Annotated in this window: 56 protein-coding genes and 1 tRNA gene (2 of these 57 running past the window's edge); 20 read left to right on the top strand and 37 right to left on the bottom strand. The window is 72.7% G+C overall.

Going from position 1 to position 56,152, the window contains the following annotated elements; genetic code table 11:
• The 11 genes from R2740_RS09445 to argS all read right to left on the bottom strand — a co-directional run.
• On the bottom strand, nt 1–773 hold the 5' portion of the coding sequence (locus R2740_RS09445; RefSeq protein ID WP_371302433.1) for a glycosyltransferase family 4 protein. It extends 364 nt beyond the left edge of the window; 773 of the gene's 1,137 nt are visible here — the first part of the coding sequence; the start codon lies at nt 771–773; the stop codon falls past the left edge of the window.
• A complete protein-coding gene (locus R2740_RS09440) occupies nt 774–1,547 on the bottom strand; it encodes an L-threonylcarbamoyladenylate synthase (protein ID WP_371302432.1) in 774 nt (257 codons plus the stop codon). It abuts the gene before it with no gap.
• Between the two features lie 49 nt (nt 1,548–1,596).
• Nucleotides 1,597–2,454 (bottom strand): peptide chain release factor N(5)-glutamine methyltransferase, encoded by an 858-nt coding sequence (gene prmC, locus R2740_RS09435; protein ID WP_371302431.1) that lies wholly within the window; start codon nt 2,452–2,454, stop codon nt 1,597–1,599.
• Entirely contained in the window at nt 2,451–3,524 is a 1,074-nt protein-coding gene (prfA, locus tag R2740_RS09430; protein WP_371302430.1) for a peptide chain release factor 1, read from the bottom strand. The genes prmC and prfA overlap by 4 nt, the downstream gene beginning before the upstream one ends.
• A 159-nt stretch (nt 3,525–3,683) precedes the next feature.
• Nucleotides 3,684–3,935: a 50S ribosomal protein L31 gene (rpmE, locus tag R2740_RS09425; protein ID WP_371302429.1), complete on the bottom strand. Its 252-nt coding sequence runs from the start codon at nt 3,933–3,935 to the stop codon at nt 3,684–3,686.
• A 153-nt stretch (nt 3,936–4,088) separates the two neighbouring features.
• Entirely contained in the window at nt 4,089–5,843 is a 1,755-nt protein-coding gene (gene rho / locus R2740_RS09420; protein ID WP_371302428.1) for a transcription termination factor Rho, read from the bottom strand.
• A gap of 320 nt (nt 5,844–6,163) precedes the next feature.
• Complete coding sequence (gene thrB / locus R2740_RS09415) at nt 6,164–7,063, bottom strand: homoserine kinase (protein WP_371302427.1); 900 nt, start codon at nt 7,061–7,063, stop codon at nt 6,164–6,166.
• A gap of 9 nt (nt 7,064–7,072) precedes the next feature.
• Nucleotides 7,073–8,152: a threonine synthase gene (gene thrC / locus R2740_RS09410; RefSeq protein ID WP_371302426.1), complete on the bottom strand. Its 1,080-nt coding sequence runs from the start codon at nt 8,150–8,152 to the stop codon at nt 7,073–7,075.
• On the bottom strand, nt 8,149–9,465 hold the full coding sequence (locus R2740_RS09405) for a homoserine dehydrogenase (RefSeq protein WP_371302425.1): 1,317 nt from the start codon (nt 9,463–9,465) through the stop codon (nt 8,149–8,151). Before R2740_RS09405 ends, thrC begins: the two co-directional genes overlap by 4 nt.
• Nucleotides 9,458–10,867, bottom strand: coding sequence for a diaminopimelate decarboxylase (gene lysA / locus R2740_RS09400; RefSeq protein WP_371302424.1), 1,410 nt, complete (start codon nt 10,865–10,867; stop codon nt 9,458–9,460). Before lysA ends, R2740_RS09405 begins: the two co-directional genes overlap by 8 nt.
• A gap of 15 nt (nt 10,868–10,882) precedes the next feature.
• Nucleotides 10,883–12,580, bottom strand: coding sequence for an arginine--tRNA ligase (gene argS, locus R2740_RS09395; protein WP_371302423.1), 1,698 nt, complete (start codon nt 12,578–12,580; stop codon nt 10,883–10,885).
• Between the two features lie 88 nt (nt 12,581–12,668).
• On the opposite strand from argS, the gene R2740_RS09390 reads away from it, so the two are divergent.
• A tRNA-Arg gene (locus R2740_RS09390) sits at nt 12,669–12,741 on the top strand.
• Nucleotides 12,742–12,763: 22 nt separating this feature from the next.
• Here R2740_RS09390 and R2740_RS09385 read toward each other — a convergent pair.
• Entirely contained in the window at nt 12,764–13,630 is an 867-nt protein-coding gene (locus R2740_RS09385) for a TauD/TfdA dioxygenase family protein (protein WP_371302422.1), read from the bottom strand.
• 99 nt (nt 13,631–13,729) lie between these two features.
• On the opposite strand from R2740_RS09385, the gene R2740_RS09380 reads away from it, so the two are divergent.
• A complete protein-coding gene (locus tag R2740_RS09380; protein WP_371302421.1) occupies nt 13,730–14,641 on the top strand; it encodes a LysR family transcriptional regulator in 912 nt (303 codons plus the stop codon).
• Between the two features lie 21 nt (nt 14,642–14,662).
• Here the strand turns inward: R2740_RS09380 and R2740_RS09375 are convergent, their stop codons facing one another.
• The 6 genes from R2740_RS09375 to R2740_RS09350 all read right to left on the bottom strand — a co-directional run bounded on the left by R2740_RS09375 (nt 14,663) and on the right by R2740_RS09350 (nt 18,517).
• On the bottom strand, nt 14,663–14,989 hold the full coding sequence (locus R2740_RS09375) for an SHOCT domain-containing protein (protein ID WP_371302420.1): 327 nt from the start codon (nt 14,987–14,989) through the stop codon (nt 14,663–14,665).
• Between the two features lie 21 nt (nt 14,990–15,010).
• On the bottom strand, nt 15,011–15,433 hold the full coding sequence (locus tag R2740_RS09370; RefSeq protein WP_371302419.1) for a DUF6325 family protein: 423 nt from the start codon (nt 15,431–15,433) through the stop codon (nt 15,011–15,013).
• Nucleotides 15,434–15,457: 24 nt separating this feature from the next.
• A complete protein-coding gene (locus R2740_RS09365) occupies nt 15,458–15,835 on the bottom strand; it encodes an SHOCT domain-containing protein (RefSeq protein ID WP_371302418.1) in 378 nt (125 codons plus the stop codon).
• Nucleotides 15,836–15,928: 93 nt separating this feature from the next.
• Entirely contained in the window at nt 15,929–16,894 is a 966-nt protein-coding gene (locus R2740_RS09360; RefSeq protein ID WP_371302417.1) for an alkaline phosphatase family protein, read from the bottom strand.
• 70 nt (nt 16,895–16,964) lie between these two features.
• Nucleotides 16,965–17,855: an LCP family protein gene (locus R2740_RS09355; protein WP_371302416.1), complete on the bottom strand. Its 891-nt coding sequence runs from the start codon at nt 17,853–17,855 to the stop codon at nt 16,965–16,967.
• 53 nt (nt 17,856–17,908) lie between these two features.
• Complete coding sequence (locus R2740_RS09350; protein WP_371302415.1) at nt 17,909–18,517, bottom strand: hypothetical protein; 609 nt, start codon at nt 18,515–18,517, stop codon at nt 17,909–17,911.
• 287 nt (nt 18,518–18,804) lie between these two features.
• On the opposite strand from R2740_RS09350, the gene R2740_RS09345 reads away from it, so the two are divergent.
• Together R2740_RS09345 and R2740_RS09340 are read left to right on the top strand one after the other, a co-directional pair.
• Nucleotides 18,805–22,545 carry a multifunctional oxoglutarate decarboxylase/oxoglutarate dehydrogenase thiamine pyrophosphate-binding subunit/dihydrolipoyllysine-residue succinyltransferase subunit gene (locus R2740_RS09345; protein ID WP_371302639.1) on the top strand — a complete coding sequence of 1,247 codons (3,741 nt, stop codon included), beginning with the start codon at nt 18,805–18,807 and terminating at the stop codon, nt 22,543–22,545.
• 7 nt (nt 22,546–22,552) lie between these two features.
• Nucleotides 22,553–22,729, top strand: coding sequence for a DUF6104 family protein (locus R2740_RS09340; RefSeq protein ID WP_371302414.1), 177 nt, complete (start codon nt 22,553–22,555; stop codon nt 22,727–22,729).
• Between the two features lie 18 nt (nt 22,730–22,747).
• On the opposite strand, the gene R2740_RS09335 is transcribed toward R2740_RS09340, so the two are convergent.
• The 4 genes from R2740_RS09335 to R2740_RS09320 form a co-directional block, all read right to left on the bottom strand.
• The gene (locus tag R2740_RS09335; RefSeq protein WP_371302413.1) at nt 22,748–23,437 is read right to left on the bottom strand and encodes an SDR family oxidoreductase; all 690 of its coding nucleotides are present in this window, start codon (nt 23,435–23,437) and stop codon (nt 22,748–22,750) included.
• Entirely contained in the window at nt 23,434–24,402 is a 969-nt protein-coding gene (locus R2740_RS09330) for a zinc-binding dehydrogenase (RefSeq protein WP_371302412.1), read from the bottom strand. Before R2740_RS09330 ends, R2740_RS09335 begins: the two co-directional genes overlap by 4 nt.
• Before the next feature lie 36 nt (nt 24,403–24,438).
• On the bottom strand, nt 24,439–25,653 hold the full coding sequence (locus R2740_RS09325) for an NADP-dependent malic enzyme (RefSeq protein ID WP_371302411.1): 1,215 nt from the start codon (nt 25,651–25,653) through the stop codon (nt 24,439–24,441).
• A 120-nt stretch (nt 25,654–25,773) separates the two neighbouring features.
• On the bottom strand, nt 25,774–26,160 hold the full coding sequence (locus R2740_RS09320) for a S24/S26 family peptidase (protein WP_371302410.1): 387 nt from the start codon (nt 26,158–26,160) through the stop codon (nt 25,774–25,776).
• A 59-nt stretch (nt 26,161–26,219) separates the two neighbouring features.
• On the opposite strand from R2740_RS09320, the gene sodN reads away from it, so the two are divergent.
• The 3 genes from sodN to R2740_RS09305 all read left to right on the top strand — a co-directional run bounded on the left by sodN (nt 26,220) and on the right by R2740_RS09305 (nt 28,003).
• Nucleotides 26,220–26,621 carry a superoxide dismutase, Ni gene (sodN, locus tag R2740_RS09315; protein WP_371302638.1) on the top strand — a complete coding sequence of 134 codons (402 nt, stop codon included), beginning with the start codon at nt 26,220–26,222 and terminating at the stop codon, nt 26,619–26,621.
• Between the two features lie 189 nt (nt 26,622–26,810).
• Nucleotides 26,811–27,212 carry an anti-sigma factor gene (locus R2740_RS09310; RefSeq protein WP_371302409.1) on the top strand — a complete coding sequence of 134 codons (402 nt, stop codon included), beginning with the start codon at nt 26,811–26,813 and terminating at the stop codon, nt 27,210–27,212.
• Nucleotides 27,209–28,003, top strand: coding sequence for an RNA polymerase sigma factor SigF (locus R2740_RS09305; protein ID WP_371302408.1), 795 nt, complete (start codon nt 27,209–27,211; stop codon nt 28,001–28,003). Before R2740_RS09310 ends, R2740_RS09305 begins: the two co-directional genes overlap by 4 nt.
• Here the strand turns inward: R2740_RS09305 and R2740_RS09300 are convergent.
• Complete coding sequence (locus R2740_RS09300; protein ID WP_371302407.1) at nt 28,000–28,401, bottom strand: hypothetical protein; 402 nt, start codon at nt 28,399–28,401, stop codon at nt 28,000–28,002. The two genes, R2740_RS09305 and R2740_RS09300, sit on opposite strands and share 4 nt — an antisense overlap.
• A gap of 180 nt (nt 28,402–28,581) precedes the next feature.
• Between R2740_RS09300 and R2740_RS09295 the strand changes: the two genes are divergently transcribed.
• On the top strand, nt 28,582–28,836 hold the full coding sequence (locus tag R2740_RS09295) for a WhiB family transcriptional regulator (protein WP_371302406.1): 255 nt from the start codon (nt 28,582–28,584) through the stop codon (nt 28,834–28,836).
• 46 nt (nt 28,837–28,882) lie between these two features.
• On the opposite strand, the gene R2740_RS09290 is transcribed toward R2740_RS09295, so the two are convergent.
• A complete protein-coding gene (locus R2740_RS09290; protein ID WP_371302405.1) occupies nt 28,883–30,340 on the bottom strand; it encodes a sensor histidine kinase in 1,458 nt (485 codons plus the stop codon).
• Nucleotides 30,341–30,425: 85 nt separating this feature from the next.
• Here R2740_RS09290 and R2740_RS09285 point away from each other — a divergent pair, with 85 nt between their 5' ends.
• Genes R2740_RS09285 through R2740_RS09275 form a run of 3 tightly spaced genes read left to right on the top strand, consistent with a single transcriptional unit; the run spans nt 30,426 to nt 33,448 of the window.
• Nucleotides 30,426–31,349, top strand: a complete 924-nt coding sequence (locus R2740_RS09285; protein ID WP_371302404.1) for a DUF2785 domain-containing protein — start codon at nt 30,426–30,428, stop codon at nt 31,347–31,349.
• 9 nt (nt 31,350–31,358) lie between these two features.
• Nucleotides 31,359–33,056 (top strand): acetolactate synthase, encoded by a 1,698-nt coding sequence (locus R2740_RS09280; RefSeq protein WP_371302403.1) that lies wholly within the window; start codon nt 31,359–31,361, stop codon nt 33,054–33,056.
• A 2-nt stretch (nt 33,057–33,058) separates the two neighbouring features.
• Nucleotides 33,059–33,448 (top strand): thioesterase family protein, encoded by a 390-nt coding sequence (locus R2740_RS09275; protein ID WP_371302402.1) that lies wholly within the window; start codon nt 33,059–33,061, stop codon nt 33,446–33,448.
• A 189-nt stretch (nt 33,449–33,637) separates the two neighbouring features.
• Here the strand turns inward: R2740_RS09275 and R2740_RS09270 are convergent, their stop codons facing one another.
• From R2740_RS09270 to R2740_RS09245, 6 genes are all read right to left on the bottom strand, one after another.
• Nucleotides 33,638–33,712, bottom strand: coding sequence for a 50S ribosomal protein bL37 (locus tag R2740_RS09270; protein WP_371302637.1), 75 nt, complete (start codon nt 33,710–33,712; stop codon nt 33,638–33,640).
• Nucleotides 33,713–33,928: 216 nt separating this feature from the next.
• Nucleotides 33,929–34,192, bottom strand: coding sequence for a mycothiol system anti-sigma-R factor (gene rsrA / locus R2740_RS09265; protein ID WP_371302401.1), 264 nt, complete (start codon nt 34,190–34,192; stop codon nt 33,929–33,931).
• The gene (locus tag R2740_RS09260; protein ID WP_371302400.1) at nt 34,192–34,839 is read right to left on the bottom strand and encodes a sigma-70 family RNA polymerase sigma factor; all 648 of its coding nucleotides are present in this window, start codon (nt 34,837–34,839) and stop codon (nt 34,192–34,194) included. The genes rsrA and R2740_RS09260 overlap by 1 nt, the downstream gene beginning before the upstream one ends.
• A 120-nt stretch (nt 34,840–34,959) precedes the next feature.
• Complete coding sequence (locus tag R2740_RS09255) at nt 34,960–35,619, bottom strand: alpha/beta family hydrolase (RefSeq protein WP_371302399.1); 660 nt, start codon at nt 35,617–35,619, stop codon at nt 34,960–34,962.
• Between the two features lie 49 nt (nt 35,620–35,668).
• Nucleotides 35,669–36,421: an SOS response-associated peptidase gene (locus tag R2740_RS09250; protein ID WP_371302398.1), complete on the bottom strand. Its 753-nt coding sequence runs from the start codon at nt 36,419–36,421 to the stop codon at nt 35,669–35,671.
• A gap of 35 nt (nt 36,422–36,456) precedes the next feature.
• On the bottom strand, nt 36,457–37,125 hold the full coding sequence (locus R2740_RS09245; RefSeq protein WP_371302397.1) for a hypothetical protein: 669 nt from the start codon (nt 37,123–37,125) through the stop codon (nt 36,457–36,459).
• Between the two features lie 316 nt (nt 37,126–37,441).
• Between R2740_RS09245 and R2740_RS09240 the strand changes: the two genes are divergently transcribed.
• Genes R2740_RS09240 through rsgA form a run of 3 tightly spaced genes read left to right on the top strand, consistent with a single transcriptional unit; the run spans nt 37,442 to nt 41,520 of the window.
• On the top strand, nt 37,442–39,160 hold the full coding sequence (locus R2740_RS09240) for a sigma-70 family RNA polymerase sigma factor (RefSeq protein ID WP_371302396.1): 1,719 nt from the start codon (nt 37,442–37,444) through the stop codon (nt 39,158–39,160).
• Nucleotides 39,161–39,194: 34 nt separating this feature from the next.
• The gene (aroA, locus tag R2740_RS09235; protein ID WP_371302395.1) at nt 39,195–40,475 is read left to right on the top strand and encodes a 3-phosphoshikimate 1-carboxyvinyltransferase; all 1,281 of its coding nucleotides are present in this window, start codon (nt 39,195–39,197) and stop codon (nt 40,473–40,475) included.
• A gap of 55 nt (nt 40,476–40,530) precedes the next feature.
• Complete coding sequence (gene rsgA / locus R2740_RS09230) at nt 40,531–41,520, top strand: ribosome small subunit-dependent GTPase A (protein ID WP_371302394.1); 990 nt, start codon at nt 40,531–40,533, stop codon at nt 41,518–41,520.
• Between the two features lie 19 nt (nt 41,521–41,539).
• On the opposite strand, the gene R2740_RS09225 is transcribed toward rsgA, so the two are convergent.
• Nucleotides 41,540–42,013, bottom strand: a complete 474-nt coding sequence (locus R2740_RS09225; protein WP_371302393.1) for a DUF2231 domain-containing protein — start codon at nt 42,011–42,013, stop codon at nt 41,540–41,542.
• A gap of 95 nt (nt 42,014–42,108) precedes the next feature.
• Here R2740_RS09225 and hisN point away from each other — a divergent pair, with 95 nt between their 5' ends.
• From hisN to R2740_RS09210, 3 genes are all read left to right on the top strand, one after another.
• Nucleotides 42,109–42,999 carry a histidinol-phosphatase gene (gene hisN / locus R2740_RS09220; protein ID WP_371302392.1) on the top strand — a complete coding sequence of 297 codons (891 nt, stop codon included), beginning with the start codon at nt 42,109–42,111 and terminating at the stop codon, nt 42,997–42,999.
• A 109-nt stretch (nt 43,000–43,108) separates the two neighbouring features.
• Entirely contained in the window at nt 43,109–43,540 is a 432-nt protein-coding gene (locus tag R2740_RS09215; protein WP_371302391.1) for a CBS domain-containing protein, read from the top strand.
• Between the two features lie 42 nt (nt 43,541–43,582).
• Entirely contained in the window at nt 43,583–43,951 is a 369-nt protein-coding gene (locus R2740_RS09210) for an FKBP-type peptidyl-prolyl cis-trans isomerase (protein ID WP_371302390.1), read from the top strand.
• Between the two features lie 18 nt (nt 43,952–43,969).
• Here R2740_RS09210 and R2740_RS09205 read toward each other — a convergent pair whose 3' ends face one another.
• Together R2740_RS09205 and R2740_RS09200 are read right to left on the bottom strand one after the other, a co-directional pair.
• The gene (locus R2740_RS09205) at nt 43,970–44,185 is read right to left on the bottom strand and encodes an RNA-binding S4 domain-containing protein (protein WP_371302389.1); all 216 of its coding nucleotides are present in this window, start codon (nt 44,183–44,185) and stop codon (nt 43,970–43,972) included.
• Nucleotides 44,186–44,231: 46 nt separating this feature from the next.
• A complete protein-coding gene (locus R2740_RS09200) occupies nt 44,232–45,497 on the bottom strand; it encodes a DUF445 domain-containing protein (protein ID WP_371302388.1) in 1,266 nt (421 codons plus the stop codon).
• Nucleotides 45,498–45,610: 113 nt separating this feature from the next.
• Here R2740_RS09200 and R2740_RS09195 point away from each other — a divergent pair, with 113 nt between their 5' ends.
• The 3 genes from R2740_RS09195 to R2740_RS09185 all read left to right on the top strand — a co-directional run bounded on the left by R2740_RS09195 (nt 45,611) and on the right by R2740_RS09185 (nt 48,564).
• Entirely contained in the window at nt 45,611–46,009 is a 399-nt protein-coding gene (locus R2740_RS09195; RefSeq protein WP_371302387.1) for an adenylyltransferase/cytidyltransferase family protein, read from the top strand.
• Nucleotides 46,010–46,175: 166 nt separating this feature from the next.
• Nucleotides 46,176–47,720: an MXAN_6640 family putative metalloprotease gene (locus R2740_RS09190; RefSeq protein ID WP_371302386.1), complete on the top strand. Its 1,545-nt coding sequence runs from the start codon at nt 46,176–46,178 to the stop codon at nt 47,718–47,720.
• A gap of 4 nt (nt 47,721–47,724) precedes the next feature.
• Nucleotides 47,725–48,564 carry a ceramidase domain-containing protein gene (locus tag R2740_RS09185; RefSeq protein WP_371302385.1) on the top strand — a complete coding sequence of 280 codons (840 nt, stop codon included), beginning with the start codon at nt 47,725–47,727 and terminating at the stop codon, nt 48,562–48,564.
• A 58-nt stretch (nt 48,565–48,622) separates the two neighbouring features.
• Here R2740_RS09185 and R2740_RS09180 read toward each other — a convergent pair whose 3' ends face one another.
• The 4 genes from R2740_RS09180 to R2740_RS09165 form a co-directional block, all read right to left on the bottom strand.
• Nucleotides 48,623–54,151: a carboxyl transferase domain-containing protein gene (locus tag R2740_RS09180; protein ID WP_371302384.1), complete on the bottom strand. Its 5,529-nt coding sequence runs from the start codon at nt 54,149–54,151 to the stop codon at nt 48,623–48,625.
• A gap of 134 nt (nt 54,152–54,285) precedes the next feature.
• Nucleotides 54,286–54,990, bottom strand: coding sequence for a GAF and ANTAR domain-containing protein (locus R2740_RS09175; protein WP_371302383.1), 705 nt, complete (start codon nt 54,988–54,990; stop codon nt 54,286–54,288).
• A gap of 50 nt (nt 54,991–55,040) precedes the next feature.
• Complete coding sequence (locus tag R2740_RS09170; RefSeq protein WP_371302382.1) at nt 55,041–55,868, bottom strand: sigma-70 family RNA polymerase sigma factor; 828 nt, start codon at nt 55,866–55,868, stop codon at nt 55,041–55,043.
• Nucleotides 55,869–55,997: 129 nt separating this feature from the next.
• Nucleotides 55,998–56,152, bottom strand: partial view of an STAS domain-containing protein gene (locus tag R2740_RS09165; protein ID WP_371302381.1) — the end only. It continues 226 nt past the right edge of the window; only the last 155 of its 381 coding nucleotides appear in the window; its start codon lies beyond the right edge, outside the window; it ends in the stop codon at nt 55,998–56,000.

Below are 56,152 nucleotides of genomic sequence, written 5' to 3'. Positions count from 1 at the left end.
AACGCGCCGTTCTGCAGCGACGACGGGGGGTACTGACCGGTGAGCGTGATCGCGCTCGCGGCCAGGAAGAGGCCGAGCAGCATGGAGCCGCTGTCGCCCATGAACAGCCGCGCGGGATGCACGTTGTGGGGCAGGAACCCCACGCAGGCGCCGGCCAGCATCGCGCTCAGCAGCGCGCCGGTCGTCGCCAGCGAGACCTTGTTGAGGTTGGCCAGCTGGTAGCAGAACGCGAAGAACGCCAGCGCGCCCATCGCCACCACGCCCGCGGCCAGCCCGTCGAGCCCGTCGACGAAGTTGACGGCGTTCATGGTCGCGACCACCACGAAGACGGTGAGGAGCGCCGCCTGGGTGTACTCCAACGAGAACTGGCCGCCGTCGGGCTTGATGAAGTAGGTGAACTGGATGTTCTTGTAGACCAGGAAGCCGGCCGCGAGCAGCTGGCCGCCGAACTTCGTGAGGGCATCGAGGTCGAAGATGTCGTCGAGGACGCCGACCGCGCAGGTGATCGCCCCCGCGATCAGCACGACGCCCGCGTCACGGAACACGAAGGTGTCGCTCAGCGAGAGGAAGGGCAGCTCGCGGGCCACCAGGTAGGCCGCCACCAGACCGCCGAGCATCGCGAGGCCGCCGAGGTAGGGGATCGGCTCGTCGTGGACGTCCCGGTCCCGGACCGCCGCGACCGCGCCGGTGCGCACCGCGATCTCCCGGGCCACCACGGTGAGCAGATAGGTCACCGCGACGGCGACCAGGAAGACCAGGGCGTACTCGCGCACTCAGTCGCCGTCCCCGTCGGACACCTGGTCCTCGTCGGGCGTGGCGCCCTCGTCGGACGCCGCGTCGGTCTCGCCCGAGTCGTCGACGGCGTCGGGGTCGGCGGCGTCGGGGTCGGCGGCCGGCTCTCCGACCGACCAGCCCAGCGGGGTCAGCACCTCGTCGAGGCGGGCCGCGCTGAGCGCCCCCTCGCGCAGCACCTTGGGCCGGGTGCCGGTCACCGCGACGATGGTGGAGGGCACGACTCCGGGCGTCGGGCCGCCGTCGATGATGAGCTGGACGTCCTCCCCCAGCATCTCGTCGGCCTCCACGGCGGTGGTGGCGGGTGGCCGTCCGGTCGTGTTGGCCGAGCTGACGGCGAGCGGTCCGGTGCGCTCCAGGATCTCGCGAGCCAGCTCGTGGTCGGGCATCCGGATGGCGACGGTGCCGCGGGTGTCCCCCAGGTCCCACTGCAGGGACGGCTGCTGCCGGGCCACGATGGTCAGCGGGCCGGGCCAGAACTCGTCGATCAGCGCCCGGGCGTACTCCGGCAGCCCGACGGCCAGGGCGTCGACCGTGGTCACGGCGCTGATCAGCACCGGCGGTGGCATCTCCCTGCCCCGCCCCTTCGCCGCCAGCAGCCGCTCGACCGCCTCGGGCTCGAACGCGTCGGCCGCGAGGCCGTAGACGGTGTCGGTCGGCATCACCACCAGACGACCCCGGCTGATCGCCCGCACCGCGGCCTGCAGGGCGGCCTCGCGCTCCTGGGGGCTGTCGACGCTGAACAGCACGCTCATCGGCGACCCCGCCACGAGGTGAGGGGACCAGGAACAGACGCCATGGAGGTCATCGTGCCAGCCTGGCCGTCACGAAGCGCGCGCGACCGGCCAGGTCGGCGTGGTCGACCACCTCGCGCCAGCGGCCGGCGGCCGCGAAGACGGCCGGGGCGGACTCACCCTGCACGTCGGCGTGCTCCGCGCCGAGGACCGCGCCCACCCGCAACAGCGCAGCCGCCCGTCGCTCGAGCACCCGGAAGGCGTCCAGACCGTCGGGGCCGGAGAAGAGCGCCAGCTCGGGGTCGTGGTCGCGGGCCTCCGGCGCGACGGACTCCCAGGCCTCGAGCGGGATGTACGGCGGGTTGCAGGTGACCACGTCGACCTCGCCCTCGAGGTCGGGGAAGGCGTCGGCCATGTCACCCAGGCGCAGGTCGACGCCGGTGCCGGCGAGGTTGCGCTCCGCCCAGGCGTGCGCGGCCGGGTCCAGCTCGACGGCGTACACCCGCGCCTCGGGCACCTCGTCGGCGACCGCCCTGGCCACCGCTCCCGAGCCGGTGCACAGGTCGACGACCACCGGCGTCCGGCCCTGCGCGACCAGCTCACGGGCGCGGTCGACGGCCCAGCCGGCGAGCAGCTCGGTCTCGGGACGGGGCACGAACACCCCGGGCCCCACGACCAGCTCGACGTGCCGGAAGGCGGCGATGCCCGTCAGGTGCTGCAGTGGCTCGCGGGCGGCCCGCCGATCGAGCAGCCCGACGAACGCCTCGGCCTGCGCGTCGGTGACGTCGTCGACCAGGGGGAGCCGGGTGCGAGGCAGCCCGAGAACGTGGGACAGCAGCTCGTCGGCGTCGTACTCCGGCGACCCGACTCCGGCGGCTCGCAGCCGGGCCGCCGCCTCGCGGCGCAGGCTCCGCACCGGCACCGTCATGACTCGAGCGCCTCCAGCCGCGCCGCCAGGTCGGCCTCGACACACGAGTCCAGCACCGGCTGGAGGTCGCCGTCGAGCACCTGGTCGAGATGGTGGGCCTTGTAGCCGGTGCGGTGGTCGGAGATGCGGTTCTCCGGGAAGTTGTAGGTGCGGATCCGCTCGGACCGGTCGACGGTGCGGACCTGGCTGCGCCGTGCCTCGCTCGCCTCTGCGTCGGCCGCCTCCTGGGCGGCGGCCAGCAGCCGGGACCTCAGGATCCGCAGGGCCTGCTCGCGGTTCTGCAGCTGGCTCTTCTCGTTCTGGCAGGACACGACGATGCCGGTGGGCAGGTGGGTGATCCGGACCGCCGAGTCGGTGGTGTTGACGCTCTGCCCACCCGGCCCCGAGGAACGGAAGACGTCGACGCGCAGGTCGGCCTCGTCGATCGAGACGTCGACCGGCTCGGCCTCGGGCATCACCAGGACGCCGGCGGCGCTGGTGTGGATGCGCCCCTGCGACTCCGTCACCGGCACCCGCTGGACACGGTGCACGCCGCCCTCGAACTTGAGGAGCGCGAAGGGCGCCTCGCCCGGCTCCGGGGTCCCCTTGGCCTTGACCGCGACGGTGACCGACTTGTAGCCGCCGAGGTCCGACTCGGTGGCGTCGAGGATCTCGGTGCGCCAGCCGCGCCGCTCGGCGTAGCGGGTGTACATCCGGAGCAGGTCGCCGGCGAACAGCGCGGACTCCTCGCCGCCCTCCCCCGACTTGACCTCGAGGATCGCATCCTTGCTGTCGGACGGGTCGCGAGGCACCAGCAGCGTGCGCAGCCGGTCGGCGGCCTCCTCCCGGCGGGCCTCCAGCGCCTCGGCCTCGGCCGCGAAGGCGGGGTCCTCGGCCCCGAGCTCGCGGGCGGCCTCGGCGTCGTCGCCGAGCTGCTGCCACTGGTGGTACGCCGTGACGACCGCGGTCAGCTCGGCGTAGCGCTGGTTGAGCTGGCGCGCCAGCCGCTGGTCGGCATGGGTCTCCGGCTGCGCCAGCCTGGTCTCCAGCGCCGCGTGCTCGGCCACCAGGGTCTCGACGGCTTCGAACACGGGGGCTCCTGATTGATGTCGTTTTGGCACAAACGTCGGGATCTCGCGACAGCCGGCTGCAGTTTTCGCACAATCGCGAGCCTCGGGGCCTGGATCGCGGGCAATGAAATGCGGACCGCCGGCCACCCGCACGAGGCGGGAGACCGGCGGTCGGGAGCGCTACTTGGAGTCGTCGGAGGCCGTGGCGGCCTCGGCCTTCTTCGCAGCCGTCTTGGCGTAGCGGGCCTCGAAGCGGGCGACGCGGCCGCCGGTGTCGAGGATCTTCTGCTTGCCGGTGTAGAACGGGTGGCAGTTCGAGCACACGTCGGCGTGGATGCTACCGCTGGTGGCCGTGCTGCGGGTGGTGAACGTGTTGCCGCAGGTGCAGGTGACCTCGGTGACGACGTACTCCGGGTGGATGTCCTTCTTCATGGTGTCCTCAGTGTCCTTCCTGGGGGTCCGGGTCGCCGCTCTCGACTGAGCAGGCGTGAACCGGAGCCAACGCACGATTGTGCCAGCCAGTCGAACGCCGACGCCAATCGCTGCATTCCCGCAGCGACGCCGGCCCCGACCGACCGAGCGGGCTCACTCCTCGTCGGGCGCGGGCGTGGTCTTCTGCACCGTCATCAGGAACTCGATGTTGGTGGTCGACTTCTTGAGCTTCTCGAGCAGCAGCTCCAGGGCCTGCTGGCCGTCGAGCGCGGAGAGCACCCGGCGCAGCTTCCAGACGATGGCCAGCTCCTCCTTGCTCATCAGGAGCTCCTCCCGGCGGGTGCCGGACTGGATCGCGTCGATCGCGGGGAAGAGCCGCTTGTCGGCGAAGTCGCGGCGCAGCCGGATCTCCATGTTGCCGGTGCCCTTGAACTCCTCGAAGATCACCTCGTCCATCTTCGAGCCGCTCTCCACGAGGGCGGTGGCGAGGATGGTGAGCGAGCCGCCGTTCTCGATGTTGCGCGCCGCCCCGAAGAACTTCTTCGGCGGGTAGAGCGCCGCGGAGTCGACGCCGCCCGACAGGATCCGGCCGGAGGCGGGAGCCGCCAGGTTGTAGGCGCGCCCCAGCCGGGTGATGCCGTCGAGGAGGACGACGACGTCGTGGCCGAGCTCGACCAGGCGCTTGGCGCGCTCGATGGCCAGCTCGGCGAGCGCGGTGTGGTCCGACGGCGGCCGGTCGAAGGTCGAGGAGATCACCTCGCCCTTGACCGAGCGCTCGAAGTCGGTGACCTCCTCCGGACGCTCGTCGACGAGGACCACCATCAGGTGGCACTCGGGGTTGTTGGTGGTGATCGAGTTGGCGATCGACTGCATGATCATCGTCTTGCCGGCCTTGGCCGGGGAGACGATCAGGCCGCGCTGGCCCTTGCCGATCGGCGCGGCGATGTCGATGACCCGCCCGATCATGTTGGTCGGCTCGGTCTCGAGGCGCAGCCGCTCGCTGGGGTACAGCGGCGTGAGCTTGCCGAACTCGACGCGGTGCTTCGCGGTCTCCGGGTCGGCCCCGTTGACGCTGTCGATGCGCACCATCGGGTTGAACTTCTCCTTGCGCTCGCCCTCCCGGGGCTGGCGCACCTGCCCGACGATGGCGTCGCCGGGGCGCAGGCCGTACTTGCGGACCATCGACAGCGACAGGTAGACGTCGTCGACGCCCGCGAGGTAGCCGCTGGTCCGGACGAACGCGTAGTTGTCCAGGACGTCGAGGATGCCCGCTGCGGGCACCAGCACGTCGTCGTCGTAGATCTGGGTGTCGGGCTCGGTGCGGCCACCGCGCTCGCGGTCGCGGTTGCGGCCGCGCCGCCGTCGGTTGCGGCGGCTGCCGCCCTCGTCGTCGCGGTGCTCGCCGCGGTCGTCCTGCCCCTGGTCCTGCTTCGGGTCGGACTTCTGGTCCTGCTTCTGGTCCTGCTTCGGGTCGGCCTTGTCGGCCTTGCCCTGGTCGGGCCGCTGGCTGCCCTTGTCATGACCGGTGTCCTGGTGACCCTGACCCTGGGGGCGCTGGTCCTGCGCCGCGCGCTGGTCGCGCTGCTGGCGGTCCTGCGAACGGCCGTCCTGGCCGTCGCGCCGGGTCTTGGCGTCCCGGGCCTTGTCGTCCCGGGCCTTGTCCTCCCGGGCCTTGTCGTCGCGGGCCTGGTCGCCCTGGCCCTGGTCAGTCTGGCCCTTGCCACGTTGGGCGGCCTTGATCGCGTCGACGAGCTGGGCCTTCTTCATGGAGCCAGCTCCCGCGATGCCCATGCCCGACGCCATCGACTTCAGGTCGGCGATCAGCATGGTGCTGAGTCCACCGCCGCGCTTCTTCGAGCCGGTGTCGGCGTCGGGCGCAGGCGTCGTGGATTCGGTGGTGTCCGTCACGTGAGGTCCTTCCCACGTATCAGAGCCGCCCGGCCACAGCCGGCGGCCTCTTGGTTGGTGTCTCTCCCCCGGCCCGCGTCGACGAACGTCGGACAGCGAGCCGGACGCTGCCGAGCAGCGTCGTCGAGGAGGGGTGTGTCTCGGGGCCGTGATCGCCCCGAGTGGTACGCCGAATGGCGCGGCGCCAGCGTAACACCGACGCGGGCCCGGCGTGACATCGACCACGAGGTTGTCACCTCGGGGTCATCCGACCTCGGCCGGCACCCGGAAGACACAGCGCCCGACGGTCCCGGACTATTCCCGGACCGCCCGCCGGTTGCTCAGCCCACCCGGACCCCGTCGCGCTCGACGGCGAGGTGCCAGGCGCCCCACCCGTCGGGCGCCCGGTCGCGCAGTGCCTGCTCGCCCCGCGAGCCGTCGCAGAACGCCAGCACCGTCGGCCCGGCTCCCGACACCACCGCCGGGATCCCGTCGTCGCGCAGCGACCGCACCAGCCCGAGCGTGTGCGGCATCGCGGGTTCGCGGTAGTGCTGGTGCACGAAGTCACGGGTCGCCGCCAGCAGGTGCTCGGGCTGGCCGGCCAGCGCGGCCACCAGCAGCGCGGTGCGGCCGGCGTTGGCCGCGGCGTCGTCGTGCGACACCGAGGCCGGCAGCAGTCGCCGGGCCACGGAGGTCGCCAGCGGCGTGTCCGGCACGAACACCACCGTGGAGACCCGCGGGTCCACGCCGGAGCGGACGGCGAACCACTCCTCACCCTCGCGCCCGGAGATCACGAAGCCGCCGTAGAAGGCCGGTGCCACGTTGTCGGGATGCCCCTCGAGGTCGGCGGCCAGCCGGAAGACCGCCTCGTCGTCGAGGAGCAGACCGCCCCCGGCGACCAGTCCGCGCGCCAGGGCCAGGCCACCCACGATCGCCGCCGACGAGGAGCCCAGCCCCCGGGCGTGGGGGATCGCGTTGCGGCAGGCCAGCTCGACCCTGGGCGGCTCCAACCCCATCGCCTCGAACGCCGTGTGCATGGCCCTGACCACCAGGTGTGAGTCGTCGAGCGGCACCTCGTCGGCGCCCTCACCGGTGACCGTGATCGAGCTCGGCCCGTCGACCACGCGCGCGCTGAGCTCGTCGCGCAGCGAGAGCGCCAGACCCAGGCAGTCGAACCCCGGCCCGAGGTTGGCCGAGGTGGCAGGGACCGACACCCGCACCGTCTCGTCGACGAAGGTCACCGTAGGGCCTCAGGCCAGGCCGGCGGCCTCCGCCGCCTGGGTCACGTCGGCGTCGACGACCACGTCGACGAGGTCGCCGGCGGCCTCCAGCGCCGTGGCGGTGTCCTTGAGGCCGTGCCCGGTCACCGTGAGCACGACGGTCTTGCCGGCGTAGTCCCGGTGCTGGCCCTGCTCGGCCAGCAGGCCGGCCACGCCGGCCGCCGACGCGGGCTCCACGAACACCCCGTCGTGGCGGGCCAGGGCCGCCTGCGCGTCGAGGATCTGTCCGTCGGAGACGGCGGCGAAGCGCCCGCCCGACTCCTGGGCGGCCGCCTCGGCGAGCTTCCACGAGGCGGGGTTGCCGATCCGGATCGCGGTCGCCTTGGTCTCGGGGTCGGGGAACGGCTCGCCGGTCACCAGCGGCGCCGCACCCTCGGCCTGGAAGCCGCGCATCACGGGCTTCTTGGTCGCGAGGCCGAGGTTGAAGTACTGCTCGTAGCCCAGCCAGTACGCCGAGATGTTGCCGGCGTTGCCGACGGGCAGCAGGTGGTAGTCGGGCGCGTCGCCGAGGTAGTCGACGATCTCGAACGCCGCGGTCTTCTGACCCTGCAGCCGCACCGGGTTGACGGAGTTGACCAGCGCCACGGGGTAGTCCCAGGAGAGCGACCGGGCCATCTGGAGGCAGTGGTCGAAGTTGCCGCGGACCATGATGATCTGCGCCCCGTGGACGATGGCCTGAGCCATCTTGCCGGCCGCGATCTTGCCCTCGGGGATCAGCACCAGCGGCTTCAGCCCGGCCTTCGCGGCATAGGCCGCCATCGACGCCGAGGTGTTGCCCGTGGAGGCGCAGACGACCGCCTCGGCGCCGTCGTGCTTCGCGACGGACATGGCGGCGGTCATGCCGCGGTCCTTGAAGGAGCCGGTCGGGTTGCTGCCCTCGACCTTGAGCCAGACCTCGCCGCCGGTGAGCCCGGACAGCCACTCGGAGTGCACCAGTGGGGTGCCGCCCTCGCCGAGGGTGATCGCCGGCATGTCCTCGGGGAGCAGGTCGAACAGCGGGCGGTACTCCTCGATCACGCCCCGCCACTGGTGGGTCGGCCAGACGCTCACTCGCCCTCCCCCTCGACCCGCATCACCGATGACACCTCGTGGACGATGTCCATGCCACGCAGCGCCTCGACGGTCGCGCTCAGCTGGGCGTCGGTGGCCTGGTGGGAGACGACGACGAGCTGCGCGTCGGCGCCCCGGCCCTCCTGCCGGACGGTCTGGATCGACACGTCATGGTCGGCGAAGGCCGCGGCGACCGCGGCCAACACGCCTGCCCGGTCGTCGACGTCGAGCGCCACGTGGTAGCGGGTGCGGGTCTCGCCCATCGGCAGCACCTCGCGGGCGGCGTACGCCGACTCGCCGGCGCCCCGGGTGTCGGACAGCCGGTGCCGGGCCACGGTGACCAGGTCGCCGAGCACCGCCGACGCCGTCGGCGCACCCCCTGCCCCGGGGCCGTAGAACATCAGCTGACCCGCGGCCTCGGACTCGACGAAGACCGCGTTGAAGGCCTCGCGCACCGAGGCGAGCGGGTGGCTCCTCGGGATCATCGCCGGGTGCACGCGCACCGCGACCGCCCCGCCGTCGGGGCCCTCGCGCAGCTCCGCGATCGCCAGCAGCTTGACCACCCGACCGGTCTCACGGGCCGAGCGCATGTCGGCGGCGGTCACCTCGGTGATGCCCTCACGGTGGACGTCGGCGGCGGTCACCCGCGAGTGGAAGGCCAGCGACGCCAGGATCGCCGCCTTGGCGGCGGCGTCGAAGCCCTCGACATCGGCGGTCGGGTCGGCCTCGGCATAGCCCAGCTCCTGGGCCTCCTCGAGCGCCTCGGTGAACCCGCTGCCGGCGGTGTCCATCTTGTCGAGGATGAAGTTGGTGGTGCCGTTGACGATGCCGAGCACCCGGGTGACCCGGTCGCCGGCCAGTGACTCGCGCAGCGGCCGGAGGATCGGGATGGCACCGGCGACCGCCGCCTCGAAGTAGAGGTCGCGGCCCTCTCCCCCGGCGGCCTTGGCGGCCGCCTCGAACAGGGTCGGGCCGTCCTCGGCGATCAGCGCCTTGTTGGCCGTCACCACGGAGGCGCCGTGCTCGAGCGCCGCGAGGATCAGGGACCGGGCGGGCTCGATGCCGCCGATCACCTCGACGACGACGTCGACGTCGTCGCGGGTGACCAGCGCGTGGGCGTCGGTGGTGAGCAGCCCGGCGGGCACCTCGACCTCGCGCGGCGCGTCGATGCGCCGCACCGCCACGCCGACCAGCTCGACCGGCGCGCCGATGCGCGCGGCGAGGTCGGCCCCGTGCTCGTCCAGCAGCCGCACCACCTGGGAGCCGACCGAGCCGCAGCCCAGGACGGCCACCCGGACGGGTCGCTCACTCATCACTCACACCCACATCGGTCGCCAACAGGTCGTCATAAGTCTCTCGTCGTACGACGACGCGCGCGACGCCGTCCCGCACCGCGACCACCGGGGGCCGCAGGGCGTGGTTGTAGTTCGAGGCCATCGACCGGCAGTAGGCGCCGGTCCCCGGCACCGCCAGTAGATCACCCGGCGCGACGTCGCCGGGCACGAACTCGTCCTTGACCACGATGTCGCCGGCCTCGCAGTGCTTGCCCACGACCCGGGCCAGCGTCGGCGGCGCGTCGGAGGCCCGCGAGGCCAGCGTGCAGGAGTAGTCGGCGTCGTAGAGCGCGGTGCGGATGTTGTCGCTCATCCCGCCGTCGACGCTGACGTAGGTGCGCCGCTGGCCGCCGTCGAGCTCCACGTCCTTGACGGTGCCGACGGTGTAGACGGTGCACATGGCCGGCCCGACGATGGCCCGGCCCGGCTCGATCGACAGCTGTGGCTCCGGGATGTCGAGCGCCCGGCACTCGTGCTCGACGATCTTGCTCATCTCGGTCGCGAGCTGAGCGGGGTCCGACGGGTCGTCCTGGGTGGTGTAGGCGATCCCGAAGCCGCCGCCGAGGTCCATCTCGGGCAGCGTCACGCCCAGCTCGTCGGACACCCGCGCCTGCAGCGCCAGGACCCGCCGCGCGGCGACCTCGAACCCGGAGGTGTCGAAGATCTGGCTGCCGATGTGGGAGTGCAGGCCGAGCAGCTCCAGGCCGTCGGCGGCGAGCACCCTGCGGACCGCCTCGAGCGCGTCGCCGGAGGTGATCGAGAAGCCGAACTTCTGGTCCTCGTGGGCGGTCGCGATGTACTCGTGGGTGTGCGCCTCCACGCCGGCGGTGACCCGCACCATCACCCGCGCCGTGAGCCCGGTGTCGGCGGTGACCTCGACCAGCCGGTCGATCTCGGAGAACGAGTCGAGGATGATCCGGCCGACGCCCACCGCCACCGCGTGCCGCAGCTCCATGGTCGTCTTGTTGTTGCCGTGGTAGCCGATCCGCGCCGGGTCGAAGCCCGCGCGCAGCGCGACGGTGAGCTCGCCCTCGGAGCACACGTCGAGGCTCAGGCCCTCCTCGGCGACCCAGCGCGCCACCTCGGTGCACAGGAACGCCTTGCCGGCGTAGAACACCTCATAGCCCGCGAAGGCATCGCGGAAGGCCCGGGCGCGGGCGCGGAAGTCGGCCTCGTCGAGGACGTACGCCGGGGTGTTGTGGTCGGCGACCAGGTCGGCCAGCGCCATCCCGCCGACGCTCAGGGCGCCGTCCTCGCCGCGGTGCGCGGTCGTCGACCACAGGTGCGGCACCAGCCGGTTGGGGTCGGCCGGCTCCCGGAGCCAGCCGGGACCCTTGAAGGCGCCCTCGGCATGGGCCCACCCGGCCTCGTGCGCGCGCATCGCCCGGTCGCTCCGCTACATCCGCTCGGGCGCCGAGACGCCGAGCAGGCCGAGGCCGTTGACGAGCACCTGCCGGGTGGCGGCCACGAGGACCAGCCGCGCCTGGTTGACGGGCGCCACGGGCTCGTCGCCCTGCGGCAGCATCCGGCACTCCTTGGTGTCGTACCACTTGTTGAACACCGAGGCGGTGTCCTCGAGGTAGCGCGCGACCCGGTGCGGCTCACGCAGCTCCGAGGCGCTGGCGACCACCCGCGGGAACTCCGCGAGCGCGCGCAGCAGCTCGCCGTCGCGCTCGTGGGCGAGCAGCGAGGGGTCGAACGGCTCTCCGGTGGCGACCGACGGCGCACCCGGGCTGTTCTCGAAGCCCATCCCGAGGTCGGCGGCGTTGGCCATCATCCGGCAGGTGCGCGCATGGGCGTACTGCACGTAGTAGACCGGGTTGTCGTTGCTGGTGCGGGTGATCTGCTCGATGTCGAGCGTCAGCGGCGAGTCGGCGGGATAGCGCGCCAGGGAGTAGCGCAGCGCGTCGACGCCGATCTCGTCGACCAGCTCGCCGAGCGTCACGATCTCGCCGGCCCGCTTGGACAGCCGCACCTCCTCCGGGCCGCGCATGATCTTGACCAGCTGCCCGATCAGCACCTCCAGCGTCTGTTCGGGGTCGTCGCCGGCACAGGCGGCCATCGCCCGCAGCCGGCCGACGTAGCCGTGGTGGTCGGCGCCGAGCAGATAGATCAGCCGGTCGAAGCCGCGCTGCCGTTTGTCGACGTAGTAGGCGGTGTCGCTGGCGAAGTAGGTCAGCTCGCCGTTGGAGCGGATCAGCACCCGATCCCTGTCGTCGCCGAAGTCGGTGGTGCGCATCCACAGCGCCCCGTCGGCGTCGAACAGGTGCCCCTGGTCGCGCAGCTTCTCCAGCCCCGCGGCCACGTCGTCGCTCTCGTGCAGGGAGCGCTCGGAGAACCACACGTCGAAGTGGGTCTGGAAGGTGTCGAGCTGCCGCTGCTGCTCGGCGAGCTGGAGGGCGTAGCCGGCCTCCCGGAAGGCGGCGGTCCGCTCCTCCCCCACGAGGTCGAGGATGCCCGGGTCGGCCGCGACGATCCGGTCGGCGAGGTCCTGGACATAGTCGCCCTGATAGCCGTCCTCGGGCACCGGCTGTCCCAGCGCCCGGGCCTCGAGCGAGGCGCCGAACAGGTCCATCTGCCGGCCCCGGTCGTTGATGTAGAACTCCCGCGTGACCGCGGCTCCGGCGGCCTCCAGCACCCGCGCGATGGCGTCGCCGACGACGGCCCACCGCGTGTGCCCGAGGTGCAGCGGCCCGGTCGGGTTGGCGGAGATGAACTCCACGTTGATCCGCTGGCCGGCCAGCGTCTCGGTGTGGCCGTAGGCCGCGCCGGCGGCCACGATGTCGAGGGCCACCTGGCCCTGGGCGTCGGCGGCGACCGAGACGTTGAGGAAGCCGGGTCCGGCGACGTCGACGGCCTCGATGCCGTCGGCGGCACGGAGCCGCTCGGCCAGCAGCTCGGCCAGCGCCCGCGGGTTGGTGCCCGCCCGCTTGGCCAGCTGCAGCGCCACGTTGGTGGCGTAGTCGCCGTGCTCCTTGCTGCGCGGGCGCTCCACGGTCACCGCCGACGGGATCTCGTCGAGGGCGAGGGCGCCGTCGGCCACCAGCGCGGTGAGGGCGTCGACGACGACGCCGGAGAGCTGCTCGGGGGTCACCGACCAAGCCTATCGGCGCGGCGACCGGGGCTCCGAACCGGTTTCACGCATCGGCGACCCCGGCTGTATGGTCGTCCCCGCAGCGCAGGCCTCCGTAGCTCAGGGGATAGAGCACTGGTTTCCGGTACCAGGTGCCGCAGGTTCGAATCCTGCCGGAGGCGCTCACCGGCCCCTCGGGCCACCTCACACCGGCGCGGTCAACCCCTCGGCCGGCCTCGGCGCCGGCGTACGCCGGTCGGTCACCACCGCCACCCGGTGCATCTCGCGCCGGTGCGGCAGATAGTCCGCCACCGCATAGTGCTGGGTGCCGCGGTTGTCCCAGATCGCCACGGTGCCCGGCTCCCACTTCAGCCGGACGTGGAAGTCGGGCCGGTTGACCAGGTCGAAGAGGTAGGTCAGCAGCCGGGCGCTCTCGGGCGCCGACAGCCCGACCACGAAGCGGGTGAACGACTCGCTCACGTTGAGGTAGGGCCGACCCGTCACCGGGTGGTGGGCGATCATCGGGTGCACCGCGGTGCCGGCCCGCACGAACGCGTCGGTGATCCCCTCCGCGCCGCCGTCGAGGTAGGCCGGCGTCCGGAAGGCGCCCATGTCGTGGACCGCCGCGAGCTGCTCGAGGTCGCTGCGCAGGCCGGGGTCGAGGGCGTCGTGGACGGCGTACATGCTCGCCCAGAGGGTGTCGCCCCCGACCCGAGGCACGTCCACCGCCTGGAGGATCGACGCGAACGGCGGCTCGGCGCGATAGGTCATGTCGGCGTGCCACTCGGCGGCGTCGGGCTTCTGGTCGCCGCCCCAGGTGAGGACGACGACGTCCTCGGAGTCGGGGTGGGTGACGTAGGAGTGGTGGCGGGCACCGAGCTCGCCCAGCGTCTCGCCCAGAGCGACCATCTCCCCCGGGGTGAGACCGGCAGCGGGCAGCACCAGCACCAGGTGCTCCATCAGCGCGGCATGCAGCCGGTCACCGAGCTCGTCGGTGACCGCGAGCGGACCGGGAGGCAGCGCGACGGTGGCGCCGAGGGCGGGCGTGAGCCGGGTGCAGGTGAGGTCCATGGCCGAACGCTAGAACCCCAGCGATGGCTCCCACAGTGGTCCGATGACTAGGCTGGTCCAACCCCAGGTTGGGGTCGCCGAAGGGACGGGAGGTACGCCGTGCGCTCACTGGTCCGCTCCGTTCGACAGCTCCAGCGACTCGCGGTCTTCGAGGCGGTCGGCCGGCTGGGCAGCTTCTCGTCGGCGGCCGCGGAGTTCGGCATGTCGCAGCCGGCCGTCTCCAAGCAGATGCGGGCGCTGGAGGGCACGCTCGGGGTGGCGCTCTTCGACCGGGGCCACAACCGGGCGCGGCTGACGCCCGACGGGCTGCTCCTGCACCAGGCGGTGTCGGACTCCTTCGAGGTGCTCGAGCGGCGACTCGCCGACCTGCGCCGCGGCGGTGAGCGACTGCGGGTCGCGGTGCAGCCGTCGGTGGCCGAGAGCTGGTTCGTCCCGCATCTGGGTGCGCTGCGCGAGGCGGTCGCCCCGACGGAGGTGGAGCTGGTCGTCTTCGACCACGACCGCGAGCTGGCCGGCATCGAGCACGACGTGAGCGTGCGGTTCGCCGCCCGCCCCGCACCGGGCGGTCGCACCGAGCGGCTGGTGCCCGAGGAGGTCGTCCCGCTGGCGTCACCCGAGCTGGCCGAGGCGCTCGGCCTGTCCGAGCGCTCCGCCGCGGCCGACCTGGTCGAGGCACCTCTGCTGCACGTCGACCACACCGACCGCGGGTGGCTCGACTGGCCGGCCTGGTTCGCCGGCCACGGCCTCGAGCTCGAGGTGGCGCGCGACGCGATGCGCTACCCGACCTACGGCAGCGCCTTCCCGCTCGCCATCAGCGGCGCCGGCGTGATGCTCGGTTGGCGCACGCTCACCGGCGAGCACCTGCGCCGTGGCCTGCTGCGACCCGTCGGGCCGCCGCTGCTGCGCCCCGACCACGGCTACGACCTGCACTGGCCGGCCGCGCTCACCCGTGACGCGGGGCTGCAGCGGCTACGCGCCTGGCTGCGCGAGGTGGTGCGCAGCCAGGCCTAGCCAGGGCGTGGGTCGGTCGGCTCAGGCGAGCGCGGAGGCCTTGGCCGCCGCGAACTCCTCGTCGGTCAGCATGCCGGCGCTGTGCAGCGAGGCGAGCCGCTCCAGGGTCGCCACGATGTCGTTGCCACCCGCCGGCGGTGCCGGCGGTGCCGCTGCCGGTGGTGCCGCTGCCGCTGGGGCCGCTGCCGGGGCGGCGGCCGGGGGCGGCGGAGCGGCCTGGGCCTGCTCCGCGGCGTACCGCTGCTGCTGGCGTCGGGCCACGTTGCCGGTGACCGCCTGGGCGGTGCCGGCGATCACGGCGGTGCGGGCGGCGGTGCCGATCAGCCCGGGTCGTCCGACTCGTCTCATGTCAGGTCACTTCCTTCCGGGTCAGTCGTCGCCGGCGGCGGCGTCCTCGATCTCGTCGAGCACCCAGGCCGGGATCCGATGGGCGGCGAGCAGCTCGCCGCCCGTGCCGCGGACTGCGGCGGTCAGCTCGCGCGCCCAGACGTGCTCGAAGAGCACGACCAGCGCGGTCTGGCCCGGGTCGAGGTCCTCGGCGGCGTCCATCACGTCGTCCTCGCCGACCAGTCCCTGCTCGGGCAGCGCCATCTCGGCGAAGCGCAGGCCCAGGTCCTCGGCCTCGGCCAGCGAGAGCTCGCCTCCGGCGTCACGGGACACCACGACAAGGTCGAGCAGCCGGACCACCCCCGACTCCACCGCCTTGTCGAGGTGGTCGCGCACGTCCTGGGGCACGGTGTCGCCGGCGAAGCCGATCACCAGCAGGTCGCTCGGTGCGTGTCGCACGTCCATGGTGGCTCCGATCCGCACCCGGCGTCAGGCCAGGGCCTTGGCCTTGATCGCGTCGAACTCCTGCTGGGTGATCGCACCGGAGGAGAGGAGCTGGTGGGCCTGGGCGATCTGGTCGGTGGGTGACGCGGCGGCGACCTCACGGATGTAGGCGTCGGTGTCGGCCTTCGCCTGCTGCATCTGAGCCATCGAGCGCTCCGCCATGCCGCCACCGCGGACGATCAGGTAGACCAGCGCGGTCAGCGCGGGAAGGAAGATCAGGAAGAAGACCCAGACCGCCTTCATCCCACCGGAGACCTCCTTGTCGCGGAAGAGGTCGATGAGCACGTTGAAGAGCACCATCAGGTAGGCGATCATCAGGAAGAGGGACAGGCTGAACCAGAAGAAGTCCCAGAAGCTGTTCACGATGTGGTCCTTTGTGTCGAGAAAGACGGATGTCGTCCCCCGCTGGGCATCCTGACACATGCCGCGGGGGCGGCGCGCACACGCCCCGCCGTGTCACGAGGCGGGTGCGGTGGTCAGCCCGAACGCCGCCCACAGCGACGGCGCCCCGGCCGCGTCGGCGAGCGGCGTCCCGCCGGCCACCTCGGACAGCGCCGCGGACAGCGAGAGATGGGTCAGCGGCGCGTGGACGACGACGCCGGAGAGCGTGGGATGGAGCACCACGGTCAGCACGCTGTTGTCCGGGTCGGCGTCGCCCTTGGTCTCGTCCTCGTCGGCCGTGATCACCACGGCCAGCCGCCCCGAGGCCCAGTCGGGTCCGGCCAGCACCGCCTCGACCTTGTCCTGGAGCCACCGGTCTGCCACCTGCAACGAGCAGTCGTGGGCGTCGTGGCACAGGTTGGGCACCACCATGCCCACGTCGGGCAGCGCGCCGGCGGCGACGTCCTTGGCGAACGGCGCCAACGAGAGGTCGTGCTGCTCGCACAGGTCGCGCTCGTCGACGTGGTAGGTCCACGCGTTGTGCCGGGCGACGTAGCCGTTGCCGCCGTTCTCGAGGTAGCAGGGCTGCGGCATGCCGTCGTTGTAGACACCGGCGGTGCGGCCGTTGGCCAGCGCCTGGCCGAACACCGACGGACCCGACAGGGGGTGTGCCTTCGGCAGCTTGTCGTCCTCGACACCGGCCGTCGTACCGCCGACGATGGCGAGGTAGTTGGGCAGGGAGGGGTGGGCGACGCCCTGGTAGTGGTCGGCGTAGCCGTACGTCGTCGCCAGCGAGGCGGTGAACGGCATGTCCGCCTGCATCTGCTCCAGCGAGTGGTTCTCGACGACGAACACGAGCACCTTGTCGACCTGCCCGGCGGGGGTGCCGGTGGCGGGCCCCGTGGTGGCTCCGGTCGACGACGCCGGGCTCGCGGTCGGCTCCGGGTCGGCGCCGCTCGAGCAGCCGGCCATCGCCGCGAGACCCATGGCCACCAGCGCGACCCCCACCCGCCGACCTCGGCGACTCCCCCGGCTCGTCATGCTCCAGACCATAGACGGGACCGGCTCAGAGCAACCTGAGAACGCCGCATCCGCCGGAGGACCAGCAGGCTCAGGAGCAGGACTCCAGGGTGGCGTCGTCGCGGGCCCGGTCACCGAGCCTGCGCGCCATCGCGGTGTCGGGCAGCACCACGCTCGCGCCGCCGATGTTGCCGATGCCGCCCTGGACCACGCAGTTGGTGATCTTGCTCGGCTTGATCTGGGCGGCGGCGTCGGCGAGCCGGTAGAGCTCGGTGGGTGACAGGTCGGTGGCCATGTTGCGCATCGCCGTGAGCACGCCGTTCTCCAGGAAGCCCGGCTGGTCGGCTCGGGCCCGGATCTTGGCCTGGATCCCGCGCAGCACCCGCTGCTGGTTGGCGGACCGGTCGAAGTCGCCACGCAGCAGGTTGTGCCGGATCCGCGAGAACGCCATCGCGTCGTAGCCGCCGAGGTGGATCTTCCCGGCGGGGAAGCCTCCGGGCTTGAGATAGGTGTCGGAGAACGCCACGGGGTTGTCGACCTCGATGCCGCCGATCGACTTCACCATCTCGATGAAGTAGGGGAACCGTGAGACGAAGACGTAGTCGGGCTGGATGCCGACCAGGTTGCCCACGGTCTGGCCCAGCAGCTTCGGGCCGCCGAAGTAGAGCGAGGCGTTGATCTTGTTGGAGCCGTAGCCGGGGATGGAGACCCAGGAGTCGCGCGGGATGCCGATCGCCGCGGCGGCTCCGGTGCGGGTGTCCACGCCCACCAGCTGGAGGGCGTCGCCGCGGGTCCGGGTCATGTCCTCCCCTGGCCGGGCGTCGGAGCCCACCATCAGGATCCAGACCAGGTCGGGGTTGACGTCGACCCCGGAGGCACCACCGACCTTCACCAGGGTCATCTGGGTGGGCGCGGGGCTGCTGTCGGGGATACCGAGCGCCAGCACCCCCAGGACGACACCCAGGGTGCCGAGGCGAAGCATCCGGCGCCACCGGCGCCTGCCGGGCGTGCCGACTCCCGCGCTCCTCGGGCCACTCATGAGGCCGCCCCCGATCCGCTGGGGGACGCGCTGCCCGACTCCCGGCCGCCCACCGGCCGCTGCCCCTTGGTGACGTCGTAGCCGAACACCCGCCAGACCCGGTTCTGCCGAACCAGCCGCAGCCGCCCGCTGACCGTCACCCGCCGCGCGACCTCGCCCTCGGTCACGAAGACCAGCCGGACCCGGGCCGTGGCCGCCTGGGCCACGCCGCGCACGCCGAGCAGGTCGATGGTGAGCCGCCGGGCCTTCGGGGTGACCCGGTCGATCCGAGAGCCGATGTCGGCGTTGCTCATCAGCGCCTCGTCCTGCACCGCCTCCTTGGCGGCCCCCTTGGTGAACCGCGGGAAGGCGTCGTCGAACGCCGCACGCGGGTAGTCACCGGCGACGTACGCCGCGTCGAACCAGCCGTCGACCGCGCGAGTGACGTTGCTCACGGCGCGCTCCTTCTCCTGCGCCCCCACCCGGCCGGTGACGACGCCGACCTTCACCGTCGTGGGGAGCGGCGGAGCCGGCGGGGTCGCCGAGCTCGACGGCGCCTCTCCGGCATCGGAATCGCCTGTGCTGGTGCAGGCCGCGAGGCCCAGCACCAGGGCGGCCACCAGCATGGTGGACGCACCTCGTGGCGGAGCCGGTCGGCCCCCGGGGCGGCGCCGCGGGCGGGCGGTCGTCGTCATCGCGTCGTACTCCGTTTCGTGTGGTGCTCGATACACCTTGCCCGATCCACCCCACGAGCCCTGCATTTGGCGCGCGGTGCGACTAGCCTTGACCAGCGAATCTAGTCCCCGCCCGATCGGAAGAGGCGAACCAGCCCGTGCCGTCCCCAGAGCAGCCCGGAACCCCCACGGCCGACCTACCGGCCGAGTTCGGCGCCAACGAGTGGCTGGTGGAGGAGATGTACGACCAGTACACCGCCGATCCGGCCAGCGTCCCGTCCGCCTGGGGGGAATGGTTCCGCTCCCACGGCGCTCCCGGTGGGGGCGCCAACGGCACCGCCTCACAGCTCCGCCCCGCCGACACTCCGCCCGGCCAGGAGGACCCCGGGGCCGACAAGGCCGAGGCCGCCACCAAGCCGGTCGCCCAGGCCCCGGCCAAGCCGGTCGCGCAGGCCCCCGCCGGCACCCCCGCCAGCGAGCCCGCGACGAAGGCGTCCGCCCCGGCCACGGGAGGCACCAAGCCGACGGCTCGGCCGCGCCCCGCCTCGACCGCCGCCGAGCCGGCTCGCGGCACCACGGCACCGGTGGCCAAGGACCCCACTCCGGCGGCCCCCGCGGCCGACCATGCCGAGCCGACGTTCACGGTGCTGCGCGGCGCACCGGCACGCACCGTGCAGAACATGGACATCTCGCTCTCCGTGCCCACCGCCACCTCGGTGCGCTCGGTGCCGGTGAAGCTGCTCTGGGACAACCGGATCGTCATCAACAACCACCTCGCCCGAGCCCGCGGCGGCAAGGTCTCCTTCACCCACATCATCGGCTACGCGCTGGTCAAGGCGCTGCGTGCGATGCCCGAGATGAACGTCGGCTTCGATGTCGTCGACGGCAAGCCCAACCTGATCCAGCCCGCCCACATCAACCTGGGTCTGGCCATCGACCTGCCCAAGCCCGACGGCACCCGTCAGCTCCTGGTGCCGTCGATCAAGGCCGCGGAGACCATGGACTTCGCGGGCTTCTGGACGGCCTACGAGACCCTGGTCCGCAAGGCCCGCGACGGCAAGCTGGCGGTCGAGGACTTCCAGGGCACCACCATCTCGCTGACCAACCCCGGCACCATCGGCACCAACCACTCCGTGCCGCGGCTGATGAAGGGGCAGGGCGCGATCATCGGCGTCGGCGCGATGGAGTACCCGCCGGAATGGCAGGGCGCCTCCGAGGACAGCCTCACCCGCAACGCGATCAGCCGGGTGATGACGCTGACCTCCACCTATGACCACCGGGTGATCCAGGGCGCGCAGAGCGGGGAGTTCCTGCGCCGGGTGCACCTGCTGCTGCTCGGCGAGGACGGCTTCTACGACGAGATCTTCCGGTCGCTGCGGATCCCCTACGAGCCGATCCGCTGGTCCAACGACATCGCCACCTCCCACGACGACGAGATCGGCAAGCAGGCCCGCATCCTGGAGCTGATCCACGCCTACCGGGTGCGCGGCCACATGATGGCCGACACCGACCCGCTGGAGTACCGCCAGCGCTCCCACCCCGACCTCGAGGTCGAGTCACACGGCCTCACCCTGTGGGACCTCGACCGCGAGTTCGCCACCGGCGAGTTCGGCGGCGAGCGACGGTTCATGAAGATGCGCAACATCCTGGGCATCCTGCGCGACTCCTACTGCCGCACCGTCGGCATCGAGTACATGCACATCATGGACCCCGACCAGCGCAAGTGGATCCAGGAGCGGGTCGAGCAGCCGCACCAGAAGCCACCGCGCGAGGAGCAGCTGCGGATCCTGCTGAAGCTCAACCAGGCCGAGGCGTTCGAGACGTTCCTGCAGACCAAGTTCGTCGGCCAGAAGCGGTTCTCGCTGGAGGGCGGCGAGACCACGATCCCGCTGATCGACGAGATCTGCGAGGCCGCGGCCGAGGCCACCCTCGACGAGGTCACCATCGGGATGGCCCACCGCGGCCGCCTCAACGTGCTGGCCAACATCGTCGGCAAGAAGTACTCCCAGATCTTCCGCGAGTTCGAGGGCAACATCGACCCGCGCACCGTCCAGGGCTCCGGCGACGTGAAGTACCACCTCGGGGCCGAGGGCGAGTTCGTGGCGGGGTCCGGGTCCCGGATCAAGGTGTCGGTGGCCGCCAACCCGTCCCACCTCGAGGCGGTCGACCCGGTGCTGGAGGGCATCGCCCGCGCCAAGCAGGACGTCCTCGACCGCGGCGCCGACTACCCCGTGCTCCCGCTGCTGGTCCACGGCGACGCGGCGTTCGCCGGCCAGGGAGTCGTCGCCGAGACGCTCAACCTGTCGCAGCTGCGCGGCTACCGCACCGGCGGGACCATCCACGTGGTCGTCAACAACCAGGTCGGGTTCACCACCTCGCCCGGGTCGTCACGCTCCTCGCTCTACTGCACCGACGTGGCGCGGATGGTGCAGGCGCCGATCTTCCACGTCAACGGCGACGACCCCGAGGCGTGCATCCGGGTGGCCCGGCTGGCCTTCGAGTACCGCCAGGCCTTCAACAAGGACGTCGTCATCGACCTGGTCTGCTACCGCCGACGCGGACACAACGAGGGCGACGACCCGTCGTACACCCAGCCGCTGATGTACGACCTGATCGAGCAGAAGCGCTCGGTGCGCAAGCTCTACACCGAGTCGCTCATCGGCCGCGGCGACATCACGCTGGAGGAGGCCGAGCAGGTCCTCAAGGACTACCAGCAGCAGCTGGAGCGGGTCTTCACCGAGGTGCGCGAGGCCGACTCCCAGCCGTCGGAGTGGACCACCGTCCCCGACTACCCCGACAAGCCGGCCGGCGAGGCCCGCACCGCGGTCACCCCCGAGGTGCTCAAGCGGATCGCGGACTCCTACGTCACACCGCCCGACGGGTTCACCGTGCACCCCAAGGTGATGCCGCAGCTGCAGCGCCGGGCGGCCGCGATCGTCGACGGGCCGATCGACTGGGGCACCGGCGAGGTGCTCGCGTTCGGCTCGCTGCTGATGGAGGGGCGCCCGGTCCGACTGGCGGGCCAGGACTCCCGGCGCGGCACCTTCGTCCAGCGGTTCGCCACGATCATCGACCGCACCAACGCCGACGAGTGGACCCCGCTGTCCAACCTGTCCGACGACCAGGCGAAGTTCTTCGTCTACGACTCGCTGCTCTCGGAGTACGCCGCCCTCGGCTTCGAGTACGGCTACTCCGTCGCCCGCCCGGAGGCGCTGGTGCTGTGGGAGGCGCAGTTCGGTGACTTCGTCAACGGCGCGCAGACCGTGATCGACGAGTTCATCACCTCCAGTGAGACAAAATGGCGCCAGCAGTCCGGCGTGGTGCTGCTGCTGCCGCACGGCTACGAGGGACAGGGCCCCGACCACTCCTCGGCGCGCATCGAGCGGTTCATGACCATGTGCGCCGAGAACACGTTCGTGGTGGCCCAGCCGTCGACGCCCGCCTCGCACTTCCACCTGCTGCGCCGGCACTCCCTCGGCGAGGAGCACAAGCCGCTCATCGTGTTCACGCCCAAGTCGATGCTGAAGCGCAAGGAGGCCGCCTCCGTGCCGGCCGACTTCACGCAGGGCTCGTTCCGGCCGCTGATCACCGACGACCAGGCCGACACCGGTGCCGTCGAGACGCTGCTCCTCTGCTCGGGCCGCATCACCTGGGACCTGATGGTCGAGCGGGCCAAGCAGGAGCAGCCGGGGAAGTGGGCGATCGCCCGCGTCGAGCAGCTCTACCCCGCACCCGCGGCGGAGATCGCCGCCGAGATCGCCAGGTACCCCGGCCTCAAGGCGGTCCGCTGGGTGCAGGACGAGCCCGCGAACATGGGTCCGTGGCCGCACTACCAGCTCAACGTGTGGCCGGAGGTGGGCCACCCGGTCGAGCGGGTCAGCCGTCCGGCGTCCGCGTCACCCTCGGTGGGCACGCTGCGTCGGCACAGCGAGGAGCAGGGCGGCCTGCTGGCCCAGGCCTTCGCGCCGGCCCAGGGCTGACGCTGCGATGTACTTCACCGACCGCGGCATCGAGGAGCTGGAGCGGCGCCGCGGCGACGAGGAGGTCACCCTGGCCTGGGTGGCCGAGCGGCTCACCGAGTTCACCGACGTGCACCCCGAGCACGAGACCGCCGTCGAGCGGTTCGCCACCTGGCTTGCTCGCCTCGACGATCCGGAGGACTGAGCGCGTCCGGTGGCGCGGTCAGCCCCGGCCGGGGCGCAGCACGACCTCCGGCACCGTGGCGTCGGCCGGCAGGTCGAGGACCTGCACGATGGCCGTGGCCACCGTCTCGGGCGCGATCCAGCGCCCCGGGTCGTAGGCCCGTCCCTCCTGCTCGTGCACGTCCTCCTGCATGGCCGTCGCCGTGCGGCCGGGGAACACCGTGCTGACCCGGACACCGTGCGGGTGCTCCTCGGCCCGCAGCGAGTCGGCCAGGGCGCGCAGCCCCGCCTTCGCCGCGGCGTACGCCGCCCAGCGGGCGCCCGGCGACAGGGCCGCGGTCGAGTTGACGAACACCACGGTGCCGCCGGCGGCCCGCAGCGCCGGGAGCAACTCGCGGGTCACCAGCGCGGGGGCGAGCAGGTTGACGTCGAGCTGCCGCCGCCACGAGCCCTCGTCGAGCTCGGCGATCGCGGCCAGCTCGACCAGTCCGGCCACGTGGACCAGGGAGTCGACCCGGTCGGGGACGACCCGGGACAGGCCGGCCAGCGACGCCGGTCGGGCGAGGTCGGCCTCCACCAGGAGTGCGTCGGGGAACTCGTGCGACAGGTCCTCGATCCGCTCCGCATCGCGCAGCAGCAGCACCAGCCGGTCGCCGCGGTCACGCAGCCGTCGGGCGAGGACGTTGCCGATGCCGGAGCCCGCTCCCGTGAGGACACGGGTGGCCGTCATCGGGTGAAGACGATCTTGCCGAACATCTCTCCGGCCGCCATGGCCGCGAAGCCGTCGCGCGCCTGCTCCATCGGCATGGTCCGGTCGACGACCGGGCGCGCGCCGGTGGCGTCGAGCATCGACACCAGCTGGGCGAGCTCGCCGCGGGTGCCCATCGTGGAGCCGATCACCGCGAGCTGCAGGAAGAAGATGCGGGTCAGCTCGGCGTTGTCGACGTCGGGGCCGGACGTCGTGCCGGAGATGACGATCCGGCCGCCGGGCCGCAGGCTCTTGACGGAGTGGGACCAGGTGGCCTTGCCCACGCTCTCCATGACGGCGTCGACCCGCACCGGCAGCCGCGCGCCGGACTCGAAGACCTGGTGCGCCCCGAGCTCGAGCGCCCGGGCCCGCTTGGCCTCGTCGCGCGAGGTCGCCAGCACCTGGAGACCGCCGGCGCGCGCGAGGGTGATCAGGGCGGTGGCCAGGCCGCCGCCCGCGCCCTGCACCAGCACCGTCTCGCCCGGCCGCATCGCGCCCTGGACGAAGAGCATGCGGTAGGCCGTCAGCCAGGCCGTCGGCAGACAGGCGGCCTCCTCGAAGGACAGCGAGGCCGGCTTGGGGATCACGTTGCCCACGGGCACCGCCACCTTGTCGGCGAAGGTCCCCTGGTAGCGCTCGGACAGCAGGGAGCGGCCGGGGTCGAGGGTCTCGTCGCCGCTCCAGCCGGGCGAGCTGACGACGCCGTGGACGAGCACCTCGTTGCCGTCCTCGTCGAGGCCGGCGGCGTCGCAGCCGAGGATCATCGGCAGCGCCTCCTGGCGCAGCCCGACGCCGCGCAGCGACCACAGGTCGTGGTGGTTGAGCGAGGCGGCCTTGACGGTGACGGTGGTCCAGCCGTCGGGCACCTCGGGGTCGGGGCGCTCGCCCACCACGAGGCCGGACAGCGGGTCGTCGGCCGAGAACGACTCGGCGTACACAGCGAACATGCGGCCCACGCTAGCGAGCCCGCGGTACGACGGGGCTCAGCGGGTGGCGACGCCGTCGCGCCGCGCGGCCTCGGACACTGCGGTCGCGACGGCCGGTCCGACCCGCGGGTCGAACGGCGACGGGACGATCATGTCCTCGGCCAGATCGTCACCGACCAGCGCGGCGAGCGCGGCGGCGGCCGCGAGCTTCATCCCCTCGGTGATCGCGGTGGCCCCCACGTCGAAGGCGCCCCGGAAGATGCCGGGGAAGGCCAGCACGTTGTTGATCTGGTTGGGGAAGTCGGACCGTCCCGTCGCCACCACGCGGGCGTAGCGGTGGGCGAGGTCGGGGTGCACCTCGGGGTGGGGGTTGGCCAGCCCGAAGATGATCGCCTCGGGGGCCATGGACGCCACGATCTCCTCGGGCACGCTGCCACCGGAGACGCCGAGATAGACGTCGGCGCCCGCCATCACGTCGGCCAGCGTGCCGCGCCGGTCGTGCCGGTCGGCGGTGTCCTCGGCCAGCGCCCGCTTGACGGGGGTCAGGTCGGTCCGGCTGGAGTGCAGCACGCCCTGCCGGTCGAGCACCGCGAGATCGGTGACGCCGGCCTCCAGGAGGATCCTGGCCACCGCCACCCCGGCGGCCCCGGCGCCCTGGATCACCACGCGCGTGGAGGCCGGGTCGCGGCCGGTGAGCCGCAGCGCGTTCTGCAGCGCCGCCAGCGCGACCACGGCGGTGCCGTGCTGGTCGTCGTGGAAGACCGGGATGTCGAGCCGCTCCTTGAGCCGCGCCTCGATCTCGAAGCAGCGGGGCGCGGAGATGTCCTCGAGGTTGATGCCGCCGAAGCTGGGGGCCATCCGGGCGACGGTCTCGATGATCTCCTCGACGTCGGTGGTGGCCAGGCAGATCGGCACCGCGTCGACGCCGCCGAACTGCTTGAACAGCACGGCCTTGCCCTCCATCACGGGCATCGCGGCCGAGGGACCGATGTCGCCCAGGCCGAGCACCGCCGTACCGTCGGTGACCACCGCGACCGTGTTGGGCACCCAGGTGTAGTGGCGGGTCATGGCCGGGTCCTCGGCGATCGCCTCGCAGACGCGGGCGACGCCCGGGGTGTAGGCCATGGACAGGTCGTCACGACCCGCGAGCGCGACGGTCGAGACCGTCTCGAGCTTGCCTCCGATGTGGAGGTCGAACACCGGGTCGCCGGCGAACGGCCCGGGCTCGGGCCGAGGGCCCAGGGCGGCAGTGGTGGTGGGGTCGGCAGTCATCGGGGGTATGTCGGAGCCTTCCGGTCCGCGGGCCGCGGCGGCCCGCTCCTGTCAACGAGCCAGTCTCGCACAGCGACGCGCCCCCGCCCGGCACGCCCTCGTTCCCCGCGTCCGGCGTCGTCAGCGCCCGGCTCGGGTGCGGCGCAGCACGCGCGGCCACGGCCACAGCCTGACCCTGGCGACGGCCAGCACCGCCGCTGCGTCGACCGGCCCGCGGTGCCTGGAGTCGACTCCTTCGTCGGGGTTGTCGCTGAGCAGCCACCAACCGGGCCCACCGGTCGCGGTGGTACGCCGCTCGGTGGCCCGCTTCACCGCCACCGTGCCGTCGGCCAGCCGGGCCACGACGACCTCGCCGGGGCGCGGCGTGGCGGCGTACCGCACCAGCAGGCGGTCGCCCGGTCGCAGCCCGGGCAGCATCGAGCCGCCGCGCACCCGGGCCAGCCCCCAGGGGAGCCGGGAGGGCGGCACGTCGGGCCGTCGGCCACCCCCGCGCATGTCTCTGCCCACGCCGGGTAGTGTCGCAGCAGAGGCAGCCGCCTCCCCCGTGACCGCATCTCGAGAGGACCCTGCTCGTGCGACTGTTCGCCCCCACCATCGAGGTCTCCGCCCACTGCGACCTGCCCTGTGGTGTCTACGACCCCGCGCAGGCCCGGATCGAGGCCGAGAGCGTCAAGGCCATCATCGGCAAGGTCGCCGACAACGACGACCCCGACTTCCGGACCCGCGCCCTGATCATCAAGGAGCAGCGGGCCGAGCTGGTCAAGCACCACCTCTGGGTGCTGTGGACCGACTACTTCAAGCCTCCGCACTTCGAGACCTACCCGCAGCTGCACACCCTGGTCAACGAGGCCACCAAGCTGGCCGGCGCGGCGGGCGCCAAGGGCACCTTCGACGCCGACAAGGCCGACGAGCTGCTGGCCAAGATCGACGAGATCGCGGAGATCTTCTGGGAGACGAAGAAGGGCTGACGAAGTCAGCACTTCTTCGTCGTACGGAACTCGCGACGAAGTCGCGAGTCCTTGCCACACCGGAGTGAGCCTGGCCGTCGTACGGCCCCGGCACCCACCACGGACCCGGGCGCGGATCGGTAGCATCCGGCGGGAGGGCCCGCTGTGGGCCGAGGGCCCGGGCGGACCGGGACGACACCGAGGGGTGAGATGGTCGACCGTCAGGAGCGCCGCGCGGACGTCGAGCTGAGGCTGCCGGCCGACGGCGCCTACGCCTCGGTGCTGCGCACCACCACGGCCGGCCTCGCGGCCAGGCTCGACTTCACCCTCGACGACATCGAGGACCTCCGGATGGCCGCCGGCGAGGCCGGAGCGATGGTCCTCGAGCGCGCCGAGCCGGGTGGCGACCTGGTCTGTGCCTACCACTTGGCCCCGGGCCGGCTGACGATGACCCTGACGGTCACCGCCGACCAGCCGGCCGACCCCGACTACGAGAGCTTCGCCTGGCAGGTGCTCAGCACGCTGGCCGCCGACGCCAGCGCGGAGGCGACGCCCGACGCGTTCACGGTCAGCCTGACCATGGAGTCCGACCTGGTGGCGCCCGGACCATGACGGCCGACCACTCGGGGGGCGAGCGGCTGGAGGAGCCGAGCGGCCACGAGGAGACCCGAGCGCGCAGCGCCGAGCTGTTCGGCGAGCTGCGCGCCGGTTCCGCCCACGCACGCGACGCCCTCGTGCACCTGCACCTGCCGCTGGTGGAGTACTGCGCCCGGCGGTTCCGCAACCGCGGGGAGCCGTTCGAGGACCTGGTCCAGGTGGGCACCATCGGGCTGATCAAGGCGATCGACCGGTTCGACGACGGCCGCGGGGTGGAGTTCACGACATACGCCACCCCCACGATCCTCGGAGAGATCAAGCGCCACTTCCGCGACAAGGGCTGGGCGATCCGCGTCCCTCGGCGGCTCCAGGAGCTCCGGCTGGCGATCTCGTCGCACACTGGGGACCTGACCCAGCAGCTGGGCCGCTCCCCCACGCCTCGCGAGCTGGCCACCGCCATCGGCTGCTCGGTCGACGACGTCATGGAGGGCCTGGAGTCGGCCAACGCCTACGCCACCATCTCGCTGGACGCGCCCGACGACAGCGAGGACAGCGCCGCGACCATGCTCGACGCGCTCGGTATCGATGACGAGAACCTCGGCCACGTGGAGCTGCGCGAGTCGATCCGGCCGATGCTCGATCGCCTCGACCAGCGCTCCCAGCAGATCCTGGTCCTGCGCTTCTTCCGCAACATGACGCAGACCCAGATCGCCGCCGAGGTCGGGATCTCGCAGATGCACGTGTCCCGCCTGTTGGCCCGTTCCCTCGAGGAGCTGCGAGCCGCGCTCCAGTCTGAGAGCGGCTAGCCGACCCCGTCGTCGGGGTCCGGCGCCTCGAGCGCGGCGATGCTGGCGGGGGCCAACAAGCCACCGACGGCCACCACCGCCGAGACCGCCAGCAGCAGCGCCACCCAGGTGGTGCCGCCGCCGCGGAAGGACCAGGCGACCCCCAGCCAGACCAGCTGGGCGAGCACCACCGGCCCGCGCGCCCAGGAGTGCAGCCCCAGCAGCCCCCAGGCGCCGACCAGCAGCATGGCGGCGTACGCCGCGAAGAAGGCCGCGGTGGTGACCCCCATCGTCACCCGCCCGGAGGTGAGGGAGAAGAGCTCCAGCACGCCGTAGCCGAGCAGCCCGAGCCCCTGGAGCGCCGCCACCACCGCCGCTCCCCGCAGCGGGGCCGGCGCCTGCCGTCCGGGCATCTGCACCTGGTCAGGTTAGTCATGTGAGGAAACAAACCCGGCGCGGGGGTTGTTTCCCGGCTCCGGACTTGTCACGCTGTCTGTGGTGATCGTGAACCGATTCACGATCACCCGTCGTGGCGTGCCCGCCGGGCACCCATTTCTCGCACCCCCACCCCGACCGATACAGAGAGGTCAGCCACCCCCATGGATTGGCGCAGCCGTTCCGCGTGCCTCGACGAGGACCCGGAGCTGTTCTTCCCGATCGGCAACACCGGGCCGGCCATCCTCCAGATCGAGGAGGCCAAGCAGGTGTGCCGGCGCTGTGAGGTGCGCGAACAGTGCCTCGCCTGGGCGCTGGAGGCCGGCCAGGACCACGGGGTGTGGGGCGGTCTGTCCGAGGACGAGCGCCGGGCGCTCAAGCGTCGCAACGCGCGGTCCCGGGTCCGCACCACCGCCTGACGCGGTCTTCCCGCGCACCTCCCGCCGCGGTGTCGCGCCCTGCCGGTCAGTCCGCCGGGATGTCGACGCGCACGCGGGTGCCTCCCCCGGTCGCGGCGTCCACCGCGAGCTGACCGCCGAGCTCCGACTCCACCAGGGTCCGCACGATCGAGAGCCCCAGGTGGGTCGAGGTGTCCAGGTCGAAGCCGGCCGGCACACCCACCCCGTCGTCGGTGACCGTGCAGGCGAGCCGCCCCAGCGCGCGGCGTACCTCCAGGGCGATCTCCCCGGTGGCCCCGGGCTCCGGGAAGCCGTGCTCGACGGCGTTCTGCAGCACCTCGGTGAGCACCATCGCCAGCGCGGTCGCCCGCTCCGAGGAGAGCAGGCCGAAGGACCCCGCGCGTCGCACGTGTACGCCGGCGCTCACGGCGCTGACCTCGGTGACCATGGCGCACAGGCGGTCCGCGATCTCGTCGAACGCGACCGTGCCCTCCACCGTCTGGCTGAGCGTCTCGTGGACGATCGCGATGGAACCGACCCGGCGGACCGCCTCCTCGAGCGCGGACTTGGCCGCCGGCTCCTCGATCCGGCGAGCCTGCAGGCGCAGCAGCGCGGCCACGGTCTGCAGGTTGTTCTTCACCCGGTGGTGGATCTCCCGGATCGTGGTGTCCTTGGTGACCAGCTCCCGGTCGCGTCGGCGCAGGTCCGTCACGTCGCGCACCAGGATCAGCGCACCGGCATGCTCGCCGTCGGGCCGCATCGGGATCGCCCGGACGATCAACGAGGTGCCCTCGCCGCCGATCTCGGTGTCGCGGGCGACCCGCCCGCCCAGCACCGCACTCAGCGTCTCCTCGTCGGGGCGGCGGCGCGGTGGCACCAGGGTCCGGGTCACGTCGGCGAGCACGCTGCCCTCCAGGTCCCCGCGGTTGCCCAGCCGGCGATAGACCGAGAGCGCGTTGGGGCTGGCGTAGACCACCCGGCCGGCCGCGTCGATCCGGACGAAGCCGTCACCCACCCGCGGGGAGTCGGCGTGGTCTCCCCGCTGCCCGGGGATCGGGAAGTGCCCGCCGGCGATCATCTGCGTCAGCTCGGCGGCGGTCTGCAGATAGGACAGCTCGAGCCGGCTCGGCGTCCGGACCCCGAGCAGATTGGTGTTGCGACCGATCACGGCGATCACCCGGTCCCCGCGGCGCACCGGCACCCCCTCGGACCGCACCGGCACGTCGTCGCGCCACTCCGGGTCGCCCTCGCGCACCAGCCGCCCCTCGGCGTAGGCCCGATCCAGCAGGTGCCGCCGCCCCCGCGGGATGAACGTCCCGACGACGTCGTCGACGTACGCCGTCGGGCCGGTGGTCGGTCGCATCTGGGCCGCCGCCCAGAAGCCCTTGTCCTCCTGGTCGGGCAGCCACAGCACCAGGTCGGCGAAGCTGAGGTCGGCGATGATCTGCCAGTCGGCGAGGAGCAGGTGCAGCCACGCGACGTCGTCGTCGTCGAGCGCGGTGTGGGCCCGCACGAGTTCGGTCATCGAGGGCACATCAGGCAGCGTAGTGTGGGCCGCGGCGCCGGCTGCCGCCCGGCTCGGGCGCCCCGGCGCGGGAGGAGACGACGGGATGGAGACCGGCTACTGGCAGCAGGTGATGGCTGCCGGCCTGTCCGTCCCCACCGACCGGCCCCTCGATGAGCTGACCGCCGAGCTGACGACCCTGCTGGGCTCGACGGACCCCGCCGAGCGCGACGGCACCGCCTACCCCACCCTGGCGACCTGGATCGAGCGCGGTGTCTACGACGACCTGCTGACGGGCCTCGGCGACGGGATGACCACCGGCCTGGTGGTCGGGCTCGGCGAGCGCGACACCGACACGGTGTTCCGCCGCAGCTACTCGGTGCTGGTGCTGGCCGAGTGCGTGCAGCGCGACACCCTTCGTGGGCTGCTGCCGCCGCAGAAGATCTTCGAGTGGGGTGACCGGATCACCACGTGGTACCTCCGGGAGCACGACCAGCGCGGCTACGTCCCCGGGCACGGCTGGGCGCACGCGATGGCCCACGGCGCCGACGCGCTGGGCGCGCTGGCCGGGTCGCCGCACTTCGGCGCCGCCGAGCTCACCGTGGTGCTCGACGTGGTCGCCGACCGCCTGCTGCTGCCCGACACGGCGCTGCTCACCAGCGGCGAGCCGGACCGGATGGCGATGGCCGTGATGCGGGCGCTGCGCCGCAACCTGGTCGCGCTGGAGACCGTGGAGGCCTGGGTGGCCCGGATCGGCGGTGCCGCCGGGCGGATGACCGGCTCCGGCGACCACGACCCCTACCTCGACACGTTCAACTCCGAGGCCTTCCTGCGCGCCCTCCACCTCCAGCTCGCGCTGGCGCCCTCGCCACCGGCGATCCGCGCCGACCTGCTGCTCACCCTGGTCGACACCCTGCGGCGGACCAGCCCGCACTTCCTGGGCCTCCAGTCACTGGACCAGCCGGCGGCGCCGTCCCCGCCGACCGACGCCTCCGCGCTCGACCCGCAGGACGACATGACCCGCGAGTAACATGCGGGCATGACGCTGTCCGAGCCGGCCGGGGACGCGCCCGGCGACACCACCCAGGAGTCCCCCACGACCGCGCACGCCGGCGCGCTGGCGGTGCGGGTGGCGCAGGGCCACGGCGTCGAGACCATGTTCACGCTCTCGGGCGCCCACGTCTTCCCGATGTACGACGGCGCGGTCAACGCCGACCCGCCGATGCGGCTGCTGGATGTCCGTCATGAGCAGACGGCGGCGTTCGCGGCGGAGGCGACCGGCAAGCTGACCCGGGTGCCCGGGCTCGCCGTGCTCACCGCGGGGCCGGGGGTCACCAACGGCATCAGCGCGATCGCGCAGGCGCAGTTCAACGGGTCGCCGATGGTCGTCGTGGGGGGCCGCGCGCCGGCCAACCGCTGGGGGATGGGCAGCCTGCAGGAGCTCGACCATCCGCCGATCGTCGCGCCGGTGGCCAAGTCGGCCCGCACCCTCGCCACCGCCGCCGAGGTCGCCGCGGGCATGGACGAGGCGTTCACGCTGGCCCGCTCGCCGCACCGTGGGCCGGTCTTCGTCGACGTGCCGATGGATGAGTTCTTCAACAGCGCCGAGGCGGCGGTCCCGGCGCGCCGGCCGACGGGCGGTGCCGATCCCGACCCCGAGGCCATTGCCACGGTGGCCGGCCTGCTGGCCCGGGCCGAGCGGCCGCTCCTGGTGCTCGGCACCGACGTGTGGGCCGACGGCGCGGAGGTCGAGGCCCTGGAGCTGGTGGAGCGGGCCGGCCTGCCGACGCTGACCAACGGGATGGGCCGGGGCATCGTCCCGGGCGGGCACCCGCTGCTGGTCACCAAGGCCCGCGGGGCCGCGATCAACCGGGCCGACCTGGTCGTGGTCGCCGGGACCCCGCTCGACTTCCGGCTGGGCTACGGCGTCTTCGGCGGCAAGGACGGGGCCACGCCGGCGCGGGTCGTGCACCTCGCCGACGCTCCCGGCCAGGTGTCGGCCCACGCCGACCTGGCCGCCTCGGCGTCCGGTGACCTGGCGAGCGTCTTCAGGATGCTCGGCGACGAGCTCGAGCGGGCGTCGCGACGGTCCGACTGGTCCCCGTGGGTCGGCGAGCTGCGCGACGCGGTGGCGGCCGCCGCCGCTCGCGACGCCGAGCTGCTCACCGCCGAGGCCGACCCGATCCATCCGGCGCGGATCTACGGCGAGCTGGTCTCGCGGCTCGCCGACGACGCCGTGGTCATCGGCGACGGCGGCGACTTCGTGTCGTTCGCGGGCAAGTTCGTCGAGCCGCGTCGACCCGGCGGCTGGCTCGACCCCGGCCCCTACGGCTGCCTCGGGGCCGGGCTGGGGGCGGCCATCGCCGCGCGCCTGGCCCGCCCGTCGGCGCAGGTCGTGCTGATGCTCGGCGACGGCGCGGCCGGCTTCTCGCTGATGGACGTCGACACCCTGGTGCGGCATGGGCTCCCGGTCGTGATGGTCGTCGGCAACAACGCCGCCTGGGCCCTCGAGAAGGGTCCGATGCAGATGATCTACGGCTACGACGTGGTGGCCGACCTCGCGCCGACGAGCTACGACGGCGTGGTCCGCGCCCTGGGCGGTGCGGGCGAGACGGTCACCGACCCCCGCGAGATCGGGCCGGCGCTCGACCGGGCCTTCGCCGCGGGGGCGCCGTACCTCCTGAATGTGATGACCGACGTTCGGGCCGCCTACCCGCGCGCCACGTTCGGGGTCTGAGCGTGGTGACCGCACCGGAGGCCGAGGCGCGCCTCGAGCGGGTCGTGACGGAGGCCGACACGGCCCGGGCCGTCGACTCGGGCAGCCTGGAGGTGCTCGGCACCCCGGTGCTGCTCGCCTGGTGCGAGGCGGCGACCTGCGCGGCGCTCGACGGGCTCCTCGAACCGGGCGCCACCAGCGTCGGCACCCGGGTGACGCTCGAGCACCTGGCGGCCAGCCCGGTCGGGGCCAGGGTCGAGGTGGCGGCCACCCGGACCCACGTCGACGGCCGGCTGCACCGCTTCGCGGTCTCGGCTCGCGAGGTGGGTGACGACGGACCCGGGAAGGTGCTCGCGAGCGGCGAGGTCACCCGGGTGGTCGTCGACGCGGAACGCTTCCTCGGGCGCCTCTAGCGCGAGATGCCGGAAATGGTCCCGCGAGATGCGCGAAATGGTCCGGCGAGATGCGCGAAATGGTCGCGCGAGATGCGGGTTCCGACACGTACGACGAGAGGTCGGGACGCGCACGCCGCGGCCGGGCAGCGAACGACCCGGCAACGGGTGGCCAGGGCCACCGACGAGCTGCCGGGTCGCAGGGGTCGGTCAGGCGTTGGGGCGCTTGCCGTGGTTGGCGCTCTTCTTCTTGCGCGAGCGACGCTTGCGTCCGGTCTTGCCCATCGGGTCCTCCTGGTCGTGGTCACGCCCCGCCGGATCGGCTGGCGCGGACAGCCATCATCCCAGACCGGTCGACACCCGGCGAATCCTGCCGAGCAACCTCACCACTCGCCGTCGCGCGGCGACCGACCGGTGGCCCGGCCATGGCGCGCATGTCGAGGGACCATTTCCGACATGTCGACCGACCATTTCCCGCATGTCGCGCTGCGGGCGGCGGGATCAGGCGGTGGGGTCCTCGGTGATCCGGAGCTGGACCTGCCGGATCGACAGCAGCACCCGCTCACGCAGCTCGTCGGGAGCCGACTCCGAGCAGGACCGGGCAACCAGCGCCTTGACGGTGCGCTGCAGGTCGTACTTCGCGAGGCAGGGGCTGCACACGTCGAGGTGCAGGCGTACGGCGGTCACGTCGGCGGCGTCGAGCTCGTTGTCGAGGAAGTAGACGATCTGCTCCAGGAAGTCCGCACACGAGTCGTCGGAACCCATCAGTCCCCCTCCCCCACCCGCAGCAGGTCGTGGTCGCGCACGTGGTCGGCCAGCATGTCGCGCAGCTGGCGACGACCGCGGTGCAGCCGGGACATCACCGTGCCGATGGGGGTGCCCATGATCTCGGCGATCTCCTTGTAGGGGAACCCCTCGACGTCGGCGAGATAGACCGCCAGCCGGAACTCCTCCGGAAGCCGCTGGAGCGCATCCTTGACCTGGGAGTCGGGCAGCCGGTCGAGGGCCTCGGCCTCGGCGGACTTGAGCCCGGTGGAGGTGTGCGACTCCGCGCGGGCGAGCTGCCAGTCCTCGACATCACCGCTGTCGCCGGTCAGCGACTGCTGCGGTTCGCGCTGCTTCTTGCGATAGGAGTTGATGAACGTGTTGGTCAGGATGCGATAGAGCCAGGCCTTCAGGTTGGTGCCCGGCCGGAACTGGTGGAAGGAGCCGTAGGCCTTCGCGAAGGTCTCCTGCACCAGGTCTTCGGCGTCCTGCGGGTTGCGGGTCATCCGCATCGCCGCGGAGTAGAGCTGGTCGAGGAAGGGCAGGGCGTCACGCTCGAACCGCGCGGCCCGCTCCTCGTCGGTCTCGGTGGCGACGTCGACGGGGTCGTCGGACGCAGCGACGGAGTCGTCGGGATCGTCAGTCATCGCCGCCCAGCCTAGCCCGGGCGCCACCAGGGTCGGCGGCTGGGAGACGGAGCCAGGGGCGGGACCCGAACCGGACGGCATCGGAGGGCTGAGCACGGCGAGCACGTCGGACTGAACACCTCAGCGGCGTCGGTGATTCCCGGGCTGGTTTCCGACGACCTCGCGGATCACCCACTCGAGGGTGCTCTCGACCACGATGCCCAGCGCCTCCTCCTGGGAGACCTGGCCACGCTTCGGGACGCGCAGCGCATGGTCGCCGCCGGGGACGACCGTCATCTCGACGCCGGCCGGGAACTCCTCGGGACGGCCCATCGGGTCGCGCTCCCCCTGGATCACCAGGGTGGGGACCCGGCTGCCGAGCAGCTCCTCGACCCGCGAGGACTCCGGCCGGCCGGGAGGGTGCAACGGGAACGCCAGACACAGGCACCCGCTGCCGCCCAGCCCGCGGGCCATCCGCGCGGCGGAGCGGGCACCGGCGGAGCGGCCGCCGAGGACCAGGGGGGTGCGGGTGCGCAGCGCGGACGCGGCGGCCCGCAGCCCCTCGTCGAGCGTCGCCGGCGCGCTCGCGACCTTGCGGCCGGCGACCTTCCACGGCTGCTCGAAGCGCACCACCGAGACGTCGTTGCGCGGCAGGTACGTCGCCAGCGCCTCGAGGTCGGCGGTGTCGATGCCGTTGCCGGCGCCGTGGCTGAGCAGCACGGTGGCCACCGGGCGGCGTGCGTGGTGCGTGACCAGCCTGCCGTCGCCGTGAGGGGTGTCGATGATCCGCTCGAGAGCCACGCCCGCATCATGCCAGCAGCCCGGCCCGGCCGGACCGGTCGCCCGAGGCCTATCCCTCGGCCTCGTGCAGCGGGAGCGGCTCGACGAGCTCGGGACCGTTGTTGCGCACGTTGTTGACCAGGACCGGGACGGGGTAGGCCTCGAGCGCACCCGGGGCGGCGGGCACCAGCAGCCGGCGCAGCTCGTCACCCCGCGCCGTCGGGTCGAGCCACGCCGACCACCGATCGGGCTCGACCATCATCGGCATCCGGTCGTGGATATGGCCCAGCTCGTCCTCGGCCTGCGTGGTCAGCACCGTGCAGGTCCACCGGAAGCGCTCCGGGTCGTCATCGGCGCGCTCGGGGTCGCGCCAGATCTCGTAGAGGCCCGCCATCGCCACCACCCCGTGGTCGCGGGGACGGATGAAGAACGGCTGCTTGCGGGGCTTGCCGGAGGCCGTGGTCTGCGAGGTGGGGTACCACTCGAAGTAGCCGTCGGCGGGCAGCAGGCAGCGTCGCGCCGCGAAGGCCCGTCGGTACGCCGGCTTCTCGGCGACGGTCTCCACTCGCGCGTTGATCAGCCGGCTGGCCATCTTGGGGTCCTTGGCCCAGGACGGCAGCAGCCCCCAGGTGAGCACCCGGAGCTGGCGCTGCGGAGGCTCGTCGCTCTCACGCGACGGTGGGCGCTCCAGGATCGCGTAGACCGGCTTCGTGGGCGCCACGTTGTAGTCGGGCTCCAACGGCGTCTCGACCCTCGACTCCTCGACCTCGAACTCCTCGATGAGGTCCTCGGGCCGACGACTGGAGGCGTAGCGACCGCACATGCGACCAGCCTAGGGGCGTCGGCGAGCGCGGCGGCTCAGGTCCGGGCCAGCTCGTCGAGCAGGAGGGCGGCCACCCCGTCGTCGCTCGGCAGGCCCTCGATCCAGACGCGGACGCCGGTCGCCTCCACCGTGCGCGCCATCTTGCGCAGCAGCGCCACCCGCTGGCCGAGCCGCTCGTCGCGACGGGCCACGACGACCACGCGATCGGGACCCAGCCGGCCGATGGTCTCGGTGCCGGAGAAGACGGTGCGCGCGGTGTCACCGAGCTCGGCCAGCCGCATGGTGCGGGTGAGCATCTCCTGGCGCTGTCGCGTCGGCACGTCATGGTCGGCGCCGTGCGGGTCCGCCTCGGCGGGCACCTCGGCCACCACCAGGGCGTACTCGTCACGCACCCGATCCGACCCTCGGAGCTCTCCCCGGTACAGCTCCGAGAGCCGGCTTCGGACGTGTGCGAGGCTGGACAGCCCGGTCATCGGGTCGTCGCACGCCATCTGGTGGACATACGCCAGCACCGCGTCGCTCCACGATCGGGCGACCGTGCGCACGTCGTCGTACGCCGGGTCGGTGCCCAGGATCGTCTGGTACGTCGTCTGCAGCGCCGCCAGCGCCTCGTCGAGGGAGGCGCCGTCCTTGGCGAGCAGCGACCCGGCGACCGCGCAGGCCTCCGAGGTGGAGTCGGACCCCGAGGCGAGCATCTCTGCCACGGCCTCGAACCTCGGCGGCAACCCCATCCGCACCGGCTCGGGAATCGTGGCGCCCGCCCCGGGGTCCACCGCGGGCGCGGTGCGCGAACGCAACGCGAAAATGCCCACGTCTGTACCCCCTCGGGTGGTTGTCCTTCGGGAGTGAGACGCGCCACTGAGGGGGTCATGACGCGGTTTCGGGGAGAGATTTCCGTGCCGAAACGTCCATACAGGCGAGAACTCGACCCCTAGACTGGCGTCATCAGTTGCTTCCCCCTCCGTTGGTATAGATGTGAGCTCGACACTTCCACGCGTAGACGGCCCCGCCGACGCCGAGTTGATCTCGGCCGTCCGCGGCGGTGACATCGACGCCTACGGCGAGCTCTTCGCACGGCACTCGGAGGCGGCCCGCCGCCTGGCCCGGCAGCTGGTGCCGGCCGCCGACGCCGACGACCTGGTCTCCGACGCCTTCGCGAAGGTGCTGGGCGTCCTGCAGCGCGGCGGCGGCCCGGACATCGCGTTCCGCGCCTATCTGTTGACCGCCGTCCGGCGGCTGCACGTCGACAAGATCCGGGCCGGCGCCAAGCTGACGACGACCGACGACCTCACGCCGTTCGACCCCGGGACGCCGTTCCAGGACACCGCCGTCGAGGGCTTCGAGAGCGAGGCGGCGGCGAAGGCGTTCGCGTCCCTGCCCGAGCGCTGGCAGCTGGTGCTGTGGCACCTCGAGGTCGAGGGCCAGAAGCCCGCCGACATCGCACCGATGCTCGGCATGTCGGCCAACTCCGTCTCCGCGCTGGCCTACCGCGCCCGGGAGGGTCTGCGCCAGGCGTTCCTCAACATGCACGCGCAGGAGATGGACGACGACACCTGCCGCTGGACCCACCAGCACCTGGGGGCCTACGTCCGCAACGGCATCAGCCGGCGCGACGCGACCAAGGTCGAGGAGCACCTCGACGAGTGCCGCAAGTGCATGGCGATCTACCTCGAGCTCACCGAGGTCAACTCCGACCTCGCCGGCATCCTCGCGCCGCTGCTGCTCGGCAGCGCGGCCACGGCGTACGTCGCCGCCGCGAGCGGTGCGGTCACCAAGGGCGGGCTGTTGCTGCTGGTCGACCGGGCGCGCGACTTCGTCGCCGCCAACGCCCCGGCGACCGCCGTCGCGGGTGTCGCGGTCACCGCGGTGATCGCCGGCACGGCGATGCTCACCATCAACGGCCACGACAACAGCGCGCTGAGCGCCGCGGACACCGCGCCCGGCGTGGCCGCCCCCAGCTCGGCGGGCGACGCCCAGCGCTCCCCGGGAACCGCCAAGCGGCGCGGCTCCGACGAGGGGAGCACGCCTCTCGAGGTCGGTCCCTCCGACGACGCCTCGGCGCCCGCCGTGGTCCCGCCGTCGGACTCACCGTCGGACGCCTCGACCGCGGGGGACTCCCCCTCGACCGATGACACGGCGTCAATCGACCCCACCCACTCGAGCCGCCCGAGCCACTCGTCCAGCCCGACCGACTCGTCCAGCCCGACCGACTCGTCCAGCCCGAGCGACTCCACCAGCCCGAGCGACTCCACCAGCCCGAGCGACTCCACCAGCCCGAGCGACTCCACCAGCCCCACCGACTCCACCAGCCCCACCGACACGCCGCTGTCGACCGACGTCGCGGTGGCCGCCTCCGGGGTGGCGGGTCCGGGAGCCAACTACACGGTGACCGTGACGATCACCGGCATCAACCCGGGCGACACCGTGCCGATGCAGATCACGTTGAGCGACAACCTGGTGTTCCGTGGCAGCGGCGGGTGCACCAAGCTCAGCCCTCACGCGGTGGTGTGTGACATCGCCGGCAACGCCGAGCACAGCACCACGCTGTCGCTGGTCTCCGAGCGGCCGCCCAAGCAGTCGGCGTGGATCCGGTTCACGATGCTGCCAGGTGCCGACACGCCCAACGCAGACACGACCAACGACTCGGTGACCGTGGACGTCCCCGCGCTCGAGGCGGCGCGGGTCGCGACCCAGCCGTCGGACCGCCCCTCGGGCTCCGGCCTGACGCTGCGCCGCTGAGCCTCTCCCGGTGCGCGCTCGATAGGCTGCGCGGGTGACCGCGCTGCCCGCCTCCGTGGATCCGTGGCCGGTGCCGCGCCCCACCGGTCCGGTGCAGGTCACGGTGACGCTCCCCGGCAGCAAGTCGCTCACCAACCGCGCTCTGCTGCTCGCCGCGATCGCCGACGGCCCCAGCGTCGTGCGCCGCGCGCTGCGTTCTCGCGACACCTTGCTGATGGCGGCCGCGCTCGACGCCCTGGGCGCCGAGGTCGAGACGGGCGACGACGACTGGGCGGTGCGGCCGGGCGTCTTCGACCGGCCCGCCCGGATCGACTGCGGGCTGGCCGGCACCGTGATGCGGTTCGTGCCGCCCGTGGCGGCGCTGTCGACGGCCGTCGTCACCTTCGACGGCGACCCGCACATGCGCCTGAGGCCGGTGGGCGAGGTGCTCGCCGCGCTGCGCTCGCTCGGGGTCCTGGTCGACGACGGCGGCCGCGGGGCGCTGCCGTTCAGCATTGCCGGCACCGGGTCGGTCCCCGGCGGCACCGTGGTGGTCGATGCCTCGGCGTCCTCGCAGTTCGTCTCGGCCCTGCTGCTGGCCGGAGCACGCTACGACGACGGCGTCGACGTGCGCCACGTCGGCAAGCCGGTGCCCTCGCTCCCCCACATCGACATGACCGTGGCGATGCTCCGTCAGCACGGGGTCGAGGTCGATGACGCCGACGCCAACCGCTGGGCGGTCGCGCCGGGCACGGTCCGGGCCGTGGACCACCTCATCGAGCCCGACCTGTCCAATGCCGCACCGTTCCTGGCGCTCGCCGCGGTCACCGGAGGCAGCGTCGTGGTGCGTGACTGGCCGCGCGAGACCACCCAGGCCGGTGACATGCTGCGCGAGATCCTGACCCTGATGGGCTGCGAGGTCGGGTTCGTCGACGAGGGACTGCGGGTGAGCGGCACCGGCGCGCTCCAGGGCGTCGACCTCGACCTCCACGACGTCGGAGAGCTCACGCCCGCGGTCGCCGCGCTCTGCGCCCTGGCCGAGGGCCCCTCGCACCTGCGCGGGGTCGCACACATCCGCGGCCACGAGACCGACCGCCTGGCCGCCCTGGCGGCCGAGCTGGGCCGGCTGGGCGCCGACGTGACCGAGCGTGCCGATGGCCTCGACCTGCGTCCCGCGACGCTGCACGGCGGCGTGTTCCACACCTACGCCGACCACCGGATGGCCCACGCGGGTGTGATCCTCGGCTCGGCCGTCGACGACGTGTCCGTCGAGAACATCGCCACCACCTCCAAGACCTTCCCGGACTTCGCGGAGTTCTGGGAGCGCCTGCGGTGAGGCGGCTGCCGTGAGGACCCTGCCGTGAGGGCCCTCCCGTGAGGACGGGGCGCCGGTGACCGGGCGCTACGACGAGCACGACCACGAGCACTACGAGCGCCCCCGTCGGCGGACCCGTCCGCGCACGAAGGAGCGGCCGGCCTACGACGACGCCGTCGACGCCAGCGTCGTCACCGTCGACCGTGGCCGCTACACGCTCTCCCTCGACGCCGACGGCACGACGGTGACGGCGATGAAGTCCCGGCCGCTCGGCCGCAAGGGCGTGGTGGTCGGTGACCGGGTCCGCGTCGTCGGCGACGTCTCCGGCCGCGACGGCTCCCTGGCCCGGATCGTGGAGGTGCGCGACCGAGCGACCGTGCTGCGTCGCACCGCCGACGACGACGACCCCGTCGAGCGGGTGATCGTGGCCAACGCCGACCAGCTCGTCGTCGTCACGGCGCTCGCCGACCCGGAGCCGCGACCGCGGCTGATCGACCGCGCCCTCGTGGCGGCGTACGACGCGGGCATGGCGCCGCTGCTGTGCCTGACCAAGGCCGACCTCGCCTCGCCCGACGAGCTGCTCCACACCTACCGCTCCCTGGGGGTGCCGTGGGTGGTGACCCGGCGCGGCGGCGACCTGGAGCCGCTGCGCGACCGGCTGGCCGGCCGCACCAGCGTGCTGATCGGGCACAGCGGTGTGGGCAAGTCGACGCTGGTCAACGCCCTGGTGCCCGACGCCAACCGCGAGATCGGCCGCGTCAACGCCGTCACGGGTCGCGGTCGGCACACCTCCACCAGCGCGGTGCTGCTGCCGCTGGCCGGTGGGGGCGCGATCATCGACACCCCGGGCATCCGGTCCTTCGGGCTGGCCCACGTGCAGCCGGAGCACCTGATCGAGGCGTTCCCCGACCTCGACGAGATGACCGAGGACTGCCCCCGGGGCTGCACGCACGGCACCGACGAGCCGGAGTGCGGGCTCGACGAGGCGCTCGCCGCCGGCCGCGCCGACCCGGAGCGGGTCGAGTCGTTCCGCCGGCTGCTGGCCGCGCGCTACGACGCGTCCTGACGCTCGGCAGCGTGAGCGCTCAGCCCCAGACCGCACGGGCGCCGGTGTCGCCGGCGCGGATCACCAGGGCCAGCACGGCGACCGAGGCCAGCGCGAGGAGCACCGAGACCGCGACATCGACCGCCCCGCCACGCAGCGGCCGGTCACCGCGCCCCGAGACCAGCCCGCTCGGGCCACCGAGCCGGTAGGCCGCCAGCACCACGACGAGCAGGTAGGGGCCGAGGATGTTGCGCAGCAGGGTGCCGGCCTCCCGGTGGGTGCGCACCGACTCGAGCTGCCCGAGCCCGCGGGCGTCGAGCAGCGACTGGCCCGAGGCCGCGGCGACGAAGGCGGCCACGAACGCGATCGCGGTGAGCAGCACCAACGGCCAGCGCAGGGCATAGCGCCACCTCGGTGTCGCGGCGTAGACCAGCCCCGCGAGCGCGGCGAGCGGTGTCAGCACCACGACGGCATGGACGACGAGGGGGTGAGCGGGAAGCCCGGAGATCTCCATGGTCCGACGGTAGCCAAGTCGAGGCGCGTCGTGCGCTTGTACCTTCGTACGAGCCGCTGCGCCGCGTCGGGCGCCCCGGGCAATAGCCTGGTCCCATGAGCGACGGCCCGGACTACACCGACGACCTGCGGCTGGCCCACGTGCTCGCCGACGACGCCGACTCGCTCACCCAGGCCCGGTTCAAGGCCCTCGACCTGCACGTGATGAGCAAGCCCGACCTCACGCCGGTGACCGAGGCCGACCTGGCGGCGGAGGAGGCGATCCGGCGCACGCTGTCGCGAGTGCGTTCCCGCGACGCCGTGCTCGGCGAGGAGCACGGCAGCACCGGCCACAGCCAGCGGCAGTGGATCGTCGACCCGATCGACGGCACCAAGAACTTCGTGCGCGGGGTGCCCGTGTGGGCCACGCTGATCGCGCTGGCGGTGGACGACGAGGTGGTCCTCGGTGTCGTCTCCGCGCCCCAGCTCCAGCGCCGCTGGTGGGCGGCCCGCGGGCACGGTGCCTGGACCGGGCGCTCGCTGCTCAAGGCCTCGCGCTGCCAGGTCTCCGACGTACGCCGGCTCGAGGACGCCTCGCTGTCCTACGCCTCCCTCGGCGGCTGGGAGGAGCGGGGTCGCCTCGACGACTTCCTCGCGCTGTCGCGACGGTGCTGGAGGACCCGGGCCTACGGCGACTTCTGGTCCTACATGCTGCTCGCCGAGGGCGCGGTCGACCTGGTCGCCGAGCCGGAGCTGGCGGTCTACGACATGGCCGCCCTCGACGTGATCGTGCGCGAGGCGGGTGGCCGGTTCACCTCGCTCGACGGGAGCGACGGTCCGTGGGGCGGCAACGCCCTGGCCTCCAACGGGCACCTGCACGACGCCGCGCTGTCCTTCCTCGGGGCACTGCCCGACGGCGACACCGACCCCGACGACCCGGGCCGCGGACCGGGCTCGGTCAGCGAGCTGCGCTCCCGGGTGCGTCTCGTGGAGGACGACCTGGACTGACCCGCACGCGGCCTCGCCGGTCCAGGAGTCGGGAGGGCACCTTCCGTGAGCCTCACCCGGAGCGTTAGCGTGGAGTTCCAGGAGATGCCCCGACAGAAAGGCACCGCCGATGCGCATTCACGACGTGATCAAGGGCAAGCCCAGCCAGGACGTGGTGACCATCACCCCCGACTCGTCGGTGCGCGAGCTGCTCGCGCTGCTGGCGCAGTACAACATCGGTGCGCTGATCGTGAGCGCCGACGGCGGCACCGTCGACGGCATCATCTCCGAGCGTGACGTGGTCCGCCGGCTCCACAGTGACGCCGAGGTGCTCGACAGCCCGGTGTCGGCCATCATGACCGCCGACGTCTACACCTGCGAGCCCGACTCCTCGCTCGACGACGTCCGCGCCCTGATGACCGAGCGCCGCTTCCGGCACGTGCCGGTCGTCCAGGACGGCCGGCTCGCCGGCATCATCAGCATCGGCGACGTGGTCAAGCACCGGATGGCCGAGCTGGAGTTCGAGCGCGACCAGCTCGACAGCTACGTCCACCAGAGCTGACGACCGACCCGACCCACCCCGACAGCAGAGGCAGGAGCCCTCGTGGACAAGCCCGAGATCGAGTTCTTCGACCCCGAACCGCCCACCGACCTGGTGGTCACCGAGCTGGTCGAGGGCGACGGTGCCGAGGCCGCTGCCGGGTCGACGGTGTCGGTGCACTACGTGGGGGTGGCGCACTCCACCGGCGAGGAGTTCGACGCGTCCTACAACCGCGGTACCCCGCTGCAGTTCCGGCTCGGCGTGGGCCAGGTCATCCCGGGCTGGGACCAGGGCGTCCAGGGCATGAAGGTCGGCGGCCGCCGTCAGCTGGTCATCCCTCCTCACCTCGGCTACGGCGACCGCGGGGCCGGCGGCGTGATCAAGCCCGGCGAGACGCTGATCTTCGTCGTCGACCTGCTCGGCGTGGGCTGAGCCCGTCGGTCCGGCCCGTCAGCCGACCCGCGCCGCGGCGCCGCCCACCTCGACCACGTCGCCGCGGCGGAGCTGGCGGCCGCGCCTGGTCTCGGGCGCACCGTTGACCAGCACCCGGCCCGACTGCACCAGTGGCTTGGCGTCGGCCCCGGTGTCGACCAGGTCGGCCAGCTTGAGGAACTGACCGAGCCGGATCGAGTCGTCCCGGATCGCCACGTCACGCACCTCGCTCACCCCGGCATCCTCCCATCCGCGTCCCGCGGGCGGCCGCGCGCGTCGGTCAGGGCAGCAGCTGGCTGACCGCATGGATGGCCACGCCGACCAGACCGCCCACGATGGTGCCGTTGATCCGGATGAACTGCAGGTCGCGGCCGACGTGCAGCTCGATCCGGCGGGCCGCCTCCCGGCCGTCCCACCGCTCGATCGTGTGGGTGATCACCGCGGTCACCTCGGCGCCGTAGCGGTCGACGGCGAAGACGGCCAGGTCGGCGGCGGTCCGGTCCAGCCGGTCGCGGAGCTCGGCGTCGCCGGCCAGCCTGGTCGCGAACGCGCCCAGCTCCCGCTCCAGCCGCAGGCGGACGGCGCCCTCGGGGTCACGCAGCGACCCGAGCAGCGCCCGGCGCAGGGCGTTCCACAGCGAGACCGCCGAGTCGAGCACGGCCGGGTGGTCCAGGACCCGCTCCTTGAGCCGCTCGGCGCGAGCCTGGGTGTCGGCGTCGTGCAGCAGGTCGTCGGCGAGCTGCGCCAGCATCGAGTCGAACGCCGCGCGGGCGTGGTGCCGGGGGTCGGCGCGGATCTCCCGCACCCATCGCACCGCCTCGGTGTGCAGCCGCGTGGTGACGGCGGTGTTGAGCCGCTCCGGTGCCCACCACGGGGCGCGCTCGGCCAGCACCTCGGTGAAGGTCTCGGGGTTGTGCTCGAGCCAGCGCAGCAGCTCGGTCAGGGTGAGGTCCACCAACCCGTGGTGCAGGTCGTCGCGGACGGTCTCGGCGAGCAGTCCCCCGAGCAGCGGAGCCACCGGCTCCTCACGGAACCGCGGCACCAGCGCCTCGGTGACCAGGTCGGTCACGTGCTCGTCGGTGATCTTGTCGAGGCCGATCGCGGCCACCTCCGCGACCTCGTCGACGACCCGGCGGCGGTTCGCCGGCTCGGCGAGCCAGGTCGCCACCCGAGCCGAGATCTCGGCGGAGAGGGCCCGGTCCCGGATGATCGACTCCTGGAGGAAGTTCTCGCCCACGAACTCCTCCAGGCCGCGGCCGAGCTCGTCCTTGCGCTTGGGCACCAGGGCGGTGTGCGGCACCGGGAGGCCGAGCGGGTGCCGGAACAGCGCGGTGACGGCGAACCAGTCGGCGATCGCGCCGACCATCGACGCCTCGGCCCCCGCGTTGACGTAGCCCCACCAGCCGTCCAGGTCACGGGTCGCGAGATAGACCGCGGCCGCCGCCAGCAGCAGCGCCCCCGCGACGCTGCGCATCCGGCGCAGCCCCCGACGACGCTGCTCGTCGGCGGCCGGGTCGGGCGTGATCAGGGACAGGGGGACGCTCATCGCGACCGATTCTGTCCTACGCCCCCTCCAGCCGTCGTACGCCGGCGGCGCGCGCCCCGCCGTACACGCCGCGCGAAGCGGGCCTCGGCGCCCGGCCCGGCATAATGCGCCGCATGACCCGCACGGTGATCACCTTCGGCACCTTCGACGTGTTCCACGTCGGCCATCTCCGGGTCATCGAGCGCGCCGCGGCCCTCGGCGACCGGCTGGTCGTGGGAGTGTCCGCCGACGCGCTCAACCTGCGCAAGAAGGGCCGCGAGCCGGTCTTCTCCGAGCGCGAGCGGATGGCCATCGTGGCCGCCCTCAAGCCGGTGTCCGAGGTGTTCTTGGAGGAGAGCCTCGAGCTCAAGCGCGACTACATCCGGACCTACCACGCCGACGTGCTGGTGATGGGCGACGACTGGAAGGGCCGCTTCGACGACATGGCCGACGTCTGCGAGGTCGTCTACCTCCCACGCACGCCGGCGATCTCGACGACCGCGCTGATCGAGAAGATCTCCGGCATCGCCTGAGCGGGTCCGACGCGCTTCCACCAGGATCGCGATCGTCGTGCGGCGCGGGGGGACATCGCGTATGGTGGGCCGCGCCGGGGACCGGCTGGGTCCGCTCCCTGGGGGCGTGGGCGCTTGGAGGCGCCCGCCACGCTCACCAGCATCCATCACTGGGGGGAACCAACTCATGCGTCGCACCCTGGCCGCAGCCGTGGTGGCGGTCGCCACCGCCGCCGTCGCCCTGCCCGTGCTGCCGACGGCGGCCGACCCGGGTGGCACCCGGCCCGACCTGCCCACCCTCCCCGACCAGGCCGCCTCCCGGGCGCTGCAGGTCGCGGAGCGCGTGCTCGACGGCAAGCCGGCCGCGTCCGACCCCGAGGCCACCATGGCGCTCACCGAGCTCCGGCTCGCCATGCCTCGGCTCGCCGGCACCGACCGGCAGCGTGCCGCCGGGCTGCTCGCCCGGCCCACCGACGGCGCCGCCGACCGTTTCGGTGACGGCTACGCCCCGGGGACCACCAAGACCAAGAAGTGCTCGCAGTACGTCTGCCTGCACTGGGTGACCGCGCCGGGCACCGACGCCGACGTGCCACCGGCCGGCTGGGCCGACACCACCCTGCAGCAGCTCAACCAGGTGTGGAAGAAGGAGGTCGGCCAGATGGGCTACAAGAAGCCCCTGGGCGACGGCACCAAGGGCGGCAACAGCAAGCTCGACGTCTACCTCAAGGACGTCGGCTCCAAGGGCCTCTACGGCTACTGCGCCCCGGAGAAGAAGAAGTACAAGTACACCTACTCCGGCTACTGCGTGCTCGACGACGACTTCGCGCCCGGCCAGTTCGGCGGCGCGCCGGCGCTCAACAGCCTCGAGGTGACCGCGGCCCACGAGTTCTTCCACGCCGTGCAGTTCGCCTACGACGCCGCCGAGGACCGCTGGTTCATGGAGTCGACGGCCACCTGGATGGAGGAGCGCTACGCCGACGACGTCAACGACAACGTCCAGTACCTCCCCTACGGCCAGCTCGGCTCGCCGTCCGAGGCGCTCGACACCTTCGTCAGCGGCGGCGGCAACCAGTACGGCAACTGGGCGTTCTGGGAGTACCTCACCCAGCGCAAGGGCAACGGGCTGGTCAAGAACGTCTGGAAGAAGGCCGCGACCTACAAGGGCGCGCCCGACCAGTACTCCATCCAGGCGCTCAAGACGGTGCTCGCGAACAAGGGCGGCTTCAAGAGCAACTTCATCGCCTACGCCTCCGGCCTGACGCTGCCCGGCAAGTTCTGGGCCGAGGGTTCGACCTGGCCCGGCAGCGGCGCTCCCATCCAGTTCCCCTACGCGCTCAGCACGACGACGATGAGCGGCGGCGACAAGGCCGGCATCAACCACCTCGCGTCGCGCAACGCGCAGTGGGTCCCCAACTCCTCGCTCACCGGCAACTACCGGCTCAAGGTCGTCGTCGACGGTCCGGACAGCAAGGCTTCGCCGGTCGCCATGGTGCTGGTCCAGAAGAAGGACGGCTCGGTCGTGCGCAGCCAGATCGCGCTCAACGGCAAGGGCAAGGGCAGCAAGACCGTCGGCTTCAACTTCACCAACACGGCGAGCGTGACGCTGACGATGGGCAACGCCTCGACCCGCTTCAACTGCTGGACGTCTGGCCCGACGTACTCCTGCTACGGCCAGCCGAAGGACGACAGCAAGCCCTTCACGTTCAAGGGCAGGGTGCTGCCGCCCGCATGACCCGATGAACCACCGACCGCCGTCGTTCCAGCCGCTGCTCGCGGCCGGGACGGCGGCGGTTCTCTCTGTCGGGCTGCTGGCCTGGGCGGTGACCACCGGCGCGCTCGGACCGGACGTGGGTCGGGGGGCGAACTTCTGCGAGGCGGCCCGATCGGGGCCGGTGCTGCAGCCGGCCAACACCTGGTCCAACCTCGGGTTCGTGGTCGCCGGGCTCGCCGTGGGGTGGCAGGCTCGCTGGCCCCGGGCGCGCGGCACCGGGCTGATCCGCGCCACGGGGCTGGTGTCCGGCTACGCCGTGGTCGTGGTGCTGCTCGGTCCGGCCAGCGCCGCCATGCATGCCACCCAGTCGGCGTGGGGTGGCCACCTCGACCTGCTCAGCATGTACCTCGTCGCGAGCTTCGCGGCGGCCTACGCCCTCGCCCGGCACCGTGGCGGGGGCACGCCCCTCGTCGCGCTCCTCTTCGCACTGCTGCTCGGCGGCTGCGAGCTCGTGGGCGCTCTCCCCGTCGACGTGCCGCTGGTGCACGTGCCCGGCAACCTCGCCTTCGGCGTGCTGCTGGTGGTCGCGCTGAGCCTGGAGCTGCGGATGGTGCGGTCGGCACGGATCGCCGCCGACGGTCGGTACGCCGTCGCGGCCGGCGCGACGATGGCGCTCGCCTTCGCCGTGTGGATCGCCACCAACGCCGGCCTGTGCGACCCCCACTCGCTGCTGCAGGGGCACGCCGTGTGGCACCTGCTCGGCGCCGTGTCGGCCTACCTGCTGTTCCGCTACTACGCCAGCGAGCGACCCACCGGTCTCCCGCGCGAGAGCCTCCCGCAGGGAGCGGCCCGCGCCCACGGTTGAGGACCAGCCCTCGGCCACCGGAAGCGGACCACGGCCCTCCACCTGGCCCGCGGAGGGCTCAGCCCAGCTCGCGTTCGAGCACTCCGATGATCTTGGGCCGCAGGTCGCGCGCGGCGATGACCTCGTCGACCGAGCCGACGCTCACCGCGCGATGGATGTCGTGGACGCCGTCGAACTCGCGGGCGACCTCGCTAATCCGCTCGGCGCGGACCAAGGCCCGCAGCTCGGCGAGCTCCACCTGGAGAACCGACCGCTCGGTGCCCGCGGCGCCGCCGATCCGGTGCTCCAGCTCCTTGACCCGCGGGTCACCCGCGGTCCGCTTCTCGACCTCGCCGGCGAAGACGACCGCGGCCGCGGGAGCGCCGCCGATCACCGACGCGAACGAGCCCTCGACGGCGAGCACGGTCATCCGGTCGTTGAGGCGCTTGGAGAACACCACGAAGGCGCCGCCGTGGTAGCGGGAGATCACCACGAAGACGATCGGCCCGTCGAAGTTGACGATCGCGCGGCCGATCTCGGCGCCGTACTCCAGCTGGAGGTTGCGCATCGACTCCGGCGAGCCGTCGAACCCCGACAGGTTGGCCAGCACCACGAGTGGCTGGCGACCGCTGGCGGCGTTGATCGCCCGGGCGGCCTTCTTGGACGACCTCGGGAACAGCGTGCCCGCGGTGTAGGTGTCGGGTCCGTCGGTGGGCGGGAAGCCGCGCCGCGGCACCGGCCGCGACTCGATGCCGAGCAGGCACACGGAGTGGCCACCGAGCCGGGCGTCGAACACCACCGCGGTCTCGGCGTCGGCCATGCCGGCCCAGCGCTCGAGGGTCTGGTGGTCCTGGTCGGCGACGGCCCGCAGCACGGTGCGGATGTCGAAGCCCTTCTTGCGGTCCGGGTTGGTCTGCGGCGAGAAGATCTCGCCGAGGCTGGTGAAGTCGCTCCCGGCCGAGGCGTGCGGGGACAGGGTCACGTCGCGGTCGACGGGGTCGTCGGTCGTCGCCCGGCGCGGGCGCTGCTCCCCGGGAGCGACATAGGTGTGCGCGTAGTGGGACATCAGGATGGCGAAGGCGCCGGCCAGGTCGGGCGCCCAGTACTGGGCCTGGCCGTTGGGTCCCATCACCCGGTCGTAGCCGCCGATGCCGTAGTTGTCCTCCGCCGACACGCCTCCGGAGAAGTCCAGCGACTGCTTGCCCGTCAGCACCATGGCGCTGTCGGGCGTCATCACCAGGATGCCCTTGGTGTGCATCAGCATGGTCGCCTCGGCGTTCCAGTAGGGCTGGGCGCCCACGTTGATGCCGGCCACCACGAGGTTGATCTCGCCGCCGGCCTGGGTGAAGTCGACGATCCGCTTGAGCGCCGCGGCCACCCAGTCCATGTTCTCGGTGCCGGAGTCCATCGAGATCCGGGCGCCGGCGCTCAGCGTGAACCACTCCAGCGGGCAGCCGAGCTCCTCGGCCAGGTCGAGCGCCGCCATGATCCGGCTGCACTCCGGCTCGGCCACCGCCCCCAGCGCCTTCGTCGGGTCACCGCACAGCAGCACCCGGGTGATCCCCTCGGGGTAGATGTCCGTGGGCGTGGTGACCACCGCGCAGAGGATGCCGGCCTTGTTGAGGCCGGGCGCCCGGTCGACCGGGACCAGCCGCCCGGTGTCGTCGAGGTCGTACTCGACCAACGAGCCGTGCGGGCCCGCCAGCACCTCGCGCAGCTCATAGGGGTAGACCAGGCCGCGCCGGCGCGCGCGCAGCACCTTGCCGGCGTAGTCGTCGAGCGGCTTGAGCGGCTCGGTCGGAGGCGCGTCGATCTCGGCGCTGACGCCGGCCCCGGGCCGCGAGGCGAAGCGGATCGCGATCGGGGTCGCGGTCCCGTCGTCGCCGAGGATCCGCCCCTGCGCGACGACCTCCTCCAGGCCGGCTCCCTCGCTCAGCGGCGTGATCTTGCCCTGGAGGGCGGTGAGCTGCTCGAGGTCGGCCTCGACGACCGGCCACACCTGGACCCACACGTGGTTCATGTCGAAGCGGACCCCGGGTCCCGCCAGGGAGGTGCGGGCGCGGCGGATCGCCTCGAGACAGTTCTCGACCGCACGCTCGGCGTGTGGCAGGCCGATCACCCGCCCCTCCTCGTCGCGGACGACGGCCAGCTGACGCACCTGCGACATCGCCACCAGGCGTCGGTCGGTCGGGTTGCTCCGCGCGACGCAGTCGAACAGCAGCACGTCGGCGGGCGCGTCGAGGCGGGTGACCTCGAAGTCCCGCAGCCGCCAGAGGTTGAGGCGGCGCCCCACCATCGGGTGCACGCCCCGCACCCGGACGTCCTCGACGAGCGAGGCGTGGTCGTCGTCCCAACGCAGCGTGTAGTAGTCGACCCCGGTGTCGGGGCTGCAGACCGCGACCGCCACCCGGCGTACGCCGGCCAGCCAGGAGGTGGCCTGCAGGCCGGCCGCGAGCCGCGCCGACGCGTCGTCGGGCGTCGCGGGGGCGTCGGGCCAGGACACATAGAGCTCGACCACGGCCTCGTCGCCGTCGGCCCGCTCGGCGAGCTGCTCGGCGATGGCCTCCTGGAACCCACTGGCCGGGTCGAACAGCTCGGCCGAGGTGCCGATCGTCGAGACGATCCGGGTCGGCCGCCCCTCGAGGGCATAGTCGGCGACCGCGAAGGTGCGCCCCCCGGCCTGCACACAGCGCACGTCGTGGAGGTCGAACTCCAGGTAGTGACGGCGCACGAGCACCTCGAGCATCGGCTCGCGCTCGGGAATCCCCTCGGCGAGGCGGCGGCACAAGAACCCCACGATCTGCTCGGGGATCGCCGCCAGCGCGTCGATGCGGGCGGCGCGGTCGGGGGCGTCGGGGTGCGCGGCGAGGTCGGTGACCTCGGCCTCCACACCGGCCAACACCTGGTTGCGCTCGGCGTCGACCTGCGGCTGGTCGAACCAGCGGAAACGGACGCTGCGCGCCAGGTCACCCACGACGGGGAAGCGCAGCTGGGTGGCCCGGACCAGCCGCTCCAGCTCCTCGCGCGCCACGTGGGCGGCGCCGTCCGAGGGCGGCGGGTCGCCCATCCACTCCTCCAGCAGCGTGGTCACGATCCGCAGGTCGGCGGCGGTCCGCTGCTGGGCGAGGAAGATGCGGAAGACCGCCTCCTCGAGCTCGGGGGTGCGGGTCAGGTCCGGCACGCCGTAGTGGGCGAGCACCCGCTCCAGCCGCTCCCGGTAGGCGTCGGGCAGGCCGGCGCGATCGGCGTCGAGGGACTGCAGGTAGGTGTGGAAGTGCTCGCGCGAGCTGTGCACGCGCAGCTCGGTGTGCTCGTCGCCGGCGGGGCGGTTGCGGCTCAGCTCGGCGACGTCGGCGAACAGCGTGATCATCGGCAGCTCGTCGGCGACCAGCGAGCTGCCGCTCCCGCGCAACGTCTCGCGCACGGCGAGGTAGTCGGTGAGCGAGTGGGACTCCGCCGCGGTGGCGTCGAAGCCCATCAGCACCGCCGACAGCTCGGCACGCAGCCGCTGGGCGCGGTCCTCGGTGCTCTCGTGACCGGGCTCCTCGGGCAGCTCGAGACCCGGGCCGGTCTCGCTGCTGACGACCGTCTCCTCGTCGCCGTCGCCGGTCGGCTCCAGGCGGATCAGCGGCGCACCGGTCTCGACCTGGCTGCCGGTCATCACCAGCAGCTCCTTGACCGTCGCGTCGAACGGTGCGGGCAGCACCGTCTCCATCTTCATCGACTCCAGCACGAGCACCGGCTGGCCGGTGCGGACCACATCGCCGACCGCGAGCGGCGTCGCGACCACGAGGGCCGGGGCCGGCGAGCGCAGCACCCCACCCTCGTCCCGGCTCACCCGGTGCGCGACGCCGTCGACCTCGACCATGTGCACCGGCCCTTGCGACGCGGTCACGACGCGGTAGGTCCAACCCGACACGACCAGCCGCGCGTGATAGTCGTCGAGCCTCTCCAGCTCGGCCTCGACGCTGCGCTGCTCGCCACCCGCGGCGAGCGTCAGCCGGTAGCGGCTCGGTCCGCTCTGCACCACCGTGACGGCGTACGTCGTCCCGCGGAGCTTGAGGTCGACGGCCTGCCCCACCTGGTGCTGCACCTGCGGCCGCCCACCGCGGGCGGTCTCCAGCAGCCGGGCGATCTCGACGGCCTCCTCGTCCTCGTAGGCCTCGATCGCGGCGGCGATCAGCGCGACACCGGAGTGCGCCTCCTCGACCAGCCGGCCCTCGGCGCGGACCCGGTCGATCCAGCCGGTGTCGGCCCAGCCGTCGCCGCCCCCGGTGAGCACCTCGGGCTGGGCCAGCAGGTCGAGGATGAACGACTTGTTGGTCGCCCCGCCCTCGATGACCACGGTGGTCTCGGCCATCGCCCGGCGCAGCCGCGCCAGGGCCTCGACGCGGTCGCGGCCGACGGCGATGATCTTGGCGATCATCGAGTCGAAGTCGGCAGGGATGGAGTCGCCCTCGGCCACCCCGGTGTCGACGCGGATGCCCGGGCCCGCCGGCAGCTCCAGCCGCGCGATGCGCCCTGGCGACGGCGCGAAGTCGCGGTCGGGGTCCTCGGCGTTGAGGCGCGCCTCGATCGCGTGGCCGTCCTCCACGGGCCGGTCGCCGGTGAGCCGGCCGCCGGACGCGACGTGGATCTGCAGCCTCACCAGGTCGGTGTCGGTGGTGACCTCGGTGATCGGGTGCTCGACCTGCAGCCGGGTGTTGACCTCGAGGAACGCGAAGGACCGCTCCTCGGGGTGGTAGAGGAACTCGACGGTGCCGGCGCCGCGATAGCCGACCGCGAGCGCCAGGCGCTCCGCCGCCGCCTTGACCTCCGCCGCCTGCTCGGTCTCGAGCAGCGGGGAGGCGGACTCCTCGATGACCTTCTGGTTGCGGCGCTGGATGCTGCAGTCACGAACGCCGATCGCCCAGGCGGTGCCCTGGCCGTCGGCGATCAGCTGCACCTCGATGTGGCGCGCCCCGGTGACCAGCCGCTCCAGGAACACCACCCCGCTGCCGAAGGCCCGCTGCGCCTCGTCGCGGGTGCGCTGGTAGGCGTCCTCGAGGTCCGCGGCCGACGCGACCATGCGGATGCCCCGTCCGCCACCGCCGGCGGTGGCCTTGAGCATCAGCGGGTAGCCGATCCCCTCGGCGGCGGCGAGCGCCTCCTCGAGGGTGTCGACACCACCGCGGCTCCAGGGCGCCACGGGGACCCCGACCTCCTCGGCGATCAGCTTGGAGCCGATCTTGTCGCCCAGCTTGCGCATCGACTCGGCACTCGGGCCGATGAACGTCACGCCGAGCCGGTCGCAGAGGTCGGCGAAGCCCGGGTCCTCGGCGACGAAGCCCCAGCCGACCCACACGGCCTCGGCCCGGGTCTCGCGCAGGGCGCGCTCGAGGACGGTGTGGTCGAGGTAGGGCCGGTCGCTGGCGGGTCCGAGGTCGTAGGCCTCGTCTGCCTCGCGGGCGAACATCGCCGTGCGCTCACCGGAGGTGTGCAGGGCGATCGTCCGCAGCGGAGCCTCCCCCGCGGGGTCGAGGGCACGGGCGGCATTGATGTCTCGGACGGCGTGGATGAGCCGCATGGCGGCCTCGCCACGGTTGACGATCGCGATGCGGTGGAACAACCCGACCTCCTGGCTGGCCCCGCCGATCGGGACTCGTGCCCCCGAGGCTTCCATGTTTGCGGGTTACCGGCGAGTCAACAAGCACCCGGCGTGGTGCGGTCGCGACGAGCCGCCGCCCGCGGTGCGGTCCGAGCTCACGCGCCGCTGGACACCTCGCCCGGCTCGCCCCCGTCGGACGGCAGCCGGGTGGTCTCGATCAGCTGCTCGGCCACGACCCTCAGCTTGAGGTTGCCGTCCTGGGAGTAGCGCAGCAGCACGGCCATCGCCTGATCGGGGCTGAGCCGGTAGCGCTCCATCAGGATCCCCTGGGCCTGACCGACCGCCTTGCGGGCGTCGACGGCCTCCCAGAGGTTGCGCAGGTTGCGCGCCGAGGCGAGCGCGACCGCCGCGTGACGAGCGAAGATGTGGGCCACCGCGACATCGTCCTCGTCGAAGCTCCCCGGCTCGGCCGCGTAGAGGTTGAGGGTGCCCACCGTGGTGTCCCGCGTGTGCAGGCGCACCGCCAGCAGGCTGCCCACCCCCAGCCGGTCCGCGGCCGCCGCCCAGGCGGGCCACCGGTCGCAGGCCCCGGTGTCGTCGACCCGGATCACCTCGTCGGCGTCGAGCACCTCGAGGTCGGGCCCCGAGCCCTCCGCCACCTGGATGCCCTCGAGCTCGCGGACCGCCTCATGAGTGGCAGCCGCGGTCTCGATGCGGCCCCGGCCGTGGACGAACACGACGCCGGCCATCGAGCAACCCACGCCGTCGACCGCGAACCGCAGCACCTCGTCGAGCGTCTCCTCGACCGTCGGCTCGTCGTGGAGGGCGACGGCGAGCTCGGCGAAGTGTCTCGCGTCCACGCGTGCTCCTCCCGATGCCGCCTGCCGACGCAGCGATTCAAGCACGTCGGTCACGCGGCCAGGGACCCGACCGGGAGGTCGACGCCGAGCTCCACGCGAAGCTGACCGAGCACCCGGGCGATGATCCGGGAGACCTGCATCTGGGTCACCCCGATGTGCTCCCCCACCTCGCGCTGGGTGAGCCCCTCGGCGAACCGGAGCCGCAGCACGAGGCGGTCACGCGGCGCCAGGCGGGCGATCAACGGCTCGAGCATGTGGCGCGCCTCGCAGCGTTCGAAGGCGCTGTCCTCACCCACCAGCCGGTCACCCAGCGACGGGCCCGCGTCGCCCTGGGGGTCGACCGGGCGGTCGAGCGAGTCGGGGCTGTAGCAGGCGTTGACGGCGAGGGCCTCCGTCACGGTGGCCTCGTCGAGCTCCAGGTCGCGGACGTAGTCGGCGGCCCGAGGGTCGCGTCCGTGCTGCAGGGCGAACTCCGCGGCGTACGGCGTCATCCGCAGCTGCGCCTCCTGGACGCGGCGCGGCGGCCGCACCACCCACCCGTGGTCACGGAACCAGCGGCGCACCTCACCGCGGATCGTGGGAACGGCATAGCTCAGGAAGTCATGACCGCGGTCCGGCCGGAAGGACCGGGCGGCCTTGACCAGCGCGAGCCGAGCGACCTGCTCGAGGTCGTCGGCGGAGGTGCCGCGACGGCGGTAGCGGCGGGCGATGGCGTCGGCGACGCCGAGGTTGGCCAGCACGACCTCGTCGGTGAGCCTCGCTCGCTCACTCGGGTCGTCGGTGGCGGCGATCCGGTCGAAGAGGTCGGCGGTCAGCTCCGAGCGACGCTCGGAACCGGCGGAGGGAGAAGTGGTGACAGGGACAATCGACACAGGCATGACACGTCCTCGAAAGAGGGTCCGTGTGCAGCCGACTGTGTGACCACGGGTGGACTCGGTGAGCAAGTATTCACCTGCGGGCCGGGTTTGGCAAGGGCGCCACGGAGAGGCCGGCGCGTCGCGCAGCGCTCAGTCGTGGGTCGCGGGCGGTGCGGGGAGCGCGTCGACCGCCTCGGCGACCGTCTCGAACACCGTGAAGAGCTCGCCCAGGTTGGTCAGCGCGAGCACCTCCCTGACCTGCTCCACCGCACCGACGAGGACCACGTCCCCGCCGCGCTCCTGGG

This window comes from Nocardioides sp. (assembly GCF_041393715.1).
Taxonomy (GTDB): domain Bacteria; phylum Actinomycetota; class Actinomycetes; order Propionibacteriales; family Nocardioidaceae; genus Nocardioides.
Note: the sequence above shows the minus strand (reverse complement) of the source record. Positions and strands in the feature narration are given on the sequence as shown.

Excerpts from the sequence above, each read along its gene's own strand:
- R2740_RS09325 (WP_371302411.1), bottom strand. The coding sequence starts at position 25,653 with ATGACTGCCGACCCCACCACCACTGCCGCCCTGGGCCCTCGGCCCGAG.
- R2740_RS09260 (WP_371302400.1), bottom strand. The coding sequence starts at position 34,839 with ATGACTGACGATCCCGACGACTCCGTCGCTGCGTCCGACGACCCCGTC.
- R2740_RS09370 (WP_371302419.1), bottom strand. The coding sequence starts at position 15,433 with ATGGACGTGCGACACGCACCGAGCGACCTGCTGGTGATCGGCTTCGCC.
- R2740_RS09225 (WP_371302393.1), bottom strand. The coding sequence starts at position 42,013 with ATGGAGATCTCCGGGCTTCCCGCTCACCCCCTCGTCGTCCATGCCGTC.
- R2740_RS09360 (WP_371302417.1), bottom strand. The coding sequence starts at position 16,894 with ATGACGAGCCGGGGGAGTCGCCGAGGTCGGCGGGTGGGGGTCGCGCTG.
- R2740_RS09200 (WP_371302388.1), bottom strand. The coding sequence starts at position 45,497 with ATGAGCGTCCCCCTGTCCCTGATCACGCCCGACCCGGCCGCCGACGAG.
- prmC (WP_371302431.1), bottom strand. The coding sequence starts at position 2,454 with ATGACGGTGCCGGTGCGGAGCCTGCGCCGCGAGGCGGCGGCCCGGCTG.
- R2740_RS09405 (WP_371302425.1), bottom strand. The coding sequence starts at position 9,465 with ATGAGTGAGCGACCCGTCCGGGTGGCCGTCCTGGGCTGCGGCTCGGTC.
- R2740_RS09350 (WP_371302415.1), bottom strand. The coding sequence starts at position 18,517 with ATGCTGGTGGCCGCCCTGGTGCTGGGCCTCGCGGCCTGCACCAGCACA.
- R2740_RS09195 (WP_371302387.1), top strand. The coding sequence starts at position 45,611 with ATGACCCGCACGGTGATCACCTTCGGCACCTTCGACGTGTTCCACGTC.
- R2740_RS09290 (WP_371302405.1), bottom strand. The coding sequence starts at position 30,340 with ATGACCGAACTCGTGCGGGCCCACACCGCGCTCGACGACGACGACGTC.
- R2740_RS09335 (WP_371302413.1), bottom strand. The coding sequence starts at position 23,437 with ATGACGGCCACCCGTGTCCTCACGGGAGCGGGCTCCGGCATCGGCAAC.
- R2740_RS09250 (WP_371302398.1), bottom strand. The coding sequence starts at position 36,421 with ATGTGCGGTCGCTACGCCTCCAGTCGTCGGCCCGAGGACCTCATCGAG.
- R2740_RS09340 (WP_371302414.1), top strand. The coding sequence starts at position 22,553 with ATGTACTTCACCGACCGCGGCATCGAGGAGCTGGAGCGGCGCCGCGGC.
- hisN (WP_371302392.1), top strand. The coding sequence starts at position 42,109 with ATGAGCGACGGCCCGGACTACACCGACGACCTGCGGCTGGCCCACGTG.
- rsrA (WP_371302401.1), bottom strand. The coding sequence starts at position 34,192 with ATGGGTTCCGACGACTCGTGTGCGGACTTCCTGGAGCAGATCGTCTAC.
- R2740_RS09185 (WP_371302385.1), top strand. The coding sequence starts at position 47,725 with ATGAACCACCGACCGCCGTCGTTCCAGCCGCTGCTCGCGGCCGGGACG.
- R2740_RS09375 (WP_371302420.1), bottom strand. The coding sequence starts at position 14,989 with ATGAGACGAGTCGGACGACCCGGGCTGATCGGCACCGCCGCCCGCACC.
- R2740_RS09215 (WP_371302391.1), top strand. The coding sequence starts at position 43,109 with ATGCGCATTCACGACGTGATCAAGGGCAAGCCCAGCCAGGACGTGGTG.
- R2740_RS09385 (WP_371302422.1), bottom strand. The coding sequence starts at position 13,630 with ATGGACCTCACCTGCACCCGGCTCACGCCCGCCCTCGGCGCCACCGTC.
- R2740_RS09355 (WP_371302416.1), bottom strand. The coding sequence starts at position 17,855 with ATGCTTCGCCTCGGCACCCTGGGTGTCGTCCTGGGGGTGCTGGCGCTC.
- R2740_RS09190 (WP_371302386.1), top strand. The coding sequence starts at position 46,176 with ATGCGTCGCACCCTGGCCGCAGCCGTGGTGGCGGTCGCCACCGCCGCC.
- lysA (WP_371302424.1), bottom strand. The coding sequence starts at position 10,867 with ATGCGCGCGCACGAGGCCGGGTGGGCCCATGCCGAGGGCGCCTTCAAG.
- R2740_RS09170 (WP_371302382.1), bottom strand. The coding sequence starts at position 55,868 with ATGCCTGTGTCGATTGTCCCTGTCACCACTTCTCCCTCCGCCGGTTCC.
- R2740_RS09440 (WP_371302432.1), bottom strand. The coding sequence starts at position 1,547 with ATGAGCGTGCTGTTCAGCGTCGACAGCCCCCAGGAGCGCGAGGCCGCC.
- R2740_RS09295 (WP_371302406.1), top strand. The coding sequence starts at position 28,582 with ATGGATTGGCGCAGCCGTTCCGCGTGCCTCGACGAGGACCCGGAGCTG.
- R2740_RS09310 (WP_371302409.1), top strand. The coding sequence starts at position 26,811 with ATGGTCGACCGTCAGGAGCGCCGCGCGGACGTCGAGCTGAGGCTGCCG.
- R2740_RS09285 (WP_371302404.1), top strand. The coding sequence starts at position 30,426 with ATGGAGACCGGCTACTGGCAGCAGGTGATGGCTGCCGGCCTGTCCGTC.
- R2740_RS09330 (WP_371302412.1), bottom strand. The coding sequence starts at position 24,402 with ATGTTCGCTGTGTACGCCGAGTCGTTCTCGGCCGACGACCCGCTGTCC.
- rpmE (WP_371302429.1), bottom strand. The coding sequence starts at position 3,935 with ATGAAGAAGGACATCCACCCGGAGTACGTCGTCACCGAGGTCACCTGC.
- R2740_RS09305 (WP_371302408.1), top strand. The coding sequence starts at position 27,209 with ATGACGGCCGACCACTCGGGGGGCGAGCGGCTGGAGGAGCCGAGCGGC.
- R2740_RS09280 (WP_371302403.1), top strand. The coding sequence starts at position 31,359 with ATGACGCTGTCCGAGCCGGCCGGGGACGCGCCCGGCGACACCACCCAG.
- R2740_RS09345 (WP_371302639.1), top strand. The coding sequence starts at position 18,805 with ATGTACGACCAGTACACCGCCGATCCGGCCAGCGTCCCGTCCGCCTGG.